This window comes from Streptomyces sp. NPDC031225 (assembly GCF_055570355.1).
Genome location: NZ_JBVIHJ010000007.1, coordinates 55,666 through 99,751 on the forward strand (window position 1 = coordinate 55,666; position 44,086 = coordinate 99,751).

Annotated in this window: 31 protein-coding genes and 2 pseudogenes (1 of these 33 cut by a window edge); 16 read left to right on the forward strand and 17 right to left on the reverse strand. The window is 68.6% G+C overall.

Annotated features, from left to right (window positions below):
- Window positions 1-791, forward strand: partial view of a D-alanyl-D-alanine carboxypeptidase gene (locus tag ACZ48Z_RS13895; RefSeq protein ID WP_468736056.1) — the final stretch only. 1,486 nt of this gene lie to the left of the window's left edge; 791 of the gene's 2,277 nt are visible here — the last part of the coding sequence; its start codon lies off the left edge, out of view; its stop codon occupies window positions 789-791.
- Between the two features lie 152 nt (window positions 792-943).
- On the forward strand, window positions 944-2,794 hold the full coding sequence (locus ACZ48Z_RS13900; RefSeq protein WP_468736057.1) for an MFS transporter: 1,851 nt from the start codon (window positions 944-946) through the stop codon (window positions 2,792-2,794).
- Window positions 2,795-2,878: 84 nt separating this feature from the next.
- On the opposite strand, the gene ACZ48Z_RS13905 is transcribed toward ACZ48Z_RS13900, so the two are convergent.
- The gene (locus tag ACZ48Z_RS13905; protein WP_468736058.1) at window positions 2,879-3,706 is read right to left on the reverse strand and encodes a hypothetical protein; all 828 of its coding nucleotides are present in this window, start codon (window positions 3,704-3,706) and stop codon (window positions 2,879-2,881) included.
- A gap of 79 nt (window positions 3,707-3,785) precedes the next feature.
- Between ACZ48Z_RS13905 and ACZ48Z_RS13910 the strand changes: the two genes are divergently transcribed.
- Together ACZ48Z_RS13910 and ACZ48Z_RS13915 are read left to right on the forward strand one after the other, a co-directional pair.
- The gene (locus tag ACZ48Z_RS13910; protein WP_468736059.1) at window positions 3,786-4,574 is read left to right on the forward strand and encodes an SDR family oxidoreductase; all 789 of its coding nucleotides are present in this window, start codon (window positions 3,786-3,788) and stop codon (window positions 4,572-4,574) included.
- 126 nt (window positions 4,575-4,700) lie between these two features.
- Window positions 4,701-6,281 carry a sodium:solute symporter family protein gene (locus ACZ48Z_RS13915; RefSeq protein WP_468736060.1) on the forward strand — a complete coding sequence of 527 codons (1,581 nt, stop codon included), beginning with the start codon at window positions 4,701-4,703 and terminating at the stop codon, window positions 6,279-6,281.
- Window positions 6,282-6,363: 82 nt separating this feature from the next.
- On the opposite strand, the gene ACZ48Z_RS13920 is transcribed toward ACZ48Z_RS13915, so the two are convergent.
- Both ACZ48Z_RS13920 and ACZ48Z_RS13925 read right to left on the reverse strand, forming a co-directional pair.
- The gene (locus ACZ48Z_RS13920; protein ID WP_389106714.1) at window positions 6,364-7,482 is read right to left on the reverse strand and encodes an ADP-ribosylglycohydrolase family protein; all 1,119 of its coding nucleotides are present in this window, start codon (window positions 7,480-7,482) and stop codon (window positions 6,364-6,366) included.
- Between the two features lie 97 nt (window positions 7,483-7,579).
- The gene (locus ACZ48Z_RS13925; protein ID WP_468736334.1) at window positions 7,580-8,404 is read right to left on the reverse strand and encodes an NAD(P)H-binding protein; all 825 of its coding nucleotides are present in this window, start codon (window positions 8,402-8,404) and stop codon (window positions 7,580-7,582) included.
- Window positions 8,405-8,503: 99 nt separating this feature from the next.
- Between ACZ48Z_RS13925 and ACZ48Z_RS13930 the strand changes: the two genes are divergently transcribed.
- The 5 genes and pseudogenes from ACZ48Z_RS13930 to ACZ48Z_RS13950 form a co-directional block, all read left to right on the forward strand.
- On the forward strand, window positions 8,504-8,881 hold the full coding sequence (locus ACZ48Z_RS13930; RefSeq protein WP_468736061.1) for a winged helix-turn-helix transcriptional regulator: 378 nt from the start codon (window positions 8,504-8,506) through the stop codon (window positions 8,879-8,881).
- A 355-nt stretch (window positions 8,882-9,236) separates the two neighbouring features.
- Window positions 9,237-12,932, forward strand: coding sequence for a laminin G domain-containing protein (locus tag ACZ48Z_RS13935; protein WP_468736062.1), 3,696 nt, complete (start codon window positions 9,237-9,239; stop codon window positions 12,930-12,932).
- Window positions 12,933-13,069: 137 nt separating this feature from the next.
- A complete protein-coding gene (locus ACZ48Z_RS13940; protein WP_468736335.1) occupies window positions 13,070-19,876 on the forward strand; it encodes a polymorphic toxin-type HINT domain-containing protein in 6,807 nt (2,268 codons plus the stop codon).
- Entirely contained in the window at window positions 19,848-20,207 is a 360-nt protein-coding gene (locus tag ACZ48Z_RS13945) for a hypothetical protein (protein WP_468736063.1), read from the forward strand. Before ACZ48Z_RS13940 ends, ACZ48Z_RS13945 begins: the two co-directional genes overlap by 29 nt.
- A gap of 145 nt (window positions 20,208-20,352) precedes the next feature.
- Window positions 20,353-20,433: pseudogene (locus tag ACZ48Z_RS13950) on the forward strand (hypothetical protein); the annotation flags it as partial.
- A gap of 1,028 nt (window positions 20,434-21,461) precedes the next feature.
- On the opposite strand, the gene ACZ48Z_RS13955 reads toward ACZ48Z_RS13950, so the two are convergent.
- Window positions 21,462-23,957 carry a tetratricopeptide repeat protein gene (locus tag ACZ48Z_RS13955; protein WP_468736064.1) on the reverse strand — a complete coding sequence of 832 codons (2,496 nt, stop codon included), beginning with the start codon at window positions 23,955-23,957 and terminating at the stop codon, window positions 21,462-21,464.
- A gap of 90 nt (window positions 23,958-24,047) precedes the next feature.
- On the opposite strand from ACZ48Z_RS13955, the gene ACZ48Z_RS13960 reads away from it, so the two are divergent.
- Window positions 24,048-24,554 carry a DUF2165 domain-containing protein gene (locus ACZ48Z_RS13960; RefSeq protein WP_468736065.1) on the forward strand — a complete coding sequence of 169 codons (507 nt, stop codon included), beginning with the start codon at window positions 24,048-24,050 and terminating at the stop codon, window positions 24,552-24,554.
- Between the two features lie 71 nt (window positions 24,555-24,625).
- On the opposite strand, the gene ACZ48Z_RS13965 is transcribed toward ACZ48Z_RS13960, so the two are convergent.
- Both ACZ48Z_RS13965 and ACZ48Z_RS13970 read right to left on the reverse strand, forming a co-directional pair.
- Entirely contained in the window at window positions 24,626-27,238 is a 2,613-nt protein-coding gene (locus tag ACZ48Z_RS13965) for a bifunctional FO biosynthesis protein CofGH (protein ID WP_468736066.1), read from the reverse strand.
- Between the two features lie 58 nt (window positions 27,239-27,296).
- Window positions 27,297-28,139, reverse strand: coding sequence for an LLM class F420-dependent oxidoreductase (locus tag ACZ48Z_RS13970; protein WP_468736067.1), 843 nt, complete (start codon window positions 28,137-28,139; stop codon window positions 27,297-27,299).
- A gap of 422 nt (window positions 28,140-28,561) precedes the next feature.
- On the opposite strand from ACZ48Z_RS13970, the gene ACZ48Z_RS13975 reads away from it, so the two are divergent.
- The gene (locus tag ACZ48Z_RS13975; RefSeq protein ID WP_468736068.1) at window positions 28,562-29,704 is read left to right on the forward strand and encodes an FAD-dependent oxidoreductase; all 1,143 of its coding nucleotides are present in this window, start codon (window positions 28,562-28,564) and stop codon (window positions 29,702-29,704) included.
- A gap of 80 nt (window positions 29,705-29,784) precedes the next feature.
- Window positions 29,785-30,504, forward strand: coding sequence for a DUF4352 domain-containing protein (locus tag ACZ48Z_RS13980; RefSeq protein WP_468736069.1), 720 nt, complete (start codon window positions 29,785-29,787; stop codon window positions 30,502-30,504).
- 150 nt (window positions 30,505-30,654) lie between these two features.
- Here ACZ48Z_RS13980 and ACZ48Z_RS13985 read toward each other — a convergent pair whose 3' ends face one another.
- The 3 genes and pseudogenes from ACZ48Z_RS13985 to ACZ48Z_RS13995 form a co-directional block, all read right to left on the reverse strand.
- Window positions 30,655-31,185, reverse strand: coding sequence for an RICIN domain-containing protein (locus ACZ48Z_RS13985; protein WP_468736070.1), 531 nt, complete (start codon window positions 31,183-31,185; stop codon window positions 30,655-30,657).
- A gap of 107 nt (window positions 31,186-31,292) precedes the next feature.
- Window positions 31,293-32,069, reverse strand: a pseudogene (locus tag ACZ48Z_RS13990) (RNA-guided endonuclease InsQ/TnpB family protein); the annotation flags it as partial.
- Entirely contained in the window at window positions 32,050-32,523 is a 474-nt protein-coding gene (locus ACZ48Z_RS13995; RefSeq protein ID WP_468736071.1) for an ATP-binding protein, read from the reverse strand. The pseudogene ACZ48Z_RS13990 and the gene ACZ48Z_RS13995, both read right to left, overlap by 20 nt.
- Window positions 32,524-32,724: 201 nt before the next feature.
- Here ACZ48Z_RS13995 and ACZ48Z_RS14000 point away from each other — a divergent pair, with 201 nt between their 5' ends.
- Window positions 32,725-33,576, forward strand: a complete 852-nt coding sequence (locus ACZ48Z_RS14000; protein ID WP_468736072.1) for a helix-turn-helix domain-containing protein — start codon at window positions 32,725-32,727, stop codon at window positions 33,574-33,576.
- Window positions 33,577-33,586: 10 nt separating this feature from the next.
- Window positions 33,587-33,760, forward strand: a complete 174-nt coding sequence (locus ACZ48Z_RS14005; protein WP_468736073.1) for a DUF397 domain-containing protein — start codon at window positions 33,587-33,589, stop codon at window positions 33,758-33,760.
- On the opposite strand, the gene ACZ48Z_RS14010 is transcribed toward ACZ48Z_RS14005, so the two are convergent.
- Window positions 33,752-34,579, reverse strand: a complete 828-nt coding sequence (locus tag ACZ48Z_RS14010; RefSeq protein WP_468736074.1) for an endonuclease/exonuclease/phosphatase family protein — start codon at window positions 34,577-34,579, stop codon at window positions 33,752-33,754. The two genes, ACZ48Z_RS14005 and ACZ48Z_RS14010, sit on opposite strands and share 9 nt — an antisense overlap.
- A 94-nt stretch (window positions 34,580-34,673) precedes the next feature.
- Here ACZ48Z_RS14010 and ACZ48Z_RS14015 point away from each other — a divergent pair, with 94 nt between their 5' ends.
- Complete coding sequence (locus tag ACZ48Z_RS14015) at window positions 34,674-35,066, forward strand: nitroreductase/quinone reductase family protein (RefSeq protein WP_468736075.1); 393 nt, start codon at window positions 34,674-34,676, stop codon at window positions 35,064-35,066.
- Window positions 35,063-35,740 carry a hypothetical protein gene (locus ACZ48Z_RS14020; protein WP_468736076.1) on the forward strand — a complete coding sequence of 226 codons (678 nt, stop codon included), beginning with the start codon at window positions 35,063-35,065 and terminating at the stop codon, window positions 35,738-35,740. The genes ACZ48Z_RS14015 and ACZ48Z_RS14020 overlap by 4 nt, the downstream gene beginning before the upstream one ends.
- A gap of 85 nt (window positions 35,741-35,825) precedes the next feature.
- On the opposite strand, the gene ACZ48Z_RS14025 is transcribed toward ACZ48Z_RS14020, so the two are convergent.
- The 7 genes from ACZ48Z_RS14025 to ACZ48Z_RS14055 all read right to left on the reverse strand — a co-directional run bounded on the left by ACZ48Z_RS14025 (window position 35,826) and on the right by ACZ48Z_RS14055 (window position 44,006).
- On the reverse strand, window positions 35,826-36,362 hold the full coding sequence (locus ACZ48Z_RS14025; RefSeq protein WP_468736077.1) for a DUF3455 domain-containing protein: 537 nt from the start codon (window positions 36,360-36,362) through the stop codon (window positions 35,826-35,828).
- Window positions 36,363-36,496: 134 nt separating this feature from the next.
- Window positions 36,497-37,966, reverse strand: coding sequence for an aldehyde dehydrogenase family protein (locus tag ACZ48Z_RS14030; RefSeq protein ID WP_468736078.1), 1,470 nt, complete (start codon window positions 37,964-37,966; stop codon window positions 36,497-36,499).
- Between the two features lie 89 nt (window positions 37,967-38,055).
- Window positions 38,056-39,786 carry an N-acyl-D-amino-acid deacylase family protein gene (locus ACZ48Z_RS14035; RefSeq protein ID WP_468736079.1) on the reverse strand — a complete coding sequence of 577 codons (1,731 nt, stop codon included), beginning with the start codon at window positions 39,784-39,786 and terminating at the stop codon, window positions 38,056-38,058.
- Window positions 39,787-39,801: 15 nt separating this feature from the next.
- A complete protein-coding gene (locus ACZ48Z_RS14040) occupies window positions 39,802-40,920 on the reverse strand; it encodes an LLM class flavin-dependent oxidoreductase (RefSeq protein WP_468736080.1) in 1,119 nt (372 codons plus the stop codon).
- A 148-nt stretch (window positions 40,921-41,068) separates the two neighbouring features.
- Window positions 41,069-41,839 carry an SDR family NAD(P)-dependent oxidoreductase gene (locus ACZ48Z_RS14045; RefSeq protein WP_468736081.1) on the reverse strand — a complete coding sequence of 257 codons (771 nt, stop codon included), beginning with the start codon at window positions 41,837-41,839 and terminating at the stop codon, window positions 41,069-41,071.
- Between the two features lie 11 nt (window positions 41,840-41,850).
- Window positions 41,851-42,768, reverse strand: coding sequence for an LLM class F420-dependent oxidoreductase (locus ACZ48Z_RS14050; protein ID WP_468736082.1), 918 nt, complete (start codon window positions 42,766-42,768; stop codon window positions 41,851-41,853).
- Window positions 42,765-44,006 carry an amidohydrolase family protein gene (locus tag ACZ48Z_RS14055; protein ID WP_468736336.1) on the reverse strand — a complete coding sequence of 414 codons (1,242 nt, stop codon included), beginning with the start codon at window positions 44,004-44,006 and terminating at the stop codon, window positions 42,765-42,767. Before ACZ48Z_RS14055 ends, ACZ48Z_RS14050 begins: the two co-directional genes overlap by 4 nt.
- Window positions 44,007-44,086 lie beyond the last annotated feature (80 nt).

The window sequence follows — 44,086 nt, forward strand, 5'->3', positions numbered from 1 at the left end:
ACATCCTGATCGCGTCCGCGAACAACGTCGCGCGACTGCTCGCCCGCTGGGACTCCGGGTCCGAGAAGGCGTTCGTCACCAAGATGAACGCCACCGCCAAGGACCTCGGCATGACCAACACCACGTACACCGACCCGTCGGGCCTGAACAACACGACGGTGAGCACGGCCGTGGACCAGGTGAAGCTGGCCAGGACGGCGATGGAGCTGCCCGCCTTCCGCGAGGTCGCAGCCGTGATGTCGTACTACGACTACAAGAACAACAAGCACAACAACTTCAACCGCCTGGTGGGCTACAACAACGTCGTCGGCATCAAGACCGGCACCACCACCTCCGCTCTCGGCAACCTCGTCTTCGCGGCGAAGAAGGACGTGAACGGCGAGACCCACCGGATCGTCGGAGCCGTGGTGCGGCAGCCCGCGGGCGGTGACGACAACACGATCCTCGCGGGCGCCCTGTACGCGGGCAAACAGCTCGTCCTGGCGGCGCAGGGCGCGCTGGAGTCCGCGAAGATCCTCAAGAAGGGCGACGTCGTCGGGTACGTGGACGACGGGCTAGGCGGTCACACCCCCGTCGTGCTCACCAAGGACGTCACCGCCGTCGGCTGGCCCGGCCTGAAGGTGAAGCTGTCCTTCGCCGCCGACGACGTGCCGCACACCGCGCAGGCCGGCACCAAGGTCGGCACGCTGACCGTCGGTGACGGCGACGGCGGTGCCGTCGAGGTCCCGGTCACCCTCCAGAAGGATCTGGCCGAACCGGGCTTCACCGACAAGCTGACCCGCGTCGGCTGACCGGAAACGGGACGGACGCACCGCGCGGCCCGTCGGCCGGACCCCGTCGGGGTTCGGGCCGGCGGGCCGCGTGCTAGCGTCACGAACCGGGGCAGGTGCCGCTGGGACGCGGCCGGGACATGAAGACGGGACACCACGGGGAGTGCCTTCAGGTGGCCACTGCGGAGCCGACACGCGCCGACGACACCGACCCTGGGCCGGGTACCGGGCCGCGAATACGCGTGCCCGCGGAATCTGAGACCGGGAACGGCGGGCCCCTCCGGGGCAGGGAGCGGGCCAGGGCCGCCCTCCTCGCGCTGCGCGAGCGCATGCTGCGCCATCCGGTGGTCTCCCTCACCGTGCTCTCCGGCATCCTCCACATCGTCTGGTTCTTCACGTTCGCGAACAGCGGCGGCGACCTGGCGGCGCAGGACGCGTGGGCCGAGTTCGTCGGCCGGCACCCCGACTCCGCGTACAACCTCGCCTGGTACGGCGGCATGCACCCGGTGTCGTACAGCATCGTCTCGCCGTATCTGATGTCGGTCCTCGGCGTCCGTACGACGATGATGCTCGCCGGGACCGTCTCGGCCGGGCTGCTGACGCTGATCCTCATCCGCAGCCGGTCGGTGCGGAACCCGCTGTGGGCCTCGCTGGCGGGCGTGTACGCCTTCCTGTGCAACGCGGCCTCGGGCCGGGTGACCTTCGGCCTCGGCACCATGTTCGCGCTCGGCGCGGTCGCCGTCGTCTTCTGCTGGCCGCACCGCCTGCGCTACAAACGCTGGGCCAAGGCGGCCTGCGCGGCCCCGCTCGCCGCCCTGGCGACCATGGCGTCCCCGGTGGCCGGTCTGTTCGTGGGCCTGGTGGCGGTCGCCCTCTTCCTGCAGAAGAGGCGGCCGGGCGCCTGGGCGCTGGGCATCGCGCCCACCGCCGTGGTGGCCCTGTCCGCCTGGCTCTTCCCCTTCTCCGGCACCCAGCCGATGAAGATCGCCTCGGTGCTGCTGCCGCTGGCGTACGGCCTCCTCGTGTACTTCCTCTCGCCGCGCGAGTGGACGACGGTCCGGATCACGGCCGGGGTGTACAGCCTCTCGGTCGTCCTGGTCTGGCTGGTGAGCTCCCAGATCGGCTCCAACATCTCGCGGCTGCCGATGCTGTTCGCGGGGGTGGCCCTGGTGGCCGCGCTGCCCTTCACGGTGCCGCGCTCCCGCATGTGGTACGCCGTCGTCGTCTCCTTCCTCGGTTTCGCCACCTGGGTCGGCTTCAAGTCCGTCGACGACGTCGTCCACACGACGCCCACGGCGTCCTGGGCCCGCGAGCTGGCCCCCCTCGTCAACGAACTCCAGGGCGTCGGCGCCGAGAAGGGCCGCGTCGAGGTCGTACCGGCCGCCTCCCACCGTGAGGCGTCCGCGCTCGCGCCGTACGTCAACCTCGCCCGGGGCTGGAACCGGCAGGCCGACATGGAGCGCAACCCCCTCTTCTACGACGACACCCTCAACTCCGCGAACTACCACGAGTGGCTGCAGCGGTGGGCCGTGCACTTCGTGGTCGTGCCGAAGGACGAGCCCGACGGGGACGGGGGTGAGCGGGAGCGGGAGCTGGTCCAGCGCGGGATGCCGTATCTGAAGCAGATCTGGGGCGACGCGAACTGGCAGCTGTTCCAGGTGACCGACCCGGCGCCGCTCGCCTCGCCGAACACGGTCGTCGACCGGGCCGCGCAGGGCGAGATGACCATGCGGGTGAAGAAGGCGGGCCGGATCGTCATCCGGATCCCGTACTCGCCGTGGCTGTCGATCGTCGACGCGGACGGCAAGAAGCTGCAGGCTCCGCAGGAGACGGAGGCGTCGAAGAACCGGGCCGACGGGGAGCCGAAGGCGTTCGCCAACGTCAACGGGTGTCTGCTGGAGACGCCGGAGGACGCGGACGGGGACAAGTGGACGATGCTGATCGCGCCGAAGGCGGGGACGTATCGGTTGGCTGCGCCGTACACGGTGCCGCGCGGGACGCCTTGTCCTGATGAGTTGAAGTAGTTTCGCGGCTGCCGGCCGGTGGGGGCTGATCGCGCCCACGCGGCGGAGCCGCATATCGACACAGCCCCGCGCCCCTGAAGGCGGTCAGCGCAGCTGGTCCACGTATTTGTCCGTGCCCGGGATTGTCGGAATGAAAGGCGCCAGCAGCTCCACCCGACCCATCGGTGGTTCCTCCGGGTTCGTGAAGTTCTGCTCCCAGCACTCCCTCGGGTCCGTCTCCAGGAACCACAGGAGGGTGAGGCGGGTGTCGACGCCCTCGACCTGCTTCACGTAGGTCATCCGGTCGCCGGGGAGAGGCGTGGGGCTGAAGACGGTCACCATCGCCGCCGGGGAGCCGGCCAGCCTCTTCGGGAGGTGCCGGGAGACCAGCCACTCCAGCAACTCCCCCCGCTTTTCGGGTGATTCGGCGTCGATCACCTCCAGCACCAGGCCCGCGTACGGGTGGTCCAGGGCGTGGAAGTCCCTCGGGCCCGCCGCGCCGTCCCGGTAGACCGTGGCCTCGTGCTCCTGGAACGCCGTGAAGACGTGGGTGCGGTCGCGGTAGACGCGGCCGTCACGGTTGAGGCGCTTGTTGATGGCCACCGTCCACTTCATGTGGTCGTCGTAGCGGCCGTCGGTGACCCAGTACGTGGAGAGGTAGCAGCCGGAGGTGGTGGGCTGCGCGACCGCCGACTTCTCGGGGCCGCGCAGGAGTTGGAGGTCCCGGGTGGCCACCCAGCGGCGACCGGCGTACATCCAGGGCATGGCCATCGCGCCCGCGTAGTAGTGATCGTCCTCGTACCAGCGGTTGTAGGCGTACTCGTGACCCGGGTGCGGTTCGACCATGGTGATCAGCGCGTGGCCGGGGCGCACTCCGTAGGGTCCTGCGGCGGCCAGTTCGGCGTACGTCTCGCTGTGGGTCTCCTCGGACATGCCCTTCCCCTTCCTAGGCGCCTCGCCCATACTCTGACGCCCCGTCAGATAATGCGCCAGAGTCAGGGAGGCCGCCGGTATGTCACTCCTCTCCGGAAAGACCGTCGTGGTGTCGGGAGTCGGCGCCGGGCTCGGCCATCAGGTCGCCGCCGCCGTCGTACGGGACGGCGGGAACGCGGTGCTGGGCGCCCGGACCGAGGCGAACCTCGCCAAGAGCGCCGCCGAGATCGACCCGGACGGGGCGCACACGGCGTACCGGTCGACCGACATCACCGACGAGCGGCAGTGCGCCGAGCTCGCGGAGCTGGCGGTGGAGCGGTTCGGGCGGCTGGACGCGGTCGTCCATGTGGCGGCGTGGGACAGCTACTTCGGCGGCCTTGAGGACGCGGACTTCACGACCTGGCAGTCGGTCATCGACGTGAACCTGCTGGGATCGCTGCGGATGACCCGGGCCTGTCTGGCGGGACTGCGGGCGGCGGGCGGCGGTTCGGTCGTGTTCGTCGGGACGCAGTCGTCCGTCGCCGCCCCCACGCAGGTGCGGCAGGCCGCGTACGCCGCCTCGAAGGGGGCGCTGACCAGCGCGATGTACTCGCTCGCGCGGGAGCTCGGGCCGTACCGGATCCGGGTCAACACCGTGCTGCCGGGCTGGATGTGGGGGCCGCCGGTACAGGCGTACGTGCAGTTCACGGCGCACACGGAGGGCGTGCCGGAGGACGAGGTGCTGAAGCGGCTCACCGAGCGGATGGCACTGCCCGACCTCGCGACCGACGGGGACGTGGCGGACGCGACGGTGTTCCTGGCCTCGGACCGGGCGCGGGCGATCACCGGACAATCCTTGCTGGTCAACGCCGGGGAGCTGATGCGGTGAGTTCATATAGGTGAACGCAGGCCATCATCTCGAATATCTTTACCTCCCTTTGACCTGACGCCAGCTTGTCGTGTCCACGCGGTGGCACCCACGATGAGCGCCGGGCTGATCCATGGGAGGGCGCATATGAACGGGCTCGACTGGGCCGTGCTCATCGGCTATTTCGGTGTGATGGTCGCGATCGGTATCTGGTCGCACAAGCGCGTCGACGACGTCAGCGACTTCTTCACGGCGGGCGGCAAGATGCCGTGGTGGCTGTCCGGCATCTCGCACCACATGTCGGGCTACAGCGCGGTGATGTTCACCGGGTACGCGGGCATCGCCTACACCTACGGCGTGACGTCCTTCGTGACGTGGTCCTTCCCCATCGCACTCGGTGTCGCCGTCGGCTCCAAGCTGTTCGCGCCGCGCATCAACCGGCTGCGCTCACGACTCCACGTGGCCTCACCGCTGGAGTACCTGAAGAACCGCTACGACCTGAAGACGCAGCAGGCGCTGGCCTGGTCCGGCATGCTGCTGAAGATCGTGGACGTGGGCGCCAAGTGGGCCGCGATCGCGACCCTGTTGTCGGTGTTCACCGGCATCTCGCTCAACCAGGGCATCCTCATCACCGGCTGCATCACGGCCGTCTACTGCACGATCGGCGGCCTGTGGGCCGACGCCCTCACGGAGTTGGGCCAGTTCGTCATCCAACTCCTCGCGGGCGTCGCGATGTTCATCGCCGTGATCCTGAAGCTCAACGACAAGGGCATCGGGTTCCTCGGCGCCTGGGACGAGCCCGCGCTCCAGGGCCACGGCGAGCCGCTGGTCGGCCCGTACGGAACGGTCTTCCTGCTCGCCTTCCTCTTCATCAAGCTCTTCGAGTACAACGGCGGCATGCTCAACCAGGCCCAGCGCTACATGGCCACCGCCAACGCGCACGAGGCCGAGCGCTCGGCCCGTCTCTCGGCGGTCCTGTGGCTGGTGTGGCCGGTCGTCCTGTTCTTCCCCATGTGGATGTCGCCGCTGCTGGTCCAGTCGCAGAAGCCGGACGGCTCCGACTCCTACGGCCTGATGACCGAACAGCTGCTGCCGCACGGCCTGTTGGGCCTCGTCATCGTCGGTTTCTTCTCGCACACCATGGCCATGTGCTCCTCCGACGCCAACGCGATCGCGGCGGTCTTCACCCGGGACTGCGCACCGGTGGTGTGGCGCAGGGCGCGCAGCTGGAGCCAGGGACAGGGGCTGCGGGCCGCCCGCATCACGACGGTCGCCTTCCTCGGTCTGTCGATGGCGGCGGCCACCCAGGTCAACTCCCCCACCTTCAAGGACATCATCACGGTGGTCATCAGGTGGGTCGCCGGTCTGATGGGCCCGATGGCCATCCCGATGATGCTGGGCCTGCTCCGCCCGTTCCGCCGCTCCGGCCCGACGGCCGCGCTCACCAGCTGGTCGATGGGTCTGCTCGCCTTCTGGCTGGTCAACTACCCGATCAGCTGGAACGTCGAGGGCGGGGTCCCGCTCCAGTACCAGGTCTCGATCCCGCTGGCGGTCTCGCTCGTCCTCTACATCCTGATCGGCTTCCTGAAGCCGGAGGACACCCCGGAACGTCTCGCGATCATCGAGAAGATCAACACGGACGGCGACGGGGAGGGGACGGCAGCCGCGGCGATCCCGACACCGGCGGGCGGTGTGGACGACGTGATCGGCACGGGAGTGAAGGACTGAGAGCCAGGACCAGGAGCCGGGACCAGGAGCCGGGACCAGGAGCCAGGATCAGGAGCCGGGACCGAGAGCCGGCTCCAGGGCCCTAGGCCCTCGGATACCTCGCGAGCCATCCCGGGGACGCCCCCACCGGGCCGTGCAGCGCCGGTCCCTGGGTCATCTCCATCGCGAAGTCGTCGGCGAGTTCCAGCAGGGTGGGACGGCCCTCCAGTTCGGCCAGCCAGGCCGGCGGGAGGGCCGTCTCCCCGTGCAGGGCACCCAGCAGACCGCCGGTGAGGGCGCCGGCCGCGGCGGAGGGGCCGTCGTGGTTCACGGCGAGGCACAGGCCGTGCCGTACGTCCTCCCCGACCAGCGCGCAGTACACGGCGGCGGACAGCAGCCCGTCCGCCGAACCGTCGGCCGCCAGTTCCTCCACCCGCGCCGGGGTGGGCATCCCCTGCCGTACGGCACCCAGCGCGTGCTGGAGCGCGTCGGACACGGGCTCGTGCCCGGGCCGCGCGGCGAGCAGCGCGAGCGCCCGCTGCACCGCCCCGTCCAGGCTGTCGCCGAGGGACAGCGCGTGCACGATCACGGCGTACGCGCCCGCCGACAGATAGGCGACGGGGTGCCCGTGGGTCTGCGCGGCACACTCCACCGCCAGCTGTACGACGAGCTGCGGCTCCCATCCGACGAGCAGCCCGAAGGGCGCGGACCGGGCCGTGGCCTCGGGGCCGAGTTCGGCGGGGTTCTTGGGCGACTCCAGGGTGCCCATGGTGTCGTCGCCGAACCCGAGGAGCAGGGACCGGGTCGGGTCGCGGCGGGCGTACAGCCACTCCTCCCGGGCCAGCCACCCGTCGTCCTTGCGGCGTTCGTCGGGCCCCCAGTCCCGCTGCGTGGCGGCCCACCGCAGATACGCCTTGTGCAGGTCGGTGGGCGGATGCCAGGCACCGGTGTCCCGTCGCACCTGGGCCCGTATCAGCCCGTCCACGCTGAAGAGGGTGAGCTGGGTAAGATGACTGACGGCACCGCGTCTGCCGTACCCGAACCCGAGGTCGACGAGCCCCTCGGCGCCGTACGCCTCGCGGATCTCGTCCAGTCCGAGCCCGTCTATCGGCGCGCCCAGAGCGTCGCCCACGGCCACCCCGAGGAGGGTGCCTCGCACCCGGCTGCGGAAGTCCTGCTGCTCGGCCCGCCCCCAGACGACGGCCCCGGTTGTCGCACCCACTCTGACCTCCCCGCGGCGACCGTCCGTATGTACGACGCCCTGCACTGTAATCGACGGGAGGTGGGAGGTTCAGGGGGCGTGTGGGTATGCGCCGCTTCTACCGAAAGGCGGCCGCGTTGCGGACCGCCCACTCGGCGAAGGAGCGGGGCGGACGGCCGAGGAGCCGCTCCACGTCCGGGCGCGGGCGCAGCAGCCCGTCGGACGGGGCACCGAGCATGGCGAGGGTGGCGTCCGCGACCGGCTCCGGCATGAACCGCACCATCTCCGCCCTGGCCTCGTCCCGCGTCTGCTCCACGAATCGCACGGGCTCGCCCAGCGCGTCCCCGATCGCGGCGGCCTGCTGACGGGGGGACACCGGGGCGGGCCCGGTCAGTTCGTAGACCTGCCCGACGTGGGAGGCGTCCCGCAGGACGACGGCGGCGACCTCGGCGATGTCGTCCGGGTCGACGGTCGGCAGCGCGACGTCCCCGAACGGTGCCGCCACCGTCCGCCCGGCACGCACCGCGCCGGCCCACTGGAGCGTGTTGGAGTGGAAGCCGCCGGGCCGCAGCATGGTCCACCCGAGACCCGACTGCCGTACGGCGTCCTCCGGTTCGGAGGGATGGTCACCGCTGCCGACTCCCAGCGAGGACAGCAGCACCACGCGCCGCACACCCCCGGCGCGGACGACCTCGAGAACCTGTCCGAGGTCACCTCCGGCGGCCATGAAGTCGCCGGAGGTCAGGAGGAAGATTGTTTCGGCCCCGTCGAGGGCGGGCTTGAGGGTCTGGGGCGCGGAGAGGTCGGCCTGGTGATGCCGGACCCCCGCTGGTTGTTCGTCGGGGCTCCGCCGGGAGACGGCCGTCACCTGCTCCCCCGCCGTAAGGAGCGCCTTCACCAGCGGCCGCCCGACGTTACCCGTAGCACCGGTCACCACGATCATTCTGTTCCCCGATCCGGAGGCTTCTGTGGACACACGGCGACGCTACTATCGAGAAGTCAGTAGGTACCTAGAGGAAAGTATTGGACGAAGGGCACCGATGTGACCGAGACCACACCCCAGAACGCCTGCCCGATCGCCCCCGTCGTCGACATCGTCTTCAGCCGCTGGACGACACCGGTCCTCTGGGCCCTTCACGAGTACGGCCTCCAGCGCTTCGTGGAACTGCAACGCCGGATCGGCACGATCACCCCGAAGGTCCTCACCCAACGCCTCCGCCAGCTCGAACGCGACGGCCTGGTCCACCGCACGTACCACGCGGAGGTCCCGCCCAGGGTCGAGTACGAGATCACCGAACTCGGCCGCAGCCTGGCCCCGTTGTTCGCGACGCTGGCGCAGTGGTCGCCGAACCTGGAGAGGGTCGAGGAGGCCCGGCGGGCCTATGACACGAGGGACGGGAACGGCGGCCGGTCGGCGTGACGTCGGTCGGGCATACCGCCCACCCACCGTCGGGGAAATCTTGCGTTTCCACCCTGATCGGCTGATCAAATTGGACGGCAACAACGTCTCGAAAACCTCTCATTCCCGATCTTGACATCAAAGAGTTCACCCGGGAAGAGACGGTTTAATTGACCTATTTTGCCTTCGATGACGAAATTTTCCACGCCGATCAATTAGCGAATTTCCAGCCAAACCCCTTTGCTTGACACTTGCCCGTTCATGACTTCTCATTTGCTCACTTGTGAGAAGCGCGTGAAGAAGGGGTGGGGCAGTGGGGGACGGGGGACTGAGTGGGCCGAGTGACGCCAGACGGCGGCGGGGACGACTGATCTCGTTGACGGCGCTTGCCGTCCTGGCGACGACACCGAATCTGAATCCGGTGCTGACGACTGTGTCAGCAACCGCAGTTGAGCGCGGCGCACTCTCGGACACCGAGCAGGCGCAACTGGACGCCAAGGAGTCCGGGGAGCCGGTCGAGGTGGTTGCCGAACGGACCGAGCGCGAGACCGTCTTCGCCAATCCCGACGGAGAAACGTTCACGTTGGACAAGTCGATTGTCCCAGTGAGAGTGGAGAAGCCCGGGGGCGGGTGGGCGGAACCGGACGCGACGCTGGTGAAGCGCTCGGACGGGTCCGTGGGGCCAAAAGCGGCCGCGGTCGACCTGTCGTTCTCATCCGGCGGTGACGGCAAAGGCCTCGTGACGATCGGTGAGGACGGCCAGTCGGTCACCTTGGGGTGGCCAGGACCACTGCCCGAGCCGCGTCTTGAGGGACAGCGGGCCGTCTACGAGGACGTGCTACCGGACGTGAACCTGATCCTGACGGCCACAGCGGAAGGCTTCAGGCAGGTCCTGGAAGTCGAGACCCTGGACGCGGCCAAGGATCCCGAGCTGGCCTCGCTCGATTACTCGATGGTTGTCTCCCGTCTGCACGTCCGTGAGGGCGCGGCCGGCAGCATGGAAGCGACGGATGGCAACGGCCAGGTCGTGTTCCGCTCACCGTCAGCACGAATGTGGAACTCCGCCGGTGGCCAATCGCCCACCGCAGTGAGAGATGGAATCAGCCCGCAGACGGGACCAGTGGCGCCGATTCAGGCTTCTTCCGACGCGGAAGAACGCCCCGCTGGTCCGATCGACGAAGGCGATCCGCTCATGGGCCCCGGCATGGGGGACGAAGCAGCGGTCATGGACGTCGATGTCACCGCTTCCTCGGTGGTCGTCACCCCGGACACCGGCTTGATCGCCAGTACCACCGCAGCCGAACTCCCGCTCTACATCGACCCTTCCGTTGATCTGGGCGAGTCCGAGCGCACCGTTCTGTCCTCCGACGGTGACGTGTTCTACAACTTCTCCGGCGGCGACAACGGGATGAGCGTGGGCCGCTGCGGCTCGGCGGTGATCGGCGGGTACGTCTACTCCTGCACTACCGGCAGCGCGTACACCAACCGCATGTACTTCGAGTTCGCTCCGGGGAAGCTGAAGGGCAAGCACGTGCTGTCCGCGCAGTTCGAGATCACCGAGACCTGGTCGTTCTCGTGCGACCCGCGCTGGGTGGACCTGGAACGCACCAACGGCATCTCCTCATCCTCCAAGTGGCCTGGCCCCCGGGGGCCGAAGTCCGACAACTCCTGGGACCAGATGAGCGACCGGAATGTGTCCGCAGGCCGCGGCGGGAATTGCACCCCTTCACAACCGCGAGCACCCATTATCTTCAAGGACAACACCAAGGAAGAGCCGGACGAGAATCTGACCCCGACCGTCAAGGCGTTTGCGGACGGCAAGTTCTCCACCCTCACCCTGATGTTGATGGCGAAGGACGAGTCGGACCCGATCGCGTGGAAGCGGTTCGACGACGACGCGACGATTCAGGTTACTTACGTCGGCAAGCCCGCAACCCCGACCGCGTACGGGCTGGACACCGGAACGGCTGAGATCTGCTCCAGCGACTCTGCGCCCACGATGTGGACGGACCCGACGCCGAGCCTCACAGCCACGGCACAGACGGCATCGGGTGGAGAGGCCGACCAGTCACTGCGGGTGTACTTCGACGTGGACGTGCAGAATGCCGACGGCACCTGGTCGGATGCCAAGGAGCCGACCTCCGGTTCGGAGAGTCCGTCCCCCGCGGGCTACACGCGGGACGGGGTTGCCCAGAACAAGATCTGGGACGCCACGCTGGCGGACAAAAAGCAGTATCGCTACCGGGCCGCGACCAGCACCTACTACAACAAGGGTGCCTCCAAGCTGAGCAGCGACTGGACGCATTACTGCTACTTCACTGTGGACAGCACGGCACCCAAGCCGCCGACCATCACATTCGATTCCGTCTACAGTCCGTGTCTGCCGGGTTCTTGCACCGTTGCGGGTAAGCCGAATGTCGCGGGAAAGGTCACGTTCGGGCCGACGTCGGGTGACGTGAACGCCGCCTACCGGTACAAGCTGTCTACAGACAGCACGTGGCGTGCCTGGCAGAGCGGAGCAACGCGCACTGAGTCGATCATCCCGGTCGACTCCGGCACCATTACTTTGACCGTTCAGGCGCGGGACGCGGCCAACCGGCCCGGCGGTGAGAACGCCGTCCGTTTCCTGGTCGGTGAGAGCGATGGCCCGATCGGTTGGTGGACGTTCAACGAGGCGTCCGGCGACGCCGTGGACGTCTCCACTTCCGCTGCGGTCTACCGTGACGACGCGACGATCAGTGCCGGTACACGCGTGAACACCGGCCGTCGCGGAGTCGTCACCGAGAACGGGGCAACAGGCGAGGACAAGGCGCTGAACCTGGGCGGCCAGGGCTACGCCGCCACGCCCGGGAAACTGCTGGAGACCCAGGCGTCGTACACCGTGGCCGCATGGGTGCGGCTCGCGGCCACCGGGACCACGCAGACCGTGCTGGGCCAGAACGGTGTCACCAGCAGCCCCTTCTTCCTCGGATACTGTGCGGGAACCAACCGCTGGTGCCTGCGTCTGGCGGACGCCGACACCTCCACGACGGCGCTGGACAACCAGCGCGTCGACTCTCTGGAAGCACCGCAGACCAAGGTGTGGACCCACCTTGCGGCCGTCGTCGACCCGAGTGCCGGCGGGAAGTCCCTCACGCTGTACGTCAACGGCATCAAGCAGGGCACTGACGCCATTACCACAGGCGGTTGGTCGGCCGATGGCGCCCTCCAGATCGGCCGGGTGAAGTCGAAGGGGGCCTTCGCCGAGTACTTCACCGGCGACATCGACGAGGTGAAGGTATGGCAGGAGGTCAAGAACGAGGGGCAACTCGCGAAGGAGGCGAGTCTCAAGGACGCCGACAACAAGGCGCTCATGGAACTGGTGGCCCACTACGCCCCTGACGGCGCCGATGGCACGTCCCTGTCAGACCTGAGCGGGTACGGCAACACGCTCAGCCTGTCCTCCGGTGCTTCGTTGGACGGTGAGGCACTCGTCCTCGACGGCACGGGGGCGGCGACCCTCTCCCGCCCTGTCGTCGCCGACACCGGCTCGTTCACCGCGGCGACGAAGGTGGCTGTCTCAACGAAGGATTTGCTCGGCAAGCCCGACGGCTATCGGGCTCAGGTGCTCGGACAGCGGACGGCGAACGGCTCGTCCTGGAGCCTTTGGGTGGAGAAGACCGGAATGGTCTCCGAACCGGTGGTCGATGGCGAGGGCAACCCGGTCTACGACGACGAGGGCAATCCGGTCACCAAAGCCGAGCCGACGGCCCGCTGGCATTTCGGGCGCCTGACGACGGACGGCTCTGGCACATCCGTGTCCAGCAAGGAAGATGCCGTTCTGAACTCCGAGGTGGGTCTCGTGGGGGCCTACGACGCGCAGACGCGCACCATCACCCTCTACGTCGGGAGTGATCCCCAGAGTCCTCCCCAGGCCTACACGGCCTCGGTCGGCAGCGGTGAGTTCGCCGCGGGCAAGGGTTGGACGAACAGTGCCTGGAGTCACTACTTGTCCGGCCGGATCACCGATATCCGGTTGTGGGCGGGCGCGGTGAAGGACGTCGACCAGGTGGAGACCGTCGTCGGTTTCTGATCCTGCGTTCTCCGTCTTGCTCCCACCACGCGCACCGGCCGTCTCTTTCCCATGGAGTGCTTGCTGTGTCCTCTGCTCTGTTCCGTGTCCGTCTTCGTGGCCGGCGCACGGCGCTGACCGTGCTGCTCGCCGCCGTCATGTCGGTACCGGCGCCTCTCACCCCGCTTGCTGTGGCTGCCGAGTTGCCGGGCCGACCGGATGTACCCCAGGTCAAGCCCACCCGGGTGGTGGAGGTGACCTCACCCAAGGCCGCAGCGGCTCGCAGCATGGTGGCTCGGCAACGAAAGGCCAACCAGAGCCTGTTCGACTCGGCGCGTGCTGAGCGCCGCAGCACCTGGCCCAAGCCCTCCACGACCGAGCAGTCGCTGTCCGGCGCCGGGAAAGACGATGCCGTCGTCACAGTGGGGTCTGTCAAAGCTGCTGGCGCGTCGGGGCGAGCGAGTGCCAAGGGTGACGCCGAGGTCGTCGTTCTGGACCAGAAGACGGCCCGCCAGGCCGGGGTGACGGGCGTGCTGTTCACGGTCGAGGCGCAAAGGGCTGGGGAGGCTCAGGTCACCGTCGACTACAGCTCCTTTGCCTCTGCCGTCGGCGGGAACTGGTCCTCACGCATAGGTCTGGTCACCCTGCCGGCCTGTGCACTGACCACGCCCAGCAAGAAGGACTGCCGTACCCCCGAAGAGGAGTTGGCCTCCGCCAACAACGTGAAGGCCAAGACCCTCACGGCCCGCCTTCCGATCTCCGGCACGTCGCAGCACGCGCCCACGGTCATGGCCGTCATGGCGACGACGGCGGCCGAGTCCGCCACGGGAGCCGGGGACTTCAAGGCGAGCCCGCTGGCGGCGTCCTCGACCTGGCAGGCGGGCAACTCCTCCGGCTCGTTCACGTGGTCGTACCCGATCACCACCCCGCCGGCGGCTGCGGGGCCTTCTCCGTCCTTGGCGTTGTCGTACGATTCCGGCCGCACTGACGGACGGACCGCGAACACCAACAACCAGGGATCCCTGATCGGTGAGGGCTTCGACATCACCTCGTCGTACATCGAGCGCACCTACGGCTCGTGCGAAGACGACGGGCAGACCGACAAGAGCGATCTGTGCTGGAAGTACGACAACGCCTCACTCGTGCTGAACGGGCAGGCCACCGAACTCGTCAAGGACGACACCGACACCAAGGACGAGTGGCATCTCAAGGACGACGACGCCTCCAAGGTGGTCCGGCGCAAGGGCGCGGACAACAACGACGAGGACGGCGAGTACTGGGAGCTCACCACCAGCAACGGAACCATATACACCTTCGGCCTGAACAAGCTGCCCGGTGCCGGCACCGAGCGGACGAAGTCGACGTGGACCGTCCCCGTCTTCGGTGACGACAAGGAAGAACCGGGCTACGACAAGGGCAGCGAGTTCAAGGCCCGCTCCCAGGTCCAGGCATGGCGCTGGAACCTGGACCTGGTTCAGGACGTCCACGGCAACGCCTCCACGTACTGGTACACCGCGGAGGACAACCACTACGCCAAGAACGGCGACAAAGCGGCACCGAAGCCCTACACGCGCGGCGGATACCTCGACGAGATCCGCTACGGCCAGCGTGCCGACACACTGTTCACCGCACCGGCCTCGGACAAGGTCGCCTTCTCCTACAAGGAGCGGTGCTTCGCCACCAGTTGCTCGTCCCTGACCGCCGACACCGCCGACGACTGGCCGGACGTCCCCTTCGACACCATCTGCTCAGCGAGTGAAACCGACTGCCAGGCCACCGGACCGACGTTCTTCACCCGCAAGCGCCTGACGGCCATCGACACCTACTACTGGTCCCGGGCGGCAGAGCCGGACGCCTTCATGCCGGTCGACTCCTACGCTCTGGGCCAGGAGTTCTGGGACGGGCATGACATCGACAACAGCTCCGACCAGTCCCTCAGTCTCATCTCGCTGACCCGCACCGGCAAGGACGGCACCGCCGTACCGACGCTGCCGATCGAGTTCACCTACCAGCAGCGGCCCAACCGGGTGGCCGGAGGCACCCAGCCGGGTGGCGGCAGCATCCTGCCTCTGACCCGTCCCCGTATCGGCACGATCACGACCGAGACCGGCGCGATCACCTCCGTGACCTTCTCGGAACCCGAGTGCGTCCGCGGCAGCAACATGCCGACAGAGGAAGACGACAACAGTCTGTCCTGCTACCCGGTCTACTGGGCGATCAACGGCGGCGACACCCAGCTGGACTGGTTCCACAAGTACCGGGTCACCTCCATCACCACCAACGACCCTGCCGCGGGCAACCCGGGCACCCAGCTCTCCTACGACTACTCCAGCCCTGCCTGGCACTACAACGACGATCCGTTCACCAAGGACAAAGAACGTACCTGGTCGGTCTGGCGGGGGTACCAGAAGGTCACCTCCTACACCGGCGACCCTGGTACCACCCGCTCGAAGAACGTGAAGCTGTTCATGCAGGGGATGAACGGCGACAAGCGCAAGAACGGGCCCAGCCGCACTGCGACGGTCAAGGGCATTGACCTGAGCAACGACGCCGCGGTGACCACGGACGACCTCGACGTCGCCGACGTAACCGACGACGACCGCTACTCCGGTCGGCTGCGCCAGGAAATCGCGTACAACGGCACCACCGCGATCACCGCCACTGTCCACGACTTCTGGGCGCAGCAGACGGCCACCCAGAAGAAGTCGTATGCGGACATCACCGCGCACTTCGTCCGAACGGCTCGCACCTCCAGCCACATCTATCTGACGGCAGCGAAGAAGTGGCGCTCCACCGGTGTTTCGTACACATATGACACCAAGTACGGCATGACGACGAAGGTCGAGGACGAGGGCGACCGGGCCGTCTCCGATGACGAGACCTGCACCCGTACCTGGTACGCCCGCAACGACACTAAGGGCCTGACCGACCTGGTCTCACGTACCCGTACCGTTGCCAAGTCCTGCGCGAAGACGGACGACGCTCTCAGTCTGCCCGTCAACGCCGACAGCCGCGGTGACGTCCTGTCCGACGCCGCCGTCGTCTACGACACCGCCGGCGCAACCGGATGGACGGCCGGCCAGACCCCCACACTTGGCCTGCCGACCTGGACCGGCCGGGCCAAGGCCTACCCGGCTGCGTCCGATACCAGCGACCGCAATCCTCCGGCCGCCACTGGCTGGCAGACCGTCACCACCACCACCTACGACACCGCCGCCGCGAAACTGGGCCGCTCCCTCACCACCACGGACGCCAAGGGCCGTACCACCACGACCGCCTATTACCCGGCAGCCGCAGGCCCGCTGGCCACGCAGGTCGTCACCGCGCCCAAGCTCGCCTCCAACGGTCAGGCCCATCAGACGAGCACCAGCTACAACCCGTCCCGTGGCACGGTCAACTACACGCAGGACGCCAACCTCAAGCGCACCGAGCACAGCTACGACGCCCTCGGCCGCCTCACCGCGACCTGGCTGCCCGGCCGTTCCAAGACCGCCGACACACCCAGCGCCAAATTCGGCTACAGCATCGCCCGGAACAAGGCGCCCTGGTCGTCCGTGGCCACGCTCAAAGCGAACGGCACCACGTACGACACCACATTCACCCTCTTCGACTCGCAGCTGCGTGCCCTGCAGGTCCAGTCACCCTCAGCCCTCGGCGGCCGCGTACTGACCGACACCCGCTACAACAGCCGAGGCCTGGCCTACGAGACCTACGCCGACATCTACGACAGCGCCAACAGCCCCAGCGGCACCTACGCACAAGCGCCGTACGGAGGCGGAGCCCAGACCCAGACCCAGTTCGACGGCGCCGCTCGACCCACCACGGAGACCTTCCTCGTCGACGGCGTGAAGAAGTGGGAGACCACCACGTCGTACACCGGCGACTCGACCGCCACCTCCGCCCCCGCCGGCGGCAACGCCACCCGGACCATCACCGACTCCCTCGGCCGCACCACCGAAACCCGTACCTACGCGGGCACGCAGCCCAACGACACCGCCTACGGCTCCACTTCCGGCACGACCTACACAAGCGTCCGCCATACCCCGACCCGAGACGGCAAGCCCAGCACCGTCACCGGACCCGACAACGCAACCTGGTCCTACACGTACGACCTGTTCGGCCGCACGGTGAAGACCGTGGACCCGGACAAGGGCACCACGATCACCAGGTATACGGAGCTGGACCAGGTCGACAGCACCACGGACGACGAGGACCGCACGCTCCTCTACTCCTATGACGAACTCGGCCGCAAGACCGGTCTGTGGCACACCAGCCGAACCGACGCCAACAGGCTTTCCGCATGGACCTACGACACCGTCCTCAAGGGGCAGCCCACCGCGTCCATCCGGTACGACGACGGCGACACGTACATTAAAGAAGTCACGGCGTACGACAACCGCTACCGGCCGACTGCCACCAGCCTCACCCTGCCGTCCGACGACCCTCTGGTGAAGTCCGGGGCGGTGCTGAATCCGGTCACCTCTGAGACGGGCTACTTCGTGGACGGCTCGGTCTCGAGCTTCAAGGAGCCCGCCGCCGCCGGTCTCCCCTCCGAATCGCTCACTAACGTCTACAACAGTGCTGGCCTGCAGACCGGACTGTCCGGCAAATCCAGCTATCTGCTGGCCGCTGACTACACGGCGCTCGGTCAGGTCGGCCAACTCCAGCTGGGAACCTCCGACATCGAAGGCGTCAAGCGAGTCTTCCTCACCAACACCTACGAGAAGGGCACGCGTCGCCTGCTGAAGGCCGCAGCCGACGACCAGACCCGGGGTCCTGTCCAGGACCTCACGTACACCTACGATCTCGCCGGCAACGTCACGGGCATCTCCGACAGCGCTGACATCGGAACCGGCGCGGACACCCAGTGCTTCACCTACGACACATACGGCCGTCTCAGCGAAGCCTGGACTCCCAAAACAGCCGACTGCGCTACCTCTGGCCGCACCACGACGAATCTCGGCGGCCCGGCCCCTTACTGGACCAGCTACACCTACACCGCTTCCGGCCAGCGCAAGACCGAGAAAAAGAACACAGCCACCCCAGTCACCAGCACGTACTGCTACGACTCCGCCCGCACCCACGCACTGACCGCCACCACCACCACGGGCTCCTGCACCGGAGTCGCCAAGCAGTACACCTACGACGACACCGGCAGCACGAAGACACGCGTCAAGAACGCTGGGTCCACCACCGCGCAGACCCTGGCCTGGAACCCGGAAGGCAGACTCAGCCGCCTGACCGACGACGCGTCAGCCACGTCCACCAACTACCTCTACGACGCGGACGGCGGGTTGCTCATCCGACGCGACAACGCCTCCAGCGGTGAGACCGTCCTCTACCTCGGCAACACAGAGGTCCACCTCAAGACCGGCAAGAAATGGGCCAACCGCTACTACCAGGCAGCCGGCGCCACCATCGCCCTGCGCACCAACGAGTCCGGCGCCGAGAAGCTGAGCTTCCTCGGCGGTGACCAGCACGGCACCAGCACCATCTCCGTTACCAGCGACACCAACCAGGCCCTGACCAAGCGCTACAGCACGCCCTTCGGCGCGGCCCGCGGTGCGACGACCGGCGTATGGCCCGACGACAAGGGCTTCTTGGGCATGAGCGCCGATGCCGGCACTGGCCTTACTCATGTCGGAGCACGCGAGTACGACCCCAGCACGGGGCAATTCATCAGCATCGACCCCCTGCTCCAACTCGACCTGCATCAGACGCTGAACGGCTACAGCTACGGCATGCAGAATCCAGTCACCCACTCCGACCCAAGCGGGCTGAGCATCGCGTGCGGGGCGGGCAACGGGTTCGACATTCCGTGCCCCAAGAACGACAGCAACGGTGACGGTGTCACCAACCCTGGCTACAGCAACACCAACGCCAAGGACAGGGACACCGAGGTCACCTGGAGGGACGAGGGGCAGACGAATACGGACGTGAACGGAGACGGGTACATCACCCTGCTCCCCGGCGTCCACATACCTGCCGAGTGGCACGGGACAGCAGAATTCGCCAGTCTCTTCTACGCGCGACTGAACGAACTGTCCTACTACGGTCTCGACTTCTACCTGGAATACCCGGATGAACTACTTGCCCAGGCCGACATAAGCACAGCACTAATAGAATCATGCGACAAAACCGGATGCCCATCGGAAAAGAGATTTTTCTTCAACTTCTTCGCCGACAAAGTCGTCACAGGAATCAGCGAGGGTGAAAAATCGAGCGGTTCTTCCGGACTCGGACGGCTTCCCTCCGCCAAAAAGAAGAGCGGGGGCTGCCAATGCTTCCTCGCCGGGACGGACGTCCTCATGGCGGACGGCACGACGAAGGACATCGAGGACGTCAGGGTCGGCGACGAAGTATGGGCCACGGACCCTGAGACCGGCGAAACCAAGGCCGGCGAAGTCACGCGTCTCATTCGCCCCGAGAACGACAAGAAGTTCAACGAACTTTCCATCGCAACAGACCAGGGCGTCGAAAAGCTCACCGCGACCTACGAACACCCCTTCTGGTCACCGTCGGAACAGCGCTGGATCGAGGCCCACGAGCTCACAGCCGGCATGGCCCTCCTTACGGACGACCGCCGAACTGCGATCGTCACGGACAACAGATCATTCGACCATCACGCCAGGACGTACAACCTCACGATCGAGGGGTTGCACACGTACTATGTGTTGGCTGGTAACACGCCCGTCCTCGTCCACAACGCGGGTTGCGATGAATGGGCCGCGAAATTTACAGCCAAGAACGGTGGAGAAATCAAAACCTTTACTGGCCCTGATGGCACGGATTGGCCGTTGGGGCCGTATAAGCCAGGCGGAAAGGAGGTTGACGAAACCTGGTTCCATCACACCGTGGTAGTCAGAGACGGAAAGGTGTTTGATCAATGGCATCCCGATGGCATCGACAGTGAAGAATTCAAGGGATTGTGGACCTATGGAGATGATATCGATTTCGGATTCTGAGGGCGATCGCACCATGCTTGAATTCCTTTCCAAGTTCAAGAGGTATCACGGCGTCTATGTGATGCAAAGAACCTACGAAGGGACCTGCGCCTTCCTGGATGGGTATGAGAAGGGGGCGGGGTGTCGGGTGCTAAGGGAGTTCCATGGGTGGCTGGTCGCTCGCGGGAAGGGGCGACCTGAGCTGTATTGGCCACTGCTCGTCCTGTGTGAAATTTATAAGGACGGTGCGTTGCCGGATATCCGCTACTTCACTCCGGAGGAAGATGACCGAGCCGTTTCGGTACTGTTCGCCCTGCTTGACGAATTCGCCGAATCCCGCCGCCGTCGATAATCTCCGTGGGGTGTTCGTCCGAGTCGCTTGCTGAATGAGGGGATGTGGGAGTAGACGCTGGCGGTGACGCCTCTGAGCGATGGCTTGGAGCGAGTAAAACGGACGGCGCCGCCTCCATGTCCGTGACTACACCGGTCAAATCGTCACCTTCAATCTGACGGTTCAGGACCTGCACACTTACTATGTGCTGGCGGGGGCCACGCCTGTTCTCGTCCACAATTCCAGCTACCCTGTGCCAATTCCGAAGGGGCGCTGGGGGCCACATATGGGATCGGCATGTTGTTCGTGGCGGCAAATTACCCAACAAGAGCAAGTTCTTGACAACGAGCCAAGCGAAGATCCAGAAAATGATCAATCGCGCACTCGATGGCCAGACCGGCGACGGGGCGTACCATTAAGAGCTCCCGAATCCGATCGGACGGAACGGAGCTGGAGATGATCAGTACTATATTCGGGTTCTGGTTCGTGATCAAAAACTAATCACGGCCTTCCCATCCGAGGGGCCCGAGTGGCGCGCGCCTGTGACATCGGGCTCTCAATCAAGGAGGTGTTGTGGGTGTAGATGTGGCCCTCGTGCGCGTGGGGCAACGAGGGGGTAGCACGAGGCGGCGGACGACTCAGGTGGACGCTGCCCTCGATCTTCACGACAAATTCGCTCGCCTTTGCGGATCGAGCGTGCTCCCTATGCTGAGTCGAGTGGATCCCTACGGGACTCTGATCTTGAGTTCGAGCGAGATGGATCAATTCATCTCGGAAATCGAGGTCGAATTCTTGCGAGTCGTAGATCCTGCAGTGAAGGAGTTCCTGGAAAACGCACTCAGACTGGCTCATGATTGTCGCGAAAAAGATGAAATACAGTTGCGTCTAGATGGAGATTGAAACCCCATAGGGAACGTGCTGCCGATGAACGCGAGATCAGCACGCCCGTCTTTTTCCGAGCAGCAGATATCGGTGTTCGACGGCACCGCAGGCGACGTTGCTGAAGGCGGCGCAATGGTACAGCGAGGCAACCATTTTGCGGACATGGAATCGGAGTCCGGCCGCTGGAGCGGAGGCAGTTTGCGAAGGCACGGGCGGGTCGGCGTCAGGGATTTCGTTCGCAGTGCGGTTCTTGTAGCTGACGATGTGCCGGTTCGAGGCGGGGGCATGGACGGGTATTCAAAGGCTTGGGTGGCGTCTCCTTTCCCATTCCTGAGCTGGAGAATTTGCGGAACGGGTCGTGATCCTGGTGCACCCGAGCAATGGGGCTGAGGATTATCCGGCAAGCCCCCGCACCCGCTCCCGCACCGCGCGTGCCGCCCCGTCGTGCGGGCTCAGTTCGCAGGCGCGGTCCGCGTCGGCGAGGGCCAGGTCGATGGCGGCTCGGGCGAGGTGGGTTTCGGCTCGGCGGCACAGGGCCCAGGTGTAGGCGGGGTTGAGGTCGAGGGCGCGGTTCAGGGCTGTCAGGGCCTCTTCGTGGTGGCCCAGTTGCAGCAGGGCGGCGCCTCGGCTCGCGTGGGCCGAGGCGTAGTCGGGGGCGAGAGCGAGTACATGGTCGTAGTCGCGCAGGGCCTCCTCTACGCGGCCGGCGTTGCGGAGCGCGTCGCCGCGTTCGCAGCGGCCCCAGGGCCAGTCGGGCTGGAGGGTCACGGCGCGGTCCAGGTCGGCCAGCCGCCGGACGGGGTCGCCGAGACCGCGCCACACACGGGCGCGGCGGACCAGCGCCCAGACGTAGTCGGGGTTGAGGTCCAGCGACCGGTCCAAGTCCGCTCGGGCGGCGTCGAGTTCACCCCGGGTCAGGTGGAGGGCGCCCCGGGAGGCCCAGGCGAAGTGGTGGGCCGGGTCCAGTGCGATGCCCCGGTCCAGGTCCCGGAGCGCTTCGTCGGCGTGGTCGAGGGCCCGGTGGTACTCACCGCGCACCGAGTGGGCGGAGGCGCTGTCCGGCTCCAGCGCGAGGGCGCGGTCGAGGTCGTCGACCGCCGCCTCGTAGTCACCGAGTTCGCCCCGGACGTAGGCGCGGCCCCGGTAGGCGCGCGCGAGCCCGGCGTCCAGCGCCAGGGCCCGGTCGTACTCGCGCAGTGCCTCCTCCAGCGCGCCGACGCGCCGCAGCGCGCTGCCCCGTATCACCCGGGCGCGCGCCTGGGCCGGTTCGTCGAGGCCCGTCCCGGTCAGGAGTCGGGCGAGCGCCGCGATCGTGCCGCCCTCGTCGAGCGCCCGGGACAGGTCGCTCCCCCACCGCGACACCGTCTCCGCGTCGCCGTCCCGGCCCGCGTCCAGCAGGGTCCGTGCCCAGCGGGCGGCCGTGACGTCGTCCGTGTCGCAGGCTTCCGTGAAGTCCCGCAGCACCACGGGCAGTGCGGCGGGTGCCTGGGCGCACAGCAGGTGGTAGGACTCGGCGAGCCGCAGCTCCCGCCACCTCTCGTCCGCCCACAACTCCCGCTTGGCGCGCCCGGCTTCGCACTCCGTGCGCCACTCGCCGAACGTCTCGGCCAGGCGCAGGTGTTGGCGGACCCATCCGCGCGGGGACCTCCCCCGCAGCGTCCGCAGCATCGCCTCGCGCACCAGGTCGTGGTAGCGGATCCGGTCGCCGCGGTCGACCACGAACGGCAGAGCCCGCAGCCAGGCGAAGAGCGCGTCGGTCTCGTCGTCCGGGCACTCCACGGCCTCCCGGAACACGTCCATGTCCAGGTGGCGGGGCAGGGAACAGGCGAGGGCCGCGGATCGCCGTACGGGATCCTGTTCCCACTTCAGGAAGCGTTCCACGGCGGTGGCGCTGGGGTCGCCGACGTCGTCGGGGTCGGCGGGGCGCTGCTCGGCGAGGGTGGAGACCAGCACCGGCAGGCCGCCCGTGAGGCGCAGGACCTCCTCGACGACGGGCTCGGAGACGACTCCCTTGCCTGCCAGCAGCCCCCGGGCCTCGGCCTCCGTGAACGGCCCGAGCGGTACGTCCGTCATGAAGTCGGCGAAGGCTCCCCAGCGGGTGGTGTCGAAGGGGCGCTGTCCTGCCGTGACCACGACGACGGTCGCGGGGAGGGTGCCGTGCCGGTCGCCGGTCATCACCTCGTGCAGCCAGTCGTCGAGGAAGGGTCCGGTCCGCTCGTACGTGTCGAAGAACAGGACGATCCAGGGTGCCGCGGCCGCCGCGTCGGTGAGTTCGTCCAGCAGCACGGGGGTGAGTGCCCGCTCCGGATACATGACCAGCTGAACGTCGTCCTGGCTGCGGAAGCGCGCACTGAGTGCCGCCCTCAACCTGTCGGCCGCCTGCGCCAGTTGGGCAGCGTCCAGGACTCCCGCGACCGCTCCCACCCCCGGTACCATCCCCAGCCCGGCCAGCCCTGCCCGCGCCGCGACCATGCTGCCCGCCGACGGCCCCTCCGGCTCCGTTTCGAGGGCGGTGACGGCAGCCGCCTCCGCCTCGTGCCGGCGTTCCCGATGGGCGGCGAGAAGTCGGTCCAGCTCCTTGAAACGGCAGCCCTGGAGGGCGAGTTGGTGGCTGATCGCCGCCATGGCCTCCGGCACGCTGCCGACGCTCTCGTCGACGTAGGCCGTCAACGCCCCCTTCTCCCGGGCGATGTGGTCGAGTTCGCGCACCAGGAACGTCTTGCCGACCCCGGCGTTGCCGTGCACATGGAAGAGGAAACGGTGCCGCTCGTCCTCCGGCGGCAGGTCGAAGTTCGTGCGGAACGCGGCCCGTTCGTCACCCCGCCCCACGAACCCGGCCCGCCTGCGCTGCCGGATCAGCTCCTGCATCGACGGTCGCGCCTGCGCCATTTCCGTCCGTCCCTTCGTCCTGGCCGTACGCCACCATTCTGGTGCAGCCGATCTGGATCACACCGCCCCACGCGGGGGAAGATGGCCTCCATGGCATCGACACCCCCACGCACCACACGCAGCGCACTTCACCTCACCGCCACCCTTCTCACCGCGAGTGTCGCGCTGTACATCGCGCTCGTCGCGTTCGGGAACATCACGGACTTCGGGACGAACCAGGCGTTCGTGCAGCACGTTCTCGCAATGGATACGACGTTCAAGGACGACGATCTGATGTGGAGAGCCATCACCAGCAAGGGACTTCAGAACACGGCGTACGTCGTGATCATCGTCTGGGAGACGCTAGCGGCGCTCGTGCTGATCTACGGCACGTGGCTGTGGGTGCGGCGGGACGACGCCGCGGCCCGGCGGTTCTCCACCTACGGCCTGCTCATGCTCATGCTGCTGTTCGGCGCCGGGTTCATCGCGATCGGCGGCGAGTGGTTCTCCATGTGGCAGTCGGACACCTGGAACGGCCTCGACGCGGCGCTTCGCGTCTTCGTGCTGAGCGGGGTCGTGCTGCTGGTGGTCAACCTGCGGGACCGCAGCGCCGACTGACCGCCGGTCCGTCGCCGTCGCCGGGGTCCGGTCTCACCGGGCCCCGGCCGCGATCGCCGAAGACCCCGCTCTCAGTCCAGCACCGGCAGCAGTTCCGGCAGATGCCCGTCCGACACGGCCGCCGCCTGCTGCCGTTCCTCCGGCACCTCGCCGTAGAGAGTCGTGCGGGGACGTGCGGGACGGCCCGCCGCCTCCGCGACCGCGATCAGGTCCTTCACCGACTTGTACGAGCCGTACGACGAACCCGCCATCCGCGAGATCGTCTCCTCCATCAGCGTGCCGCCGAGGTCGTTGGCGCCGGAACGGAGCATCTCCGCCGCGCCCTCGGTGCCCAGCTTCACCCAACTGGTCTGGATGTTGGGGATGTAGGGGTGCAGGAGCAGCCTCGCCATCGCCACGACCGCCCTGTTGTCCCGCATCGACGGGCCCGGGCGGGCGATGCCGGCCAGGTACACCGGGGCGTTGGTGTGGATGAAGGGGAGGGTCACGAACTCCGTGAAGCCGCCGGTGCGTTGCTGGATGCCGGCCAGTGTGCGCAAGTGGCCCAGCCAGTGACGTGGCTGATCCACATGGCCGTACATCATCGTCGACGAGGAGCGCAGGCCGACCTCGTGCGCGGTCTCGACGACCTCGATCCAGGTCGCGGTGGGCAGCTTGCCCTTGGTCAGCACCCAGCGGACCTCGTCGTCGAGGATCTCGGCGGCCGTGCCCGGTATGGAGTCCAGGCCGGCCTCCTTGGCCGTGGTCAGCCACTCGCGGATGGACATGCCGGTCCGGGTCGCCCCGTTGACGACCTCCATCGGCGAGAAGGCGTGCACATGCATCCCCGGGACCCGCTCCTTCACCGCTTTCGCGATGTCGAAGTACGCCGTCCCCGGCAGGTCCGGATGGATGCCGCCCTGCATGCAGACCTCCACCGCGCCCACCTCCCAGGCCTGTTGGGCCCGGTCGGCCACCTGGTCCAGGGACAGGGTGTAGGCGTCCGCGTCGGTCCGGCGCTGCGCGAACGCGCAGAAACGGCAGCCGGTGTAGCAGACGTTGGTGAAGTTGATGTTGCGGGTCACGATGTACGTCACGTCGTCGCCGACCACCGACTTGCGCACGTCGTCCGCGATCCGGGTCAGCGCGTCCAGGGCGGGCCCGTCCGCGTGCAGCAGGGCGAGGGCCTCTTCGTCGGTCAGCCGCGTCGGATCGTCGGCGGCGACCCGCAGCGCCTGCCGTACGTCCGTGTCGATGCGCTCCGGCACCATGCCGGGGGCGGCCGCCTCGCGCAGGGCGCCCCAGTCGCCGTAGACCTCGTCGAAGTCGTCGCGGCGGTCGGACGTACGGCCCTCGGTGTCGATCGTGGCGTGCAGATCCGTGCGCCCGGACGGGACGAAGACCTCCTCCGGCTCCTGCCACGGCAGCCCCACAGGGAGGGCGTCGGGGCGCGCGAGGCCGGTGTCCGGGTCGGCCAGCGCGGCCACGTGCGGTCGCAGCCGGGGGTCCAGCCAGGGCTCGCCGCGCTGCACGAACTCGGGGTACACACAGAGCCGTTCGCGCAGTTCGAAACCGGCGGCCGCGGAGCGCTCGGTGAGCTCCTCGATCTGCGGCCAGGGGCGCTCGGGGTTGACGTGGTCGATGGTGAGCGGCGAGACACCGCCCCAGTCGTCGATGCCCGCCCCGATCAGCCGTTCGTACTCGTTGTCGACGAGGTTGGGCGGGGCCTGGATGTTGGCGGCCGGGCCCATGACGAGACGGGCGACGGCCACCGCGGCGACGAGTTCGTCCAGTTCCGCGTCCGGCATGCCGCGCATCGCGGTGTCCGGCTTGGCGCGGAAGTTCTGGATGATCAGTTCCTGGATGCTGTGGTACGCCCGCGCTGTGCGCCGGAGCGCGAAGAGGGACTCGGCGCGCTCCTCGTACGTCTCCCCGATCCCGATCAGGATGCCGGAGGTGAAGGGGACCGAGGAGCGGCCCGCGTCCTCCAGCACCCGCAGACGCACGGCGGGCTCCTTGTCCGGTGAGCCGTGGTGCGGCCCGCCGGGCTCCGACCAGAGCCTCTCGGCCGTCGTCTCCAGCATCATGCCCATGCTGGGCGCCACCGGCTTCAGCCGCTGGAAGTCCGTCCAGGAGAGCACGCCCGGGTTGAGGTGGGGCAGCAGGCCCGTCTCCTCCAGGATGCGGATGGAGATCGCACGGACGTAGGCGAGGGTGTCGTCGTAGCCGTGCGCGTCCAGCCACTCCCTGGCCTCCGGCCAGCGGTCCTCGGGCTTGTCGCCGAGGGTGATCAGGGCTTCCTTGCAGCCGAGGGCCGCGCCCTTGCGCGCGATGTCCAGGACCTCGTCGGGGGACATGAACATGCCGTGGCCGGCCCGGCGGAGCTTGCCGGGCACGGTCACGAAGGTGCAGTAGTGGCACTTGTCCCGGCACAGCCTGGTCAGGGGGATGAAGACGCTCTTCGAGTACGTGATGACGCCGGGGCGGCCCGCCTGCGCGAGGCCGGCGTCCCGCACCCGGGCGGCGGACGCGGTGAGGTCGTCCAGGGCCGCACCGCGGGCCTGGAGGAGTACCGCGGTCTCGGAGACGTCGAGGGCGACACCGTCCCGGGCCCGTTTGAGGGCACGACGCATGGAGTTCTCGGTGGGGCCGGTACCGCCGGGGCGGTCGGTGGGGCCGGTTCCGGAAGTCGCGGAAGTCGTCATCCTTCGAGCATACGAGCGGTGTGATCAGGTCAGAGGGGCCGACCGGAGGTGGGTGACGTCACACACCACTCACACCGCCCTGGACATAACGGTCATAATCATCCAGCGCCTTGAACGTCTCCTCCTCCCCCGCCGACGGCAGCTGCAGCACGACCTCCTCGATGCCGAGCTCGGCGTAGTGGGCGAGCTTGCCGGGAGTGGGCAGGACGGCGTACGGGACGACCTGGAGGGCGGCCGGGTCGCGGCCCGCGTCGGACCAGGCGGCGCGCAGCACGGGCAGGGACTCGGTCAGGCCGCGGCCGCCGATGGGCAGCCAGCCGTCGGCGTACTCGCAGATGTGGGAGAACAGCTTCGGTCCGGCGGCACCGCCCACCAGGGTCCGCTTCTGCACGGGCTTGGGGTGGGCGTGACTGGCCCGCACGCTCCCGAACTCCCCCGCGTAGGCGGTCGGTTCGTCCGCCCAGAGCGCCTGCATGAGGGCCATCCGGTCCCGGACGAGTTCGCGCCGACTGCGCCACTCGACGCCGTGGTCGGCGGCCTCCTCGACGTTCCACCCGAAGCCGAGCCCGAGCGTGAACCGCCCGCCGCTGAGGTGGTCGAGGGTCGCGATCTGCTTGGCGAGGTCGATCGGGTCGTGCTGGGCGACCAGCGTGATTCCGGTACCGAGGCCGAGCCGCTCGGTGACGGCGGCGGCCTGGCCGAGCGCGACGAAGGGGTCGAGGGTACGGCCGTACTCGCGCGGCAGCTGCCCACCCGCCGGATACGGCGTGACCCGCTCGACGGGGATGTGGGTGTGCTCGGGCAGGTACAGCCCGGCGAAGCCCCGCGCCTCCAGCTCACGGGCGAGCCGGGTCGGGGTGATGGTCTCGTCGGTGAGGAAGATCGTCACGGAGATGCGCATGACCGCATCTCTACCGGGTCGACGCGGGGATGTCCATACCGACTGGTCGGCATCTTTGAGGTCGTTTTGGGCGGGCGGGGCGGGTGGGCTGGGTGGGCCTGGTGGGCCGTCTGTCGGACGAGGCCGACGCGGGGGCGATGCGGGGTCGGCCGCCGGACGGGGTTGCCGGTGGCCTGTCGGGGCTGCCGGTGGCCCGGCGGAGTTCCCGGCGGCCGGACGGGGCTGCCGGTGGCCCGGCGGAGTTCCCGGCGGCCGGACGGGGCTGCCGGTGGCCCGGCGGAGTTCCCGGTGGCCTGGCGGGACTGTCGGTGGTCTGTCGGGGCTGTCGGTCCGGTGTCGGCGGCTTGTCGACGCGGGCCCGGAGTCTTTCCACAGACCCCGCCGACACCGATCCGGCGGCCCGCGCCCCTTGAGGAGTCACCATGACCACCACCACCTCCACCCACGTCACGATCATCGGCGCCGGACTCGGCGGCCTCATGCTCGCCCGCGTCCTGCATGTGAACGGCATCCCGGCCACCGTCTACGAGGCGGAGTCCTCCTCCACGGCCCGTACGCAGGGCGGGATGCTCGACATCCACGACTACAACGGACGGTTGGCCCTCGATGCGGCCGGCCTGCTGGACGAGTTCCACGGCCTCGTCCTGGAAGGCCGCGAGGCGACACGGATGCTCGACCGGGACGGAACCGTACTGTTCGACCAGCCCGACGACGGCACGGGCGAGCGCCCCGAGGTGCAGCGCGGCGAACTGCGGCAGCTCCTGCTCGACTCGCTCCCGGCGGACACGGTCCGGTGGGGACACAAGGTCAGCGGCACACGTTCCCTCGGCGACGGCCGCCACGAGGTGACGTTCGCCGACGGCACCACCGTCGTCACCGGCCTGCTGGTCGGCGCGGACGGCGCGTGGTCCCGGGTACGGCCGCTGCTCTCCGACGCGGTGCCCGCGTACACCGGTATGTCCTGCGTCGAGATCTACCTGTACGACGCCGACACCCGGCGCCCGGCCATCGCGAAGATGGTCGGAGGCGGGGCGCTGTACGTGCTCGCGCCGGGCAAGGGTTTCGTGACGCACCGGGAGCGGGACGGCGACCTGCACACCTACGTGATGCTCGCCCGGCCGCAGGACTGGTTCGCCGGCATCGACTTCACGGACGGCGCCGTGGCGAGGGCGCGGATCGCGGCGGAGTTCGACGGCTGGGCCCCGGAACTCACCGCGCTGATCACCGACGGCGACACCGCCCCGACTCTGCGCCCCCTCGCCGCCCTGCCCGTCGGGCACCGCTGGGAGCGGGTGCCGGGAGTGACCCTGATCGGCGACGCCGCCCACCTCGCCGCCCCGAACGGCGAGGGCGCCAACCTCGCCATGCTCGACGGCGCCGAACTCGCCCACGCCCTCGCCGCACACCCCGACGACATCGAGACCGCGCTCACCGAGTACGAGCAGGCCATGTTCCCCCGCAGCGCCGAAACCGCCACCGAGGGCACCGAGCTCTACGCCCTCATGTTCGGCGACACGGCACCTCACGGGCTGATCAGCATGTTCACGGGGGAGGACCAAGGGTGACTGAGCTGCTCAGACGGCGTTCACGCACAGCACCTCGCTTCCGGAGTGCGCGAACAGCATGACCGTCGCACCCTGAAGCCATGACGAGCCCAACCCCGTCGGGGCCTCCTGACGGGCCACTGCATACCCAGGCCCGCGACGACGCGGCTCAGCCGCCGCATCCCGCGCGCTCCCGCAGAGGCATCCTCACCCACGCGGGCGCGGCCGTCGCCGGGCTCTCGGTCGGTGTGCTCATCGGTTTCACGGCCAACTCCGGCGCCGACAAGGCTGCTCCGTCGGCGACGGCCACCACGACAGTCACCAGCGAACAGACCGTCGTCACCACACCCGGAGCGGTGGAAGCACCTGTCTCATCACCCTCGTCATCCAAGCCCTTCAGCTTCGGGGACACCTGGAAGGTGCAGAACACCGACCCGGCCAAGACGTTCGAAGGCAACCTGACCGTGCTCGGCTACAAGCAGGGCTTCACCTCGGTCGGCAAGGCCGACAAAGAGGCCGGTGAGCCGGGTTACGTGTGGGCGTACGCGGACTTCAAGCTGTGCGGGACGAAGGGCTCGTACACCGACAACACGACCAGTTGGACGCTGTACTACAGCGATGGCAGCCGCATCAACCCGTCCGGCACCACCTATGGCGACTTCCCGAAGCCGGAGTTCCCGTTCGAAGTCACGGTGACCGCGGGCAAGTGCGCCCGCGGGAAGCTGGTGTTCGCCGTGCCGGGCACCAAGCGCCCGGAGTCCGTGCTGTACAAGCCCGAGGGCTTGGACGAACCGAGGGAGTGGACGGTCCCGAAGGCGTAGGCGCTGATCCTCGGGTTGGACAGGTTTTTGTGTCACGTTCCCGTGGAGCTGTACAGGGGACGAATGGTGTGGTCAGCGGAAGAGGCGGGCGGCGAATTCGCCACCCGCCTCCTTCTCATACGCGAAGCTCAGGAACCGGCCGGGTGTGCCTCACACGACCTGGTCCCACTTCTGCTCGGGGTTTCCGCTCACGGCCTCGCATGTCCATTGAATGGCGGCGACGGCGTTCGCCGTACTGGCACTCGGGATGGCGAGGCAGAGGTTGCTTTCCTTGTTATGCAGCCGATAGGTGCTGTCGTAGATCCACTGCTGTTCGGTGTTGCCGTTACAGGGCCACTGGATCGCCTCCGCACCGTTGGTGTGACTGGCGCCGCCGATGGCCAGACACTTTCCGGTGGCGTAGTTCTTGATGGTGTACGTCGAGGTCGCCCCCGAAACGAGGGTCCAGGTCCACAGCTGATCGGTGTCCCATGAACCGTCGGATGCCTTGTCGCAGGTGTACTGGATGGCAGCCGTTCCGTTTGCTGCGGAGCTGCCGCCGGGAATCGCCAGACACTTTCCACTGTTCGAATTCTGTATACCTGTGGTGCCCTGGTATCCGACCGCGTTGGCCGACGTGGCAGAAAGCGGAATGGCGATCGCCGCGATCGCTCCGGCAATTGCCATGCTGCGCTTGCGCATAATTTTCCCCTCGTGAGCGTGAAGGTTCATGCGAAGCCGGACTTTCGACTCGGGGCGGCTTTCATATGCTTTCCCGGTCGCACCCGGCCTCACGATCACCTGTCCGATCAGAATGCGGGGCGGCGCCTGCGGCTGTCGTTACCGGTGAGTCCACTAGTACTTGGCTCTGCGTCCACTGGCGCCCGCACCCGCGGGTCCGGGGTCACGTTGCCGTTGCTTCGAGTCTCAACGACTCTCAGTATTCCGGGCGTTTCCGCCCGGAAGGTTCGTGACGGTGTCACCAGAGCCCGAGTTGCTCGCGCCTGGTGTCCTGTCGACGATCTCTCGCTTCCGTCCCCCGGAGGGGTGTTGCGCCAGCCGCCCGCCTGCTCGTCCCCTTGCGGGTTCGGGCGGTGCGGGTCTTCTGCTTGGCTCCACGAGGGCTTCGGCACCACCGCCAGGGCGGGGCCCGGGTCTCCGGCCACTCCGGTACCCGTTTGAGGGTGGGCCGCCACGAGAACGGTCAGGTTGTGACCTGCGTTCGCGTCCCGGTCCAGGACGAGTCCGCAAGCATCGCACTGGAAGACACGCGCGCCGAGGGGCAGCTTGGCTTTCACCGCACCGCAGCGCGAGCAGGTCTTCGAGGAGGGCATCCAGCGGTCGGCGACGATCAGACGTCCACCGTGGCGCTGGGTCTTGTAGGTGAGCTGGCGCCGCAGTTCCCCGAACGCCGCGTCGCGGATACGGCGGGACAGACGCCGGTTGCGGACCATGCCTTTCACGTTGAGGTCCTCGACCACGACAGTGCCGTACTCGGCGGGGATACGTGCGGTGGCCTGGCGGAGATGGTTCTCCCGCAGGTTCGCCACCCGGTGGTGCACCCGGTTACGAACCGCGTTGGCTTTCTCCCAGCGACGGGACGGGGCCTGCCCGGTGCGCGTTCTCGCACTCCGCCCACAGCAGCTTTCCGCCCTTCGACGCGCCCAGTTCGCGCAGTACCGACACGCCCGTGGCGTCCGTGCAGGTACGGACCAGGTGCAGGCCGCGGCCGTTCTCGGCGTCTAGTGCGGGGGGAGCCTTGTCGGTCGTGAAGCCGGGTGGGACCCGGGGGTCGGCGTCCCAGACGGCTACCCGGACCCGTCCGGGGGACGGCGAGAGAAGGCGGAAGGCGTACGGCCCCTTCGTGTGGCAGTGCGCGTTCGTCAGCAGTTCTGCTGCGAGCAGTTCCGCGGTGGGGGTCAGGTCGGGGAGGCCGTGTGCGGCCAGGATCAGTCGCACAGCACCCCTCGCGATCCCCGGTGCGCGTGGATCGCGCGGGAGATGCAGGGTGTAGTTCCAGGACGGCGATACGGTGGCCAACGGAAGTCTCCGATCACTGAGGGGAGTTGGACGAGTGCCTGGTGTCTCCGCCGCGGCGTCCCACGGTGCGCTTCCAGACGGGGCGCCTGGAGATGACGATAGGGGCCCAGCAAATGCCATTTGCGACTCTTCGAGATACTTCCGGTCAACTTCCCTCGTGTGAGTGACTGTCCACGGAACACACGTCCAAGAGGAGTTCAGATGCCCGCAAGGCCGCCTCTGACGGCCCGTCGACTACGGCTCGCCGTGGAGCTGCGCAAGATGCGTGAGCGCGCGGGCATGACGGCGACCGAGGCCGCGCGCACGCTCGGCACGAGCCAGGGGCAGCTCAGCAACGTGGAGTCGGCCCGTTTCGGGGTGAGTTCCGAGCGGATCCAAGCGCTCGCACGCATGTACTCCTGCCCGGACCAGGGATTCGTCGAAGCACTGATCCGCATGGCGACGGACAAGACCTTCGGCTGGTGGGAGTCCTACCGCGAGGTACTGCCGTCAGGACTGCTCGACCTCGCGGAACTGGAGCACCACGCCACCGCCGTGCGTACGGCGTACACCTCGCACATGCCAGGGCTGCTGCAGACCGCCGATCACGCGCGGGAGATCTTCCAGCACGTGATTCCGACGCCCACCCCGCCCGAGGTCGAGCACCGGGTCTCGCACCGGATCAAGCGACAGGGACTTCTGTACGGCACGCACCCCACCCCCTACCGGACCACCGTGCACGAAGCGGCCCTGCACATGCGCGTCGGCGGCCGAAACGTGGCCCGCGCCCAGTTGCAGCATCTGCTCGACATGAGCGAGCAGGAGCACATCACGATCCGCGTGCTGCCGTTCGACGTCGGTGCCTTCCCCGGCTCGGGCCAGTCCATCAACTACCTGTACGGGACCGTGCCACAGCTCGACACGGCCCAACTCGACCAGTTCCACGGCCCGGTGCTCCTCGATGCCGACGCCCTTCTGACGAAGTACCGGAACCTGCTCGACATCGTGGAAGCCACCGCCCTCAGCCCGGAGAAGTCCCGGGACCTGATCCACGCCATCGCCCAGAACCTGTGAGGGAGCCGAGATGACCACGCACCGCTGGCAAAAGTCGTCCTACTGCCAGGAGGGCGACGCTTGCGTCCACATATCCACCGACCCCGACGGAGTCCACCTCGCCGACTCCGATCCCGCCCGGACCGTCGTCACCGTCACCCCCGTCGCCTTCGCCGCCCTGCTCGGTCTCGTGAAGTCACTCTGACCCGTCCGCCAGGTCCGCCACCACCGCCGCATGGTCCGACGGCCACACCCCGTCGACCGGGCCGTCGCCCGCGCGCCGGACGCCCAGGACGCGGCCGAGGTCGGAAGGTCCCGGGATGCCCACGTGGACGTAGTCGATGCGGACCGGTGGGCCCACGCGGACATATGGGTTGGCGGGGTCCCAGGTCGCGGACGGGGCGGTGGGGTCGGCGTACTCCCAGGCGTCGAGGAACAGTTGGTCCGGTGCCGCCGGGGCCGTCTTGTAGCCGCCGAAGCGGCGGACCTCGTCGGAGTCGGGCCAGGCGTTGAAGTCGCCGGTGATCACCGGCGGGAAGTCGGTGCCGGACCGGTGCGCGGCGACGAACTCGGCCAGTGCCGTGACCTGTTGGCAGCGGATCGCCGACGCGGTGGGGGCCGAGGTGAGGTGGGTGGTGAAGAAGGGGATGTCGTACGAGGGCCCGGCCAGCCGGGTGTGGAAGGCGAGGCGGCCGTCGTCCAGCGCGTCGGGGGCCGGCAGGCGCAGGACGGACTGCCCGGTCACCGGCCAGCGGCTCAGCACCGCGTTGCCGACCTCCACGCCCGGGTCGCCGATCCGTCGCTGCCAGCGCTCGGAGGCGGGTGAGGGGGCCCACGCCCAGTGCAGGCCGAGTTCGCCGGCCAGCCACTCCGCGAGGTTCTCGCCACCTGAACCGCCCGCCAACCACACCTCCTGGAGGCCCACCACATCCGGCCGCAGCTCCCGCAGCACCGCCAGGATCGCCTTCTGCCGCTGTTCCCAGGGGCCGAAACGCCACCACAGGTTCCAGGTCACCACGCGCATCGCCGACACTCCCTCGTCCGCCCGGTCCGCACCCTGAGATCATCAAGGCCGCCGGTCACGTTACGGAAGACAAAGGACGGGAGTCACAGAGGTCATGTCCCGCAACACCGAGCGCAAGTACCGGATCGTCACGGCCCTCCAGCGCCGTCTCAACCCGCTCATGCGCAGACTGCCCCTCCAGACCGTCCTGGAGACCACCGGCCGCACCTCGGGCCTGCCCCGACGGACCCCGGTGGGCGGCAAGCGCGTCGGCGGCTCCTTCTGGCTGGTCTCAGAGTTCGGGGAGCGCTCGCAGTACGTCCGCAACATCGCGGCCGATCCGCGTGTGCGGGTGCGGATCCGCGGGCGGTGGCACGCCGGGACCGCCCATCTGATGCCGGACGACGACATCGCCGTACGACTGCGCTCGCTGCCGATGATGAACAGCGCGGCGGTACGGGCCGTGGGGGCGGGGCAGTTGACCGTGCGGGTGGATCTGGACGGGTGAGGGGCGCATCGGCGCGGGCGGACGACGACGCCGACTTCGGCGTGACCTGGCTGATGAGCACGTTCCACGCGGACTGGACCCACCGCGGGCCCTCGGCTGTCGCGGCCGTCGAGTACCACCTCTGGGACGGGCTGGACGCGGCGCTCGTCACCTCGGTCCTGGGGGACGCGCGGCTGCTGCTGCGGATTCCCTCGGGGACGGTCGAGGTGCTGTGGTCGGCCGGTACGGCGGTCGGGCCGTCCTTCTTCTCCGGAGGACGGGCCGGTGTCGCCTCGGGGACGGGGTGGATGCAGACGCTCGTCGGCCTGTGCGAGTCCTGGCTGTCCGGGCACGCACGGGCCGATCTCCCCGACCTCACCACCGCCACCGCCACCGTGCCCGGTCCCGTGCCCGCCGAGTGGGACGGAATGGACCTGGCCGACGCCGTCCTGGCGGAGATCGGCGCGGCCTCCTTCGTGCCGGCGGAGGCCGGGAACGCCTTGGCCGAGTGCGTCCGGCACTGCACCCCGGACCTGGCCTTCCGGCTGCTGCTTCGGGCGATGGCGGAGACCGGTATGTGGTCCGGTGCCGCTCTCACGCCGGACCACTACGCGCGGCTGGAGTCGCTGGGATCGGCGCTGCACTACGGGGAGTTCGTGGTGTCGGGGGTGCGTCATCTGGTGAGCGACGGCTAGGCCGGTGGCTCGCGGCACGGGGCCGGTCCGTACGGAGACGGGCCGCCACCGTGCCGCTCGCCGGGTCAGCCGGCGCGCGTCACCGTCACTTGGCCGGCTTGTAGAACGCGTACGTGGCCGTGTACTGGACGCCGACCTGGTCCGTGCCCGTGCACGCCGTGGCGGGGGCTACACCGCCGGTGGTGTTCAGGCGCTGGATGTAGGAGACACCGGCGAACACGCCCGTGCCCCGGGTCGCGGTGGCCTGGAGGAGGAGCTCCGGGATGGTGCCGGTCTTGGGGGAGTTGGCGATCGCCGCGGCGTTCACCGCGCTGCCGTCCACCGTGGAGACCCAGACGGGGCCGCGGGAGTGGAGGGCGACCGTGCGGCCTCTCTTGTCCGACAGGGTGGCGGCCGGCTCCAGGAGCTTCCACGCACCGTCGGTGCACGTGTAGGTCTGCACGCCCCGGGCCGGGTACACGCCGGTCAGCTTGTTGCCGTCGGGCACCTTGAGTGCCGCGGGGGCCTTCACGGGCCTGGGCGCGGGGTCCGAGGGGGTGGCGTAACCGGTGGTCGCGCCCAGCAGGGCGGTCGCGGCGGCGAGGCCCGCGGCGGTCAGGGCTATGCGCTTGGTGAGCTTCAAGTCTGTTCTCCGGAAGGGATATTGACTATCTGTCAGAGTGGCGACATCGATGTCGCCACTCTCCGCTCCGGGACTCTACGGGCCCGCCCCAGGGTTACCGGCCAGTTGGCCGAACATGCTTCCCGAAAGCCGTCTCACCCCGGCCAGACGATCGACTGCACCTCGCTGTAGGCGTGCAGCGCGTACGACCCGCAGTCCCGTCCGACCCCGCTTCTGCGGAAACCGCCGAACGGCGCCTCCATGTTGCGGCCGACCGTGTTCACCCCGACTCCCCCGGCCCGGAGCCGGCGTGCCACGCGGAAGGCGCGGGCGATGTCCGCCGACCAGACGTAGTCGATCAGGCCGTAGTCGCTGTCGTTGGCGAGGGCGATTCCCTCCTCCTCGTCGTCGAACGGCACCACCGTCACCACGGGCCCGAAGATCTCCTCGCGGACGACCCTCATGTCGGGTCGGCAGTCGGCGAGGAGGGTCGGGGCGACGTGGAACCCGCGGTCCAGAGAGGGACGTTCGCCGCCTGCGGCCACCACCGCGCCCTCCTTGCGGCCGAGTTCGACGTACGACTCTACCCGCTCCCGGTGTGCCGCGGAGATCAGTGGTCCGACGACCGTGCCGGACTCCCGCGGGTCCCCGACCTTCAACCTACGTGCGTACGCGGCGAGTTCGTCCACCAGCTGCTCGTAGATCGCCCGCTGTGCCAGCACCCGGGTGGGTGCTGTGCAGATCTGCCCGCTGTAGAAGGAGAACGTGGTCCCGATCCCGGCCACGGCCGATCCGAGGTCGGCGTCCTCGAAGACGACCGCCGCGCCCTTTCCGCCCAGCTCCATCAACTGCCGCTTCATGGACCGCCCGCACACCTCGCCGATGCGCTGCCCGACCGCCGTGGAGCCGGTGAAGCTGACCATGTCGACGTCGGGCGAGTCGACGGCGGCCTCGCCGACCTCGACGGAACGGCCGCTCACCACGTTGACGACACCGCGCGGCACACCGGCTGCCTCCAGCGCCTCCGCCATCCGGTAGACGGAGAGTGGGTCCTGCGGGGCGGGTTTCACGACGACGGTGTTGCCCATGGCGAGCGCCGGGGCGATCTTCCCGGCGGGGTTCGCCCAGGGGTTGTTGTACGAGGTGATGCAGGTGACGACCCCGACGGGCTGCCGGATTGCCAGCGCGCCCAGCGCCGCCGCCCTGCCCATCGGCCCGGCCTCGTTGATCTGCGGCGGGATCGCCCACTCCGCGGGCTCGACCTGCGCGTACCGCCGGAAGCGGGCGGCGGCGACGCCGACCTGCATCCCGCGGGCCACACCCGTGGTCGCCCCGGTCTCGGCCTGGGCGAGTTCGGCGTACGGCACGAGGCGGGAGCGGATGAGGTCCGCGGCGCGGGCGAGCACCGCCGCCCGTTCCGCCGGTGCCGTGCGCGACCACGGCCCGAAGGCCTCGCGGGCCGCGGCGCAGGCCGCGTGCACCTGATCCCGCGAGGCCTCCGGAGCCCACCCGGCGGTCTCCTCGGTGGCCGGGTCGACCACCGCGTAGTGCCCGCCGTCCGGCACCACCCACTCCCCGCCGACGAACAGCCGCTGCTCGTCAGGGGAACCGCCCGAACCCGTCACGCCGTGCCCTCCACCCGGGGAACCACCCGAAGCACCACCGGAGCCACCGATCCCACCGGCCCCGCCACCCGAAGCCCCGCCCGACGGAGTCACCTCGTGCTCACCGTCCGCGTGTCCCGCCCCGACCGCAGTACCCGGCCCGGTACGGCCCCGCTCACCACGTCGTCCCGGATCGCCTCGACGCCGTTGACCCACACGGCCCGTATCCCGATGGCCTTGGAGTCCAGGCGCGGACTGTCGCCCGGCAGGTCGTGCACCAGGGTGGCCGTGCCCGCGGCGATCCGTTCCGGGTCGAAGAGCACGAGGTCCGCATGGAAGCCCTCCTCGATGCGCCCCCGCTCCCGCAGCCCGAAGAGCCGGGCGGGGTCGTCCGTCAGCATCCTCACGGCGTGTTCCAGCGAGGTCAGCCTCCGTCCGCGCAGGCAGTCGCCGATGAAGCGGGTCGTGTACGGCGCCCCGCACATCCGGTCCAGGTGGGCGCCCGCGTCGGACCCGCCGAGGAGCACGTCCTCGTGCTGCCAGGCCTCGGCGCGCATGGCCCAGGACGCCGGGTCGTTGTCGGTGGGCATGGGCCACAGGACCGTACGCAGGGAGTCGGCCGCGCAGATCTCGACCAGTGCGCCGAACGGTGTCTGCCCGCGTTCGGCCGCGATGTCCTCCACGACCCGCCCGCTGAGCCCGCGGTTCGTCTCGCTGTACGTGTCGCCGATGACGTAGCGCCCGAAGTTGGTCAGCCGCCGGAAGACGCCCGCCTCCTTGGCCTGGGAGTGGCGGACCAGTTCGGCCTGTACGTCCGGGTCCCGCAGTTTCTCGATGCGCTCGGGGACGGGCAGCGCGAGGACCTGCCCCCAGCCGGGGATGAGGTTCAGGGCGCAGAAGGTGCCCAGGGACATGTTCATCGGGGTGAGGATCGGCATGGTGAGGGCGACGACCCGGCCGCCCGCCTTCCGGGCCTGTTCACTGGCCAGCAGCTGCCGGGGGACCCGCTCGGGGACGGCCGAGTCGATGGTCAGCACGTTCCAGTTGAGCGGCCGCCCCGCCGTGGCGCTCATCTCCGCGAGCAGGTCGATCTCGGCGTCGCTGAACTGGTCGAGGCAGCCGGCGACGATCGCCTCGATCTGCGTCCCCTCGTGCTCCCCGACCGCCTTGGAAAGGGCGAGCAGTTCGGCGGGCAGGGCGTGCCGGGAGGCGACGGGTTTGCCGTCCCCGTCGGAGTGCGTGGACGACTGGGTGGTGGAGAAACCCCAGGCTCCGGCGTCCATGGCGTCGTGCAACAGCCGGAGCATGGCGTCGAGTTGCTCCTCGGACGGCTGTCCGCCGACGGCGTCCGGTCCCATCACGTGCCGCCGCAGCGCGCAGTGCCCGACCATGAAGCCCGCGTTGACGGCGATCCGCCCGTCGAGAGCGTCCAGGTACTCCCCGAAGGAGTTCCAGCTCCAGGGCGCCCCCTCTTCGAGGGCGACCAGCGACATCCCCTCGACCTTGGACATCATGCGCCGGGTGTAGTCGGCGTCGTCGGGGCGGGACGGGTTCAAAGGGGCCAGCGTGAAGCCGCAGTTGCCCGCCGCGACGGTCGTCACACCGTGGTTGAGGGAAGGCGTCGCGTACGGGTCCCAGAACAGCTGGGCGTCGTAGTGGGTGTGCGGGTCGACGAAGCCGGGGGCGAGGACGAGCCCGGTGGCGTCCTCGCTGGTGCGGGCCTCCTCGGTGATCCGGCCCACCACGGCGATACGGCCGTCCCGGATACCGACGTCGGCGGTGCGGGCGGGGGCGCCCGTGCCGTCGACGACGGTCGCCCCCTTGATGACATGGTCGAGCATGGAACCGAACCCCCCTTATGCGGATTCGCGGAAACGGGTCGTCCGGTGCACCGGATCCGTGTCGATCTTCGGGATCACGTGCTCGCCGATGAGCCGGATCGTCTGGAGCGTCTCCTCCTTCGGCACCCCCACCGGCAGCCCGAAGCTCAGCTGGTCCGCGCCCGCCTGCTCCCAGCGCTTGCACTGGCGGACCACTTCGTCCGGGTCACCGCAGATCAGCAGCTCCTCCTCGATGAGGAGCTCGACGAACTCGGCGTTGTACTCGGGCAGGGTCTCGGGCCACACGGGGAAGCCCTCGGGGCGCGGGAAGGTGTCGTGGTACCGGAAGACCAGGGACGGCAGGTAGTGCAGTCCGCCGCTCACGGCGATCCGGATAGCCTCGTCGTGTGTGGGCGCGCAGATCGCGGTCGTCGTCACCATGACGTTGTCGTTGACGAAGTCCCCGATCGGCTCGGCGTCCACCACCGCCGTCTTGTACTGCTCCAGGACCCACTCCATGTCGGAGACCTTCTGCACGCTGAAGCCGAGCACCCCGAGCCCCTTGCGGGCGGCCATGGCGTACGAGGGCGGCGAGCCGGCGGCGTACCACATCGCGGGGTGCGACTTCCCGTACGGCTTGGGCAGGATCTTGCGCGGCGGCAGCTGCCAGTGCTTGCCCTGGAAGCCCACGTACTCGTCCTGGAGCCACATCTTGGGGAACTCCGCGATGGTCTCCTCCCAGATCTCCTTCGTGTAGTTCATGTCGGTCACGCCCGGTATGAACCCGAGGATCTCGTGCGACCCGGCTCCACGTCCGCTGCCGAACTCGAAGCGGTTCTCGGTGAGATGGTCGAGCATGGCCACCTTCTCGGCGACCTTCACCGGGTGGTTGACCTGGGCGAGCGGGTTGAAGATGCCGGAGCCGAGGTGGATCCGGTCGGTGGCGTGCGCGAGGTAGCCGAGGAAGACGTCGTTGGCGGAGAGGTGTGAGTACTCCTCCAGGAAGTGGTGCTCGGACGCCCAGGCGTACTTGAAGCCGGACCGGTCCGCCTGGATGACGTACTCGGTCTCCTCCATCAGCGCCTTGTGCTCGGCCAGCGGGTCGGTCTCGGCACGCTTGCCCACGTATCCCTGTACAAAGAGCCCGAATTCCAAGGCGGTTCACCGTCCCCAGTCTGTCTCTGACACTCCTGTTTCTGACACACCGTCAGATTGCTGATCTGCCGCCGACTGTGGCACCGGGCGCATACAGCGTCAATAGCTGACGGCCGGTCAGATGCCGTCCGGCTGAGTTCGGCCGGGGTCAGATGATGGAGACCCCGGCGAGCCAGCCGCCGTCGATCACGAACGGCTGCCCGGTGATGTACGAGGAGTCGGCGGAGGTCAGGAACAGCGCCAGCGCCGCCACCTCCTCGGGCCTGCCGATCCGGCCCAGCGGCACGATCTTGCGGTAGAACCGGTCGAGCCCCCGGGAAGCCTCCTCGCCGTCCGCCGACGGGTCCAGGACGGCCGGGTTGGACATCGCGGTGTCCACGGCCCCGGGGCACATGGCGTTGACCCTGATCCCGCGCGGCGCCAGCTCCAGCGCGGCGACCCGGGTGAGCCCGAGGATCGCGTGCTTGGAGGCCGCGTAGGCGCCCACGCCCGCCATTCCGGTCACCCCGGTGTAGGAGGCGGTGTTGACGATCGTGCCGCCGTCGGCCATCACCGGCGCCAGGGTCTTGATGCCGAGGAAGCAGCCGACCTGGTTGACGTTCACGATCTGCATGAACTCGTCGAGGGGTGTGTCGAGAAGGGCGTTGAAACGCAGGATCCCGGCGTTGTTGACGAGCCCGTCGACCCGCCCGTACTCCCCGACGACAGCCTGCGCCGCCCGCTGCCAGTCGGCCTCCCGGCTCACGTCGAGGTGGACGTACAGCGCCCCGATCTCCCCGGCCAGCGCCTCGCCCTGCTCGTCCAGCACATCCCCTACGACGACCTCGGCGCCCTCCGCCCGGAACAGCCGGGCCTCCTGCTCGCCCTGCCCGCGTGCCGCGCCGGTGACGAGGACGACACGTCCGTCCAGCTTGCCCATGCGGTGACTCCTCAGAGGTGGGGGGCGACGCCGGCGCCGAACGCCGCCATCTGGTCGGTGAGTTCACTGAGCCCGCGGCTGCGGAAGCGCACCTGGAGCTGGTCCACGCCCATCGCGCGGTAGACCCGCAGCGACTCGGCAAGCTCCTCCGGCGGCCCGCTCAGCGTGCGGCGGCCCACGTCCCACGCGGGCGTGCCGACGTACAGCGGCTCGGCGATGGCCCCGACGGTGAACGGCCCGTCGAGGCCCGCCTCCGCCCGCAGCCGCCGTATCCGGTCGATCTGCGCGGGCAGCCGGTCCCGGGGGTCGCCCTGGGGCAGCCAGCCGTCGCCCTTGAGAGCGGCCCGGCGCACGGCGGCCGGAGAGGAGCCCCCGACCCACACCGGGACGTGGGCCTGGGCGGGGCGGGGACGCTGGCCGAGGCCCTCGAAGTCGTAGAGCTTGCCGTGGTGTTCGGGGAACTCCTCGGGCCCGAGGGCGCTTCGCAGCGCCTCGATCGACTCGTCGAGGACGGCTCCGCGCCCCGCGAAGTCGACGCCGAGCGCCTCGAACTCCTCCTGCACATGCCCCGCGCCGACCCCGAGGATCAGCCGGCCGCCGCTCAGGTGGTCGAGGGTGGCGTACTGCTTGGCGGTCAGGAGCGGGTGCCGCAGCCCCACGACGGCCACGTGACTGAGCAGCCGCACCCGTTCGGTCACGCCCGCCAGGAAGGCGAGGGTGGCGACCGGGTCGTACCAGACGGTGCTCATCGCGGGCGCGAGGCGGCGCGGGATCGCCACATGGTCGCAGGCGGCGACATACGCGAAGCCCGCGCGGTCGGCGGCCCGGGACACCTCGGCGAGGTCACCGGGCCCGGCACCGGCCTCCCAGGGCTCCGCGTAGATCGTGCTCTGGGACTGGACGGGCAACTGGATGCCGTACTCGGTCACTTGGGGCCGCCCCAGAGGCCGTCCGGTGTGAGACCGAGCAGCTCGATGGCGTTGCCGCGCACGATCCGCTCGACGACGTCGGCGTCCAGGTGCCCCATCTGCGCCTCGCCGACCTCACGGGACTTGGGCCAGGTGGAGTCGGAGTGGGGGTAGTCGGTCTCGTAGAGGACGTTGCCGACGCCGATCGAGTCGAGGTTCTTCAGGCCGAAGGCGTCGTCGAAGAAGCAGCCGAAGACGTGCTCGGTGAAGAGCTCGGACGGCGGACGGTGGACCTTGTCGGCGACGCCGCCCCAGCCGCGGTTCTCCTCCCAGACCACGTCGGCGCGCTCCAGGATGTACGGGATCCAGCCGATCTGCCCTTCCGCGTACATGACCTTGAGATTCGGGAAGCGCTCGAACTTTCCGCTCATCAGCCAGTCGACCATCGAGAAGCAGCAGTTGGCGAAGGTGATCGTCGAACCGACCGCGGGCGGCGCGTCCTTGGACGTCGAGGGCATACGGCTGCTGGAGCCGATGTGCATCGCGATGACCGTGCCGGTCTCGTCGCAGGCGGCGAGGAAGGGGTCCCAGTCGTCGGAGTGGACGGAGGGCAGGCCCAGGTGCGGGGGTATCTCGGAGAAGGCGACGGCCCGCACCCCCCGGGCGGCGTTGCGGCGGACCTCGGCGGCGGCCAGCTCTGCGTCCCAGAGCGGGATGAGGGTGAGCGGTATGAGCCGCCCCTGCGCCTGCGGGCCGCACCACTCCTCCACCATCCAGTCGTTGTAGGCCCGGACGCACAGCAGTCCCAGTTCATGGTCCTTGGCCTCGGTGAACGTCTGGCCGCAGAAGCGCGGGAAGGTCGGGAAGCAGACGGCGGACTGGACGTGGTTGACGTCCATGTCGGCGAGGCGCTGCGGCACGTCGTAGGAACCGGGGCGCATCTGTTCGTAGGTGATGACCTCCAGCTTGATCTCGTCCCTGCTGTAGCCGACCGCCGTGTCGAGGCGGGTGAGGGGGCGCTGGAGCCCCTCGTACAGCCACCAGTCGCCGAGTGGCCCGTCGTCGCCCGGGGCGCCCATCACCGGCTTGAAGCGGCCGCCGAGGAAGCTGATCTCCTTGAGCGGGGCCCGGACTATGCGGGGGCCGGTGTCCAGGTACTTCTTCGGGAGCCGGTTCTGCCAGACGTCGGAGGGCTCCACCGTGTGGTCGTCGACGGAGATGATCTTCGGAAGTGCCGTCGTGGTCTCCATGGCGCTCACGGTAGCGCCGATCTGACGACCCGTCAGCTCTGCGGACGGTGCCTCCTTGAGACCGGCCCGGTGACCGGGGGCGCGGGGAA

What these genes read in the sequence shown, in the direction of transcription:
- ACZ48Z_RS13905 (WP_468736058.1), bottom strand. Translation starts at nt 3,706, where the DNA reads ATGTCCGAGGAGACCCACAGCGAGACGTACGCCGAACTGGCCGCCGCA.
- ACZ48Z_RS13910 (WP_468736059.1), top strand. Translation starts at nt 3,786, where the DNA reads ATGTCACTCCTCTCCGGAAAGACCGTCGTGGTGTCGGGAGTCGGCGCC.
- ACZ48Z_RS13915 (WP_468736060.1), top strand. Translation starts at nt 4,701, where the DNA reads ATGAACGGGCTCGACTGGGCCGTGCTCATCGGCTATTTCGGTGTGATG.
- ACZ48Z_RS13925 (WP_468736334.1), bottom strand. Translation starts at nt 8,404, where the DNA reads ATGATCGTGGTGACCGGTGCTACGGGTAACGTCGGGCGGCCGCTGGTG.
- ACZ48Z_RS13940 (WP_468736335.1), top strand. Translation starts at nt 13,070, where the DNA reads ATGTCGGTACCGGCGCCTCTCACCCCGCTTGCTGTGGCTGCCGAGTTG.
- ACZ48Z_RS13945 (WP_468736063.1), top strand. Translation starts at nt 19,848, where the DNA reads ATGGAGATGATATCGATTTCGGATTCTGAGGGCGATCGCACCATGCTT.
- ACZ48Z_RS13955 (WP_468736064.1), bottom strand. Translation starts at nt 23,957, where the DNA reads ATGGCGCAGGCGCGACCGTCGATGCAGGAGCTGATCCGGCAGCGCAGG.
- ACZ48Z_RS13960 (WP_468736065.1), top strand. Translation starts at nt 24,048, where the DNA reads ATGGCATCGACACCCCCACGCACCACACGCAGCGCACTTCACCTCACC.
- ACZ48Z_RS13965 (WP_468736066.1), bottom strand. Translation starts at nt 27,238, where the DNA reads ATGACGACTTCCGCGACTTCCGGAACCGGCCCCACCGACCGCCCCGGC.
- ACZ48Z_RS13970 (WP_468736067.1), bottom strand. Translation starts at nt 28,139, where the DNA reads ATGCGCATCTCCGTGACGATCTTCCTCACCGACGAGACCATCACCCCG.
- ACZ48Z_RS13975 (WP_468736068.1), top strand. Translation starts at nt 28,562, where the DNA reads ATGACCACCACCACCTCCACCCACGTCACGATCATCGGCGCCGGACTC.
- ACZ48Z_RS13980 (WP_468736069.1), top strand. Translation starts at nt 29,785, where the DNA reads ATGACGAGCCCAACCCCGTCGGGGCCTCCTGACGGGCCACTGCATACC.
- ACZ48Z_RS13985 (WP_468736070.1), bottom strand. Translation starts at nt 31,185, where the DNA reads ATGCGCAAGCGCAGCATGGCAATTGCCGGAGCGATCGCGGCGATCGCC.
- ACZ48Z_RS14000 (WP_468736072.1), top strand. Translation starts at nt 32,725, where the DNA reads ATGCCCGCAAGGCCGCCTCTGACGGCCCGTCGACTACGGCTCGCCGTG.
- ACZ48Z_RS14005 (WP_468736073.1), top strand. Translation starts at nt 33,587, where the DNA reads ATGACCACGCACCGCTGGCAAAAGTCGTCCTACTGCCAGGAGGGCGAC.
- ACZ48Z_RS14010 (WP_468736074.1), bottom strand. Translation starts at nt 34,579, where the DNA reads ATGCGCGTGGTGACCTGGAACCTGTGGTGGCGTTTCGGCCCCTGGGAA.
- ACZ48Z_RS14015 (WP_468736075.1), top strand. Translation starts at nt 34,674, where the DNA reads ATGTCCCGCAACACCGAGCGCAAGTACCGGATCGTCACGGCCCTCCAG.
- ACZ48Z_RS14035 (WP_468736079.1), bottom strand. Translation starts at nt 39,786, where the DNA reads ATGCTCGACCATGTCATCAAGGGGGCGACCGTCGTCGACGGCACGGGC.
- ACZ48Z_RS14045 (WP_468736081.1), bottom strand. Translation starts at nt 41,839, where the DNA reads ATGGGCAAGCTGGACGGACGTGTCGTCCTCGTCACCGGCGCGGCACGC.